Here is a 57,671-nt window from a genome sequence, read left to right on the forward strand (position 1 = left end):
TGGCCAAAGACGACCGGCGAATTGCAATCAATACAGGATACGGCGTTGAAGGTTCCCTTACGGATTTATTGTCCAAGCGCATCATTGAATCCGTTATTATCCCCGAGTTTAAAAAAGGGGATTACTTTGGTGGCCTAAACAAAGGAAGTGATGCTATTTTTCAGGTACTTAATGGTGAATTTGACGAAGAACGCAGTTTTTCAAATGGTGAAGGTTTCCCGTTAAAGGCCCTACTTCCCTTTATCATTTTTTTCATCATCCTTATCATACTTTCCCGCAAAAACCGAAACAACCGAGGGGGTAATAACCGGGGTGGTCGCGGTTCTGGGCTGGATATTTGGGATATGATCATACTGAGCAATATGGGGCGCAGTTCCCGCTCATCTGGAGGGGGATTCGGTCGGGGCGGATTTGGCTCCGGTGGATTTGGTGGTGGTTTCGGCGGTGGTGGCTTTGGAGGCGGTGGCGCTTCTGGAGGATGGTAAAGATTCACATTCGATTATGAAAAAGCTAGTTGAGAAGCAACCATTCAAAAAGCAACCATCTTGTTAAAAAACATCAGGTATGGTTCAAAGAAACCTTCATTTTATTCTTATAGCTCTCCTGTTTTTTTCTCAATCTTGCATTGACGATGATGTTGACTGCGCCGCCGTTTTATGTGCAGGACCGCCTTCAATAGGGCTTGAGATTCTTTTGGATGGTGAAAATGTTTTTCTTAATAATACATACATCATAGACGATGTTTCTTTGACTGGTGTTACCAATAATCAAATCATCAGTTCGCTGTTTTTCGACACGGTAAACGAAAACATTGTTTTAGTGTTAACTCTGACCTCAGTTGATTCAGATTTTATTCAATTTGACATAAACCTAGGTGGAGATTTTACAATTGGCCTCAATTTGGAGACATTCTCTCCCAGCCCAACTGGAGAGTGCTGTAGTGGAATTCCAATATTGGAAGCTGTACAAATCAATGGAGAAGAGCGAGACCTAGCCACATCACCATTTATCGTTAACTTGAACTAATCCCTAAAAATCTTAATCCGCTTTGCGGTAAAATATTTTGTTGACCACTTTCCACTCCCCATCAATCTTCAACAAGTTCATGTAGTCGATAAAAGTAAAAGTCGGATAATCAATCTCCAATCTCGCATTGGCTGCGTGACCGGATATGGTGATATCTGCAATTCGGGTTTTTCTATTCTGTTTAGGTTTTGAAGCGTCCATTCCTGAGAAGAATTCCAAGGCATTTACCTCCTTATATCCATCTTTGGTGATATACTTCATGGTTGCCGTTTCATGAAAGGCCTTTTTTAAGGTTTCGTAATCGTTGTTAGTACCACCTTCCAAATAATAGTTTACCGTTTGGGCCACCAATTGATAATCCGATTCTTGGGCTTGGCATACCGTACTTGCCAAAAGAAAAACAAAAAAGAAAGCTCGTAACATGATTGTCCATTTTTTTGGTTGAGAATGTCCTGAAATTATTAATAATATGAATGGTAAAATCATAAATATTTCCTAAGGTTCCATCCGGATTGAAAAAACCATTCGTAAATCTTATCGAGCCATTCACAAACTCTCTGAACCCCAACATCCTTTTTTGAGCTATCTTGTCTGTGGTCTAATTTAACTGTATTTAATACCATAGATATGTCTCGTTTTCTAAAGATTCTCCTGTGCACTTTATTAATTATTTCGTATTCCTGTAAGAAAAAGGTTCCTGACTCAGAAACAGACAATTTATTTAAGTTCAAAGATTATATCAGCTCTCACACTCATGGACTTCAGAGTATTTCCTCACCCATTTCAATCTTATTGGCTCAACAGTTAGGCCAATTTGAACTTACTCAAGAACTTCCTAGGGAATACCTGGACGTTACTCCTAAAATTGAAGGACAACTCACTATTGAAAACGGACGGGAGTTGATGTTTCACCCTTCTGAAAATTTAAAACCCGATACAGAATATGTGGTCAGTCTTGCCTTGAATAAGTTTTTTGACGGTATTGAAAGTGAATTCAAGGAATACACTTTTAGTTTTAAGACCATAACCCCAAATTTCAATATCAATTTGAGCAATTTACAATCCTATAGCAAGGAATGGCAATACCTTACAGGGACGTTGAATGCTTCTGATTTGTTGGAAGCTGCAAAAATCAAGTCAGTTCTTGAAGTGCAACAAGGAGAAAAAAAGCTCAATATCAAATGGGAAGAGACCGATACAAATGCGCGATACTTCAGTTTTAGAATAGATAGTATTTCCAGACAGACCGAAGATTCTGAACTGCAGATACGTTGGAATGGAAAAGACTTGGGTATCGACAATTCTGGCGAAGAAAAATTTACCGTTCCAGGTCTTAACAAATTTGTTGTAGTAGATGCCAAAACAACATCCGCTCCCAATGCAGCGCTTACCCTCAATTTTTCAGAGCCTCTACAACAGAACCAGAACCTCAACGGTATGGTAACTGTTGAAAACGCAGAAAGCCTTCGCTACGAGATTGATGGTAACCTGTTAAAAGTCTATCCTACCAACAGAATTTTGGGAGAAGTCCGGGTGACGGTTTTTGAAGGTATAAAAAGTGAGTACGGTTTTACACTGAAGAAAAACTTTTCGGAATTGGTTTCCTTTGAACAATTAAAGCCGAATGTACGACTCATATCAAAAGGCACCATTCTCCCTAATGCAACTTCCACGCCTATTTATTTTGAGACTGTAAATCTGTCCGCTGTAGAAGTACGTGTCATTCAAGTGTTCGAGGATAACATGCTTCAATTTCTTCAAGGGAACAACCTGACCTCAAACTATAATCCAGACCTTAGGGCCGTTGGTAGAAGAGTGGCATATAAAGTCATCCCTCTTTCAGAAAGCGGCACGGAGAATACCAGTTATTGGAAAGCTCACGCACTTGATCTTTCCGAACTCATAAAAATCAATCCAGGGTCTTTATATAGGGTTGAATTCAGTTTCAAAAAAGAGCATACCACTTACGACTGTGGGGACGCGTCCCCAGAGAACAATCCAGAGGTATTGACCGATATTGAATCCTCCCAAAGCACTGAAAGTCTTGAAGAACGGTATTGGGACAATGAAATCTATTACTGGAGAAACTATAACTATAATTGGGAAGAACGTGACAATCCCTGCCATTCGGCATATTACAACGAAAATAGAATTGCTACTACCAACCTATTGGGAAGTGATTTGGGCTTAATTGTAAAGAAAGGTAACAACAAATCGTACCATTTTGCAGCTACCAATTTACTATCAACAAAGCCTGAAGCCAATACCTCCATTAAATTATACAACTACCAGCAACAATTGTTGGGAGAAATTACGACAGACGCTTCTGGCTTTGGAATTTACGATGGGGAGAAAAACATAGCGTTCGCAGTTGCTCAAAAGGACAACAACTATGCCTATGCCAAATTAGCTGATGGCAATTCCCTTTCCATGAGTAAGTTCGATGTTTCTGGGGAGAGTATTCAAAATGGGCTTCAAGGGTTTATCTATACCGAAAGGGGAGTCCATCGCCCGGGCGATACGGTCCATTTGACTTTTGTTATGGATGATGCCGATAATCCTATACCAGATGACCATCCGGTTACCTTGGAAGTAAGCGACGCACGCGGCAAATTGGTACAGCGAAATACGCTCCAAACTGGTTCTTTTTCGGTTGCAGATGGGCTATATGCTAAAAAAGAAGGTAGTTTTTACTATTTCCCTATCCCTACAAAACCAGATGCCCCCACCGGAACGTGGAATGCAAAGGTCATAGTAGGTGGGGCAGAATACAATAAAAGTTTAAAGATTGCCACCATAAAGCCCAACCGCCTAAAGGTGAACATCTCCTTTGACGAGGAAGTGTTGAAAGCCAATGAGCGTAATACTGGCAGGGTAGCTGTTCAATGGTTGCATGGTGCTCCGGCACGTAATCTAAAAGTGGATATCAACGCTAAAATTAGCAGTGCTTCAAATGCTTTTCCAAAATTCGGTGCTTATAATTTCCAAGACCCGGTTCGCACCTTTTCAGATATTGAAGAGCAATTTATTTCTTCACAGTTGGATGGCGAAGGGCAGTTGAATATCAATAAGAAAATAAGTGCAAATGGAAGAGCGCCTGGGATGCTTCAAGCCACTTTCACAACTAAGGTATTTGAAGGAGGAGGCGATTTTTCCATTGATGTGTTTTCCAAAAAATTAGCCCCGTTTTCCCATTTTGTGGGATTGCGTTCGCCCAAAGCTAAACGTTACGGTTCCTACCTAACGGATGAAAACACCTCTTTTGATGTTGTAAGCGTAGACCCAACGGGCAAAACCGCTGGAAATAGAAAACTAAAAATTCAGATTTTTAAGATTGAATGGCGTTGGTGGTGGAACCGTGGGTATGATAACCTATCACGATATGAAAATGCCACCGTCCATAGACCTTTCCAGGAACAAACCATCAGAACTGGTTCTGACGGAAAGGGCAGTTTTAAAATCAATGTTCCTGATGAGGATGGAGGCAGGTTCCTTATTCGTGTTATCGATGAGGACTCCGGTCATGCTACAGGTCGAACCGCCTATTTCTATAGGAATTGGTGGAAAAGACCTGCATCTGGAGATACGGAGAGTTCCAAAATTCTGGTCTTCTCTGCTGATAAAGAGAAGTATACCCTGGGCGAAGAAGCGGTCGTCACGTTTCCTTCCGATAGAGGAGGTCGTGCTCTCCTAAGCATTGAAAACGGAACGGAAGTTTTATCCCAACAATGGATTGAGACTACAGCGCAAGAGACTCAGACTCGAATTCCCATAACCTCTGAAATGGCTCCAAACGTCTACGTCCATATTTCTTTGTTGCAACCTCACGGACAAGTGAAAAACGACCTTCCCATTCGTTTGTATGGAGTAGTTCCCATAACTGTAGAAGACCCCTCAACACACTTACAACCCAAGTTGGAAATGCCATCCGTACTAAAACCGGAAAAATCATTTGAGGTGAAGGTTTCCGAAACCAATCGCAAAGCGATGACCTATTCTCTCGCCATTGTGGATGAAGGCCTTTTGGATTTAACACGATTCCGAACACCAGATATTCATAGTGCATTTTATGCCAGACAAGCCTTAGGGGTTAAAACCTTTGATATTTTCGATGATGTCATGGGAGCCTACTCCATAAGTGTGGACAATATATATGCGATAGGAGGAGGTGGTTTTGCTGATGGAGCAAAGAACAGAAAAGCACAGCGTTTTAAGCCTGTGGTCAACTATCTGGGGCCCTTTACCCTAAAACCTGGTGAAAAAGCATCGCATACCATCAATATGCCCAATTATGTGGGCTCGGTACGTACCATGCTCATTGCGGGAGATGCAAATAGCGCCTATGGAAAAACCGAAGAAACCACTCCTGTTCGCAAACCACTGATGGTATTAACTTCATTGCCCAGAAAACTGTCTCCGGGCGAGAAAGTGACTATTCCGGTTACGGTATTTGCTATGGAGAAAAAGGTGAAAAATGTAAAAGTATCCGTTGAAACTGACAAGGCTCTTGAGCCCTTGGGACCAACCTCAAAAACCATTTCTTTTGACGCCGTAGGAGAACAGATTGTGAACTTTGATTTTCAGGTAAATCCCTCTCAATCCTTTCAAACTATTAGAGTAAGTGCAACTGGGGCAGGTGAAAATGCCTCGGATGAAATCGAGATTGATGTTGAAAACCCTAATCCCATCACCACGCGTAGTCAATTGTACACCATCAACGGAAGCCAAGCGCAATCCATTCCATTGGAAGTTTTTGGAACTTCAGGGACCAATTCAGCAACTCTGGAGTTTTCTACCTTACCACCCATGGATTTTTCCAAGCGTATGGAATATTTGGTTCGTTATCCCCACGGTTGTGTGGAACAAACCACTTCCTCTGCCTTCCCTCAATTGTTCTTGTCCGATGTTTTGGACATCACCTTCGAAACCAAGAAAGAGATTGAAAAAAACGTCAAGGCTGCCATCAGAAGACTAAGCAGTTTTCAGACATCGAACGGCGGGTTAGGCTATTGGCCAGGGTACCACAATGCGGATGATTGGGGTACTTCCTATGCAGGTCATTTTATGTTGGAAGCCAAACAAAAAGGCTATCAACTGCCACTGACTTTCCTAAGCAACTGGTTACGCTATCAAAAGCAAAGGGCCAGACAATGGAGCAACCAGCAAACATCCTATAATGATGATTTGAACCAGGCATATCGTTTGTACACTTTGGCTCTTGCTCAACAACCGGAACTGGCTGCAATGAACCGTCTTCGTGAAACCAGGAACTTGAGTAACGAAGCCAAGTGGAGATTGGCCGCTGCCTATGCCCTAGCTGGCAAAAAACAGGTTTCGGAAGACTTAGCCAAAACAGCTAATATCAACTTTGTATCGAACTCTTACGATTACAGAACTTATGGTTCGGTGTTTAGAAACCGAGCTATGGCCTTGGAAACCATGGTGATCATGGATGATTCCCAACAAAGGGAATTAGCGGTTTCGCTGGCCAAAAACCTATCTTCCCAACGATGGTACAGTACTCAGGAGACAGCGTATTCCTTACTTGCTATTGCCAAAATGGTTACCAAAAATGGAGGTAAGGCAGTTCACCTTTCCTATACCCATAACGGAAAAGAAGTAGAAGTAAAGACGGATAGGGCCATTGCCCAACGTCCGCTTACCATTTCATCGGCTAGTGCAAATATTGAAGTAAAGAACATCCAAAACAATACACTTTATGTAACCCTTGTACAAAGCGGAAAACTACCTGTTGGTCAAGAACTTGAAGAACAACGGAACCTAAGATTGTCTGTTGCCTATTTGGACGCTACCGGAAATTCTATTGATGTATCCCAGTTAAGACAAGGAACTGAAATGGAAGCAAAAATCACGGTGTTCAATTCAAGCAATGACTACATCGACAATATCGCATTGACCCAAATAGTTCCTAGCGGCTGGGAAATTGTGGACACCTCTTATGCAGGTACTTCAAGCACCAACTCCGATAAAGCGGATTATATTGATGTTCGTGATGACCGAATCCATTTTTATTTTGATTTAGGTGCAAAAAAGTCAAAAACGTTCTCGGTAAAACTGAATGCTTCCTATTTGGGGGATTATTATCTGCCCGGGTCACAAGTTGAGGCCATGTATGACAACACCTATTATGCAAGAAACAAAGGGAAGTGGGTTTCCGTAGTACAATAACATCCTTTATGAAGGTTAAACAATTGAAAGTAATGGCGTTAATGTTTCATAATTTCTTTAGAAGGTTGATGAAGTTTCGTAATTTTTCAAAAAAATGGTATGAAAATTTCAGTAATGAGTTTAGTAGCCTTTACAACTTTGGTTTTGGTAACCTTGGTCATCATGGCGAGTATGAACTTCCCCTTCAGTTGGGTATTTTATGTAACGATTTTTGGTCAGGGTTTGGTGGTGTTTTTAGTGTATCGCGTGCTCACAGAGGATTATCACACGGAAAAAACGTTCGAACACTTTTATGAAGATTACCCTATGGACCAAGAGTAGTTGTAGCAACCCTTTTTCAGGGCAAATCGAACCTGTCTGCCAATGAAAAGGGTGAGGTCCATACAAAGATTTCTGCTTCGGAACCCAATAAAATCCTTAGGTTTCCTTACGGTTCTCCTGGTTTGGCTATTTTGTTTACCGAAAAAACTGTTTAAAGAGCCTACTTCCACAGTGGTTACCAGTTCTGAAGGATTTTTACTGGGTGCACGAATTGCGGATGATGGGCAATGGCGTTTCCCCGAAGTCGATTCAATTCCCCAACGATTTAAACAAAGTGTCCTACTTTTTGAGGATGAATACTTTTATCAACATCCAGGATTCAATCCCATTTCCATTCTCAATGCTTTGATTCACAACCTTACGAAAGAGACACGAAGAGGGGGGAGTACCATCACCCAACAAGTGATTCGACTAAGCAGAAAAAATAAACCCAGAACCTATTTTGAAAAAGCCATTGAGTTATTTATGGCCACCCGCTTGGAATTCAAATATTCCAAGGATGAGATTTTGAGGTTATACGCTTCCAATACGCCTTATGGCGGCAATGTAGTGGGGCTGGAAACTGCCTCATGGCGCTATTTTGGCATTCCTTCCCACGAATTGAGCTGGGGCCAAGCCGCCACTCTTGCAGTTCTACCCAACGCACCTTCATTGATTTTCCCAGGTCGAAATGAATCTCGCCTATTACAGAAAAGGAACCGTTTACTGAAAAAGTTGTGGGATAAAAATCATATGGACCAAACTACTTATGAACTTGCTATTGCGGAACCTTTACCCCAAAAACCTGTACAGCTTCCAAATATTACACCCCACCTCACAGAAAGAATTAAACTGGAACATCCTGGAAAACGCATACAGACATCAATTGACATGTCTTTGCAACAACAGGTAAATACTGTAGCAGAAAACCACCATAATCGGCTTAAAAGTAACGAGATAAACAATTTGTCCATTTTGGTTTTGGACATTGAGACCCGCCAAGTATTGAGTTATGTGGGCAATGCGCCAACCAACAGGGACCATGGCAATTATGTGGATATTATAACCAAAAATAGGAGTACTGGCAGCACATTAAAGCCTTTTTTGTTTGCCTCTTTAATGCATGAGGGCCAATTGTTGCCCAATACTTTAGTTGAAGACGTTCCCACCGTAATAAACGGCTACCATCCAAAAAACTTCAGTAAAAAGCATATAGGGGCCGTATCGGCCAGTAGAGCGCTTTCTCGTTCGCTCAATGTACCTGCGGTTCGTCTATTGCGCTCATATGGGCTTCAAAAGTTTTATAACAAGTTGAAAAAGATGAATTTGGGCACTATAGACAAACCCTCCTCCCACTATGGACTTGCCCTTATTTTGGGAGGTGCTGAAAGCTCACTATGGGATATTACAAAAACCTATGCGTCAGCAGCATCTACACTTAATCATTTTGTAGATAATTCGAGCACTTATAGAACGGATGAATTTGCAGAACCTAGCTATTTGTTGAATAGCGCTGTCTCTTTTGGGGATGTTCAACGGGAAGCTCCCATTTTGGATGCTGGCGCCATTTTCCATACATTCAAATCCTTAAGGGAAGTTAACAGACCTGAAGGTGCAGAGAATTGGCAGTTTTTTGACTCGTCACAGCCTATAGCTTGGAAAACAGGAACCAGCTTCGGGTTCAAGGATGCTTGGGCAGTAGGGGTTACCCCAAAGTATGCCATAGGCGTTTGGGCCGGTAATGCTGATGGGGAAGGAAGACCTGGATTAACAGGTATTGAGGCTGCGGCTCCCATCCTATTTGATGTTTTGGACCTGTTGCCTTATAGTGGGTGGTTTCAAGAACCGTACGATGAACTCAAATCTATCACCATTTGCAAGGAAAGTGGTTCCATTGCTTCGGTTTTTTGTGAAAACACGGAAGAGCAATTGCTTCCAAAAAACGGTCTGAAAAGTAAACCATGCCCCTATCATCAACAGCATTTTTTCAATGTTGCTGGGACGTTTCGAGTAAATTCTGGATGTTATCCCATGGAAGATATGGTCAGCAAAACATGGTTTGTTCTTCCTCCAATAATGGAATACTACTATGCTTCATCCAATCCCAATTACAAAATCCTACCCCCCTACTTAAGTGAATGCACTTCCGAAGAAAGTCAAAGAATGGCCTTTATTTATCCTAAACCAAGTGAAGACATTCTGGTACCCAAAGATTTAGGGAACCATTCGACCCAGGTTATATTTAAATTGGCTCATCAACAAGAAGAAACCCGAGTACATTGGTATCTAGACAGAACCTATGTAGGTTCCACAGAAGACTTCCACGAACTTATATTGGATGTTCAAACGGGTGAATATCTTCTTTCCGCCATGGACGATTATGGAAATCGAATTCAACAAAAAGTGAACATAAGGCCCGCTTCGGGAAGCTAACCTATTTTTTCCGCATAAAAATGGTTATGGGTACACCTGAAAAGTCAAATTGCTCTCTTAGTTTATTCTCTAAAAATCGTTTATAGGGGTCGCGAACGTATTGGGGCAAGTTGCAAAAAAACGCAAACTGTGGGTATGGCGTAGGTAACTGGGTACAGAATTTAATCTTTACGTATTTACCTTTATAACCTGGAGGTGGTGTGTGTTCAATAATAGGCAACATCACATCGTTCAACTTACGGGTCGGGATTTTTTTGGAACGATTTTTATAGACTTCTACCGCTGTTTCAATGGCTTTGTAAATACGTTGCTTTGTCAACACCGAGATAAACAAAATGGGCACATCCGTGAAAGGTTCCATCTGCTTCTTTATTTTTTCCTGATAGTCCCTAACGGAATTGGTCTCTTTTTCCATCAAATCCCATTTATTGACCAGAACCACAATACCCTTATTGTTACGCTGAGCCAGCCAAAAAATATTCTGTACTTGGCCATCAAAACCTCGGGTAGCATCAAGAACCAATAAACAAACATCACAATGTTCAATAGCCCGTATGGAACGCATTACGGAATAGAATTCCAAATCCTCCTTGACCTTTGCTTTTCTTCGAATCCCTGCAGTATCTACCAAATTGAATTCGAACCCAAAACGATTGTAGCGTGTATCAATGCTATCTCGTGTTGTACCTGCGATATCCGTAACAATATATCGGTCCTCGCCTATCAATGCATTAATAAAAGATGATTTTCCTGCATTCGGTCTTCCTACCACGGCAAACCTTGGAAGCTCATCTTCCTCTTCCTCACTTTCGGGTAATACTTCGACCAAAGCATCCAATAATTCTCCCGTACCACTCCCGTTAATACTGGAAAGCGGATAGTACTCTCCAAGTCCTAAAGCATAGAATTCTACTGCATCCGTGGAACGTTGGGCATTGTCCACCTTGTTAACAGCAAGAAACACGGGTTTATCCACTTTTCGCAAAAGTCTGGCAACTTCCTCGTCCATCCCGGTAACCCCAGATTCAACATCCACCATAAAGATGATGGCGTCCGCTTCATCAATGGCCAATTCCACTTGCTTGTCAATTTCCTTCTCAAAAATATCATCGCTTCCTACCACATAACCGCCTGTGTCAATAATAGAAAACTCTTTTCCATTCCAATCACTCTTCCCATAATGACGATCACGTGTAACACCACTTACCGCGTCAACAATGGCCTCTCTCCTTTGAATCAATCGATTAAAGAAAGTGGACTTACCAACATTCGGTCTACCAACAACAGCTACAATGGCCCCCATGCGTTTCTATTTTCGGCAAAAATACCATTATTTATAAAGAAAAAACGTTACCTTTTTTGTGCATGCCTTTGGAATATGAGCAACCTAACCAATGACATAGTACTTCGTCCGCGATTTAAAATTGATTTAATCACGGATTTGGAATCTTTGAAGAAGAATTTTGATAGGACTTCCGAGGCTCCATTCATTTTGAAACGTTTGGATGAACATATTTATCTGCGATTTCGAAAGGAACATACCAATTTTTGGTCTCCACAACTTCATCTAGAACTTACATCATTTGAGAAAAATAAAAGTACTATACATGGAGTGTTCGGTCCCAACCCTACCCTATGGACCTTTTTCATGTTTCTTCACTTTGGCATAGGCACTCTCTTCGTGATTCTCGGCATTTTTGCATATTCGAAACATTCACTTGGCGATGATATTACCCTTTGGATAGTTGGGATGGTTTTCTTGGTTGTGCTTTGGTTTGCGCTATATGCAGTTGGAAGGTTTGGTAAATCTCAAGGTAAGGATCAAATGAAACAATTAAATACTTTCCTCGAAGATTTGATACAGGATTTTTCAAGGTCCTAAAAATCAAAAAGGCGTGAAAACAGGTCTCACGCCTTCTGATAAACATTAATAAATTATGAAGCAGAAACTAAAAACTAGTTGTTTTCATAAATGGTTACAGTACCGCTCACTTCATTGCTAACAATAAGCAAATCGTTTCCCGTAGGGCTATCTTCTGCTGATATAGGAAGAACACCTTCCGGACCTACGTCTCCATCAACAAATAGCAATTGTAGAAATTCTGGGAAGCTTGGATTGGTTATGTCGTATACCATAACTTGATTGTTACGTTCCAAACCTACAAACAGAATTTGACGCTCACCTATTTCAAGGATGCTCACTGCCTCAGGTTCGGCACCTTTGTCATCACTACGATTGTCACCGCCATTGAACGCATCTGGCGTGAGGTCCAATGTAATTTCTGCAATGTCATTTCCACTGTCGTAAACCAGCTGGCCCATTCCTGACCAAATGCTAAAGGAACGTGCCCCGTAGTTGTAGAGTTCATCAAAGTCACCATCGCCATCAATATCACCTAGAGTTGTGGTGGATTGCAATCTTCCTAAGTTCTCATCCAATTGAAGGGTCGCAGCATCTGGAAAAGCGGTTGCATCGAACACCAAGCCTGCCATACGTTCTTCTTCGGAAAAACCATCATAATCCCTAGCATCGCCCTCGTTGGCCGTAACTATGTAGTCCATTCCATTCACATTATAATAAGCGATGGCATCAGGTTGGTAGATTCCAAAAACAGGAACACTTCTCAATTCTTTTCTACCATCCTCATTACTAGGGTCAATTTCGTTTCCGGGAAGGGAATAATCTTTAAATCCTAAAGGAAGAATACTTTCTATCTGCATAGTTGACAAGTTTACAACAGCAACTCCATTGTTTTCCTGAAGCGTAACCCAAGCCTTTGTACCATCATCTGAGATGGTCAGAAACTCTGGTTCTACATCTGCTGCCAGGTCTGCGCCTGGTCCGAAAACACGAAAGCCAGCTGCTTCCAATGCGTCTTCTTGTGCATTAAATCCAGAAAAGCCTAAAGTGGTGACTTCCATGGTTTCCACCTTGATGATACTGACACTTCCTTCTGGATCAACCGTATATTCATCATTAGGCTCTCCTTCATTGGCAGTAAGGGCGTATTCTCCATTTGGAGTAAAGGCTACCATATCGGGCAGTACCCCTACTTGAGCTATACCAATTTCTTCCAAAGTTGTAGTGTCGAAGAATTCCACAAAGCCATTTTCCTGCTCATTTACGGAACTAATGGCCACTGCAAGAATACCATTACTTACGGCCACACTGTTTGGTGAACCCGGATTAGGGCAGTTTACCGAGCCAATACGTGACGGAGAATTGACATCTGAAATATCAAATACGGTTACTTCGTCCAAAGCACCGTTGGTAACAAATAATCTTTGAGTATCCGGGTCATACGCGGAGATTTCGGCAGAGTCTTCACCATCTACATCAAAGGTATTCACAAAGCTAAAGTCAACTGAAGTAACTGGTGCATCATCGGTTGGTTGTTCATCATCGGTGCCACCATCACCTAAAAAGTCGTCTATTTTATCGCAGGAAAAGCAGGTTAAGATTAAAAATGTGGGGAGTAATAGCTTAAAGTAATTCTTCATTTTGTTTGGTTTAAATTTCCTTGGAAGGTCTAAACCGAACATGAAGTAATAGTTATTCAAATACTAAAAAAAGCTTTAATTATTGTAACCAAAACGTTTCAATTGATTCGAATTGCTGCGCCAATTTTTATTTACCTTAACATAGAGTTCAATATGGACTTGTTTGCCAAAGAATTTTTCCAAATCCTTACGAGCTTCCACCCCCACTTTTTTTAGGGCACTCCCTTTGTGGCCGATAATGATTCCCTTTTGTGTATCCCTCTCTACCATAATTACCGAACGGATTCTAATAATCTTATCATCTTCCAAAAATTCCTCAGTCTCCACTTCCACAGCATAGGGAATTTCTTTTTTGTATTGCAGTAATATTTTTTCCCGAATGGTTTCATTGACAAAAAAGCGTTCGGGCTTATCTGTAAGTTGGTCCTTGGGATAATAAGGAGGTCCCTCTGGAAGTAATTCGAGAATACGATTAAACACCTCTTTCACATTGAAGTTTTCCAAAGCGGAAATGGGAAATATCTCTACCTTGGGCAACAGACCCTGCCAATACTGTATTTGTTCTTCCAAATGCGCCTGATCGGAAGTATCAATCTTATTCAATAACAACAAAACAGGAATCTTGCTATTTGAGATTTTTTTGAAGAAGTTCTCATCTTTAAGTCCTTTTTCCCCTATTTCGACCATGTAAATCAGCACATCGGCATCTTCGAATGCTGATTTTACAAAATCCATCATGGAGGATTGAAGTTCGTAAGCCGGTTTGATGATTCCTGGAGTATCCGAGAAAACCACTTGAAAATCCTCCCCATTAACGATTCCAAAAATCCGATGTCGCGTGGTCTGAGCCTTTGAAGTAATGATGGAGAGCTTCTCCCCGACCATGGCATTCATAAAGGTTGATTTCCCAACATTTGGGTTTCCAATTATGTTTACAAATCCGGATTTATGCACGTTGTTCTTTCATTTTAATAAAATATGCCTTTGCCGCTTGATTCACCTTAGGTGCCAACAATAAGACAGCTATCATGTTCGGAATGACCATCAGGGCATAGGAAAGGTCAATTAGGTTTTTAACTACTTCCAATGAAGCAATAGCAGCGAACACTATCATAATCACGAAATAGACATTATATAACTTCCCAATTTTGGCATTGGTCAAAAAGGAGAGACTCTTCACCCCATAATAAGAGTACGTAAAAAGCGTGGAAAGGGCAAAAGCAGAAACAATAATCATCAACAAGTCATCGCCAAAATTTCCCAAAGTATATCTAAAGGCCTGCAAGGTCATCACAATACCGCTAGTATCCTCTAAATAGGCGCCACTTAAAATAATGACCACCGCGGTGAAGGTACATACCAGAATAGTATCAATAAAAGGGCCCAGCATAGCTACCAGTCCTTCCCGTATGGGTTCATCATTTTTGGATTGCCCATGGTACATGGGGGCACTTCCCAATCCCGCTTCGTTGGAAAACATAGCCCGACGTACCCCAATAATTACCAAGCCCCAAAAACCTCCGGTGACCACTGTTTTGAAGTTCCATGCTTCAGAAAGTATCAGTTTTAAGGCAGGTAAGACCTGTGAGGCATTCAAAACCATCACGATTACTACTGCAATCAAGTACACCATGACCATAAAGGGCACAATAGCTGTTGCCACTTTGGCAATGTTCTTTAACCCTCCAAAAATCACAAAGGAAGAAATTATCGCCAGTACAATTCCTATGGTCAATTTCCAGTTGAACAAAGGGTCGGTTTCCGTACCTCCCAAAGCCATCAAGCTCTCTTCAGGAACAACCACACTCATAAAGGTTTCGGTAAACTGATTGGCCGTAAAAACACCAAGAAAACCAAAGAGTCCCGCAATGCTAAAAAAGATGGCCAAGGGTTTGGCTTTTTTTCCCAGTCCTTGGGTTATGTAAAACATAGGACCTCCCTGCATTTTTCCATCTGAATCTTCTCCTCGGTACATTATGGACAGACTGCATGAATAGAATTTGATGCACATCCCGATCAATGCCGTCATCCAAATCCAAAAAACCACTCCAGGACCTCCATCATGAATGGCTATGGCCACTCCTGAGATATTTCCCAAGCCCACGGTGGCAGCAACAGCAGCGGATAATGCCTGAAGGGAACTAACATCTCCCTTTGCTTTTTTATCATCATATTTCCCAGCCGTAATGGCAATAGCATGGCCAAAATAGCGATACGGAAGAAATTTTGAAGACCCTACTAAAAAAAGACCTCCACCAATCAATAAGATAAACATGGGCCATTCGGTTGCGGATATGGCGTTTACCAAAAAATCATTGAGTTGCTCCATGGTCCGAAGATATACAATTCAAATCAAGACTTGCAACCTCTTAATGAATATCAAAAAAGATGCCTCGACTTCGCTCGGCATTAGTTCGATCTTTTGATTTGAATTCGCTTAGCTTTTCAAATCAGGGTCTCACTAATTTGGAAATATGTTTAAAAGAGTTGTATATTTGCCGTCCGATATCGCGGGGTAGAGCAGTAGGTAGCTCGTCGGGCTCATAACCCGAAGGTCCCTGGTTCGAGTCCAGGTCCCGCTACTTCATAATCCATTGAAAACCAGATTTTTAAATCTAAATTCAATGGATTATTTTTTTGGTATCTTGCAAAGCGTACACGCGACCGCACAAAAAATGGGCATCAGCAAGAAATATACCGAGCCTAAACTCTACCACGGGGGGAAGTCCTTCGACCTCTCAAAACGCTGGTACATCTACTACTCCTACCAGCACCCCGAGCTTAAGGACCGGCACGGAAACCCACGTATGGTCCGACAGCCGAACATCACCATGAAGTTCAACCGCAGGTACAAGGACAAAAAGGAACGCCTAATGCATTTCGAACTCGTCCGGGAGGCGCTCCACGATGCCCTTAAAAATGGCTATTCCCCATATAGCTCCAACTTCAGGGCCGAGAACAAATACTCCGTGGAGGCGGCACTGGATTTTGCCTATGGGCTCAAGAAAACCTCCCTGAGCAACTCCTCCGATAGGGACTACCGCAGTCGGCTGGGCCAGTTTAAAAGGTACCTGGAAAAAAGGGCCTATCTGCAACGGAACATACTGGAACTGGACAAGAAACTGGTGAACGCTTACCTCAATGGGATACTCAAGGCCAGCAGTGCTAGGAACCGTAACAATACCAGGGTGGTCCTCAGTGCCCTGTTCGCAGAGCTGGAAGCCAACGATATTATCCCAAGGAACTTTGTGGCCAGTATCAAGGTCCTAAAATCGAACCCAAAGCGCAACAAGACGTATTCCCTTGAGGTCGTCGACGGTATGTTCAACTTCATGGAAGAGCACGACCCGATCCTTTTGCTCTTTATCAAGTTCATATCCTATAATTTCCTGCGCCCGATAGAAGTTTGCCGTCTCAGGTTAGGGGACATCAACATCAAGCAAAAGCTACTCCATGTAAGGGCAAAGAACAAATTGGTCAAGACCAAGATTATCCCAAATATCGTCATCAACGAAATCCACGAACTGGATTTTTCCAGTTCCGATCATTTTTTGTTCACCCCCAAGGGCACCGGACCGTGGGAATCATCGGAAGAAAGCAGAAGGGATTATTTCACCAAAAGGTTCAAGGACCTGAAGGCCAAGTACAATAAATTTTTGAAAGCACATGGAAAATCGTTCCAGCTGGGCACGGACTATACCCTGTATTCCTTTAGGCATACTTTTATCACAAAACTTTACCGACAGCTGCGCAAAGAATATTCCCAGACAGAAACCAGTGACAAATTAATGTTGATTACTGGCCATTCCACGCTCAAGGCCCTCATCGCCTATCTCAGGGATATCGATGCGGAGCTCCCGGAGGATTATAGCGGGTACCTTTCTTAAAACAAAATTCATTGGAAATACTAGAAATGTACCTATTGATTGGGTATGGCATATGAATTCAGACTTATTTTGGATTGACTCTTTTAAACCGCAGATTTGTTTCTTTTTCATTGTACCAGACTTGCAGAAGTCAAGTACTTAGACACCACGACATACGCTGTTTAGTTTAAATCACAGATTACCTTTTTTTCAACCACCCATCTACAGTAATAAATGGCCCTTGAAAGGCCGAATAACGATATCGGCCATGAAATTTGGATTTGCAATGATATCCACAAAGAAGCAAATCTGGTAACCCACATGGATTTCTAAACAAAAGTAGATGTGAAGAGATCCACTCGTACGTTACCAGTGTCTCAAGGGACAATTAAAAAGGCCTTAACGAACTGATTAAATATATGGGTCAAGGAGACACCGTTATTGCTTCCAAAAATGATAGAGTTTTCCGTTCCTTGAAAAAAAAAAAAAAATCGAACTCATAGATAAGTTTAATGGTGGCCGGTCTTTACTTCAAAAGTTTGGGCGAACAAGAATTTGGTACAGAGTCTGCAAATGGAAGATTTCCTTTCGTAGTTTTTTGCAGCAATTGTCGAGTATGAATGCGACCTAATCAGTGAACGCACAATAATAGGGCTTGAAAATAAAAGGGCGGGAAGCAAACTATTATGTAAAAAAAGGAACCCAATCATAAATATCATTACGCAAGTCGTTTTCTTCAGGGTGGAAAAAGTCCTTTAATTTTTGGTTTCTGGGGACAGTGGAAATTTTGCCGATAGCAAAAAGACAGAGGTGGTTTAAAAGAATTTAACTTTTAAACCACCTCTGTTCAACCCATTGATCGAAATACCAATCAAATGCTTAACCCTTGCGGGTTTGAACCAGCATAATGGCAATCTCACTATTCTTTTGGTTCAGTTTTATTGAACATATATCGGGCAATCTTCCATGCTCCACCTATTTTTTCAAACACAAAAAGTTCTCTATTGGTTTCGGGCACCTCAACTGCTTTTGCATGGATTTTAACGGTTCCCCTTGAACTGGTGACAGCAAAGGCCATGTTTCCCTCCACCTGGATTTCTTCAATGAAGAATTCAATATTTAGTTGGATTTGCGAGAAGACGAATTCGTAGGATTTCAAAATGCCTTCCGAACCTATTCCCGAAGGCGCCTCCGTGGGCATAAAAACACCGTCCTTTGTGTAGAGCGATTGGGCCAAATTGGCATCCGAAGTGTTCAATGACTTCTCATATTTGCTCAATAAATTTTCAATCTTTTGCTTTTCCTCTTTTTGCATGATTTCAGTTTTTTGTTTAGACAATTGATTTGATTCTTGATTTTGTTTTTGACCACACGACATTAGTATAACTAAGGTCAAAGCGGGTACTACTAAACGTTTCATGATTTTCAATTTTGTTCTAAACAAAGTTCAGGAAACCACATTGAGCTTGCCTATAAGGCAGTTTAAGAAATAACCTTAAGGTATTTTAAGATTTTGCGAGTTTCTTTCGAATGGTACTTAGGAATTCAGGTGTCATACCAAGGTAAGAGGCAATCTGTACATTAGAAATTCGATGGAAAAAATACGGGTATCGTTCTACAAAATCAAGATATCGTTCTTCTGCAGTAGAACTAATATTGTGTAGAATTCTTCTTTGGGCGCTCACAAGAGCATTCTCTGTCAATACCCTGAAAATTCGGTTGAATTTTGGGAATTCAACAAAAAGTCTAAGTTGCTCTTCTTTGGCTATTTGCAGAATTGTTGAATGCTCCAATGCCTCAATATAAAGTCGGGATGGCTCTTCACTATGAAAGCTTCCAATGTCACCGATCCACCAATTTTCTATGGCAAACTGAAGATTGTGTTCCTTTCCATTTTCGTCAACCATAAACATTCGGAAACAGCCTTCAATTACGAAGGTATTAACCGCGCTTACGCCTCCTTCTTGAAGGATAAATTGTCTTCTCTTAACTTTTCTTAATTTGAAAAACCTATCAACGGCGGCCATTTCTTCTTCATCCAACGGAAGAAGTTTGTGGAAGTACTCTATAAGTAGTTTTGTATTCATTGCAATTCGCTTCAACAAGTATTTATGACTGATAATCAAATATCTTGCCGGAGAATAAAATTAACCAATTAATCAACTTGATTTATCGTAAGTGGAAGTGCCTCAAAGAGGTAATTGAAGGTAACCCTCTTTGAAAATACATAAATTTCCAGAAATTGTTCCATTTACAGCCCTGGAACATTGCCGTCAACGATGCCTAAATGTGGCGCTGTGGTCTCCGGGCTTATTTAATTGATATAAGCGGGACGTAGTACAAATTTTTTGGTAGAGTGCTAAACAAGACAATGTGCATATCGAATTTTGTACATCGTCCATGATTATGACTAGGTTCCTAACGCTTGATTTAAGCCACTGAATAGAATATGTCCACTCCAAAAGTTAATGGAAAAGGAGATATTATTTTAATTAGTACAGGGGCGGGTATGTTAGCGCACATTGCTTCATATGCATGATGAAGTCTTTGTGGCACGAATAATAAAACCAAAGAGGTTACCATCATGAACCAACCGATATAGCTGGATATTTCTGGAAATTTTGAATATTTTGAATAAATGACGAGTCCCGCGGCAGATATCATACAAATCGTAATCTCAGAGTAATTTATCAAGTTAGTACTACCAGCCTTCCGCAAATTCTATCTTGCCTCTGTTGGTTTTAGGAGTATTAATAACCAAACTCCAATAAGGAAAATGCCGAAGAGGATTATGATATACTTGGCAATAATTGTCATAATTTCCACAGTCTCTTGGGGGTCTAATTTTAATAATCCACAAAGCGCATCGATGGCGATGGGCAAAAGGGGTGCCCGTCGCACATACTTTTGCGTGCCCGAAGGGATATTGCCATGGACGGCCTTGACTATGATTTCGTTGCTGCAATTTCCGAAGCAACTTTCAAACCGAAATCGAGCCATAAGAAAAGTAATAATAGTTCTTTCTCTTTACCAACAGATCAGCTATCAATTATGGCCCTTTTTAGCAGTCGTGCTTTTCTAATTATTTTTTCCGTAATCGTTCCAAGAGAATTTCAGCCTCGATATTTGTACCGTCAATTTCTATGGCTCTTTCCAAATATCCAATAGCTTTGTCCCGCTCTTTTTCATAGAAATAGCTCCTGCCAAGCAAAAAATTTAAGTAAGAGGATTCGATTTTTCTAGAGATAAGTCGATTTCCCAACTCAATTACCTCTAATTCCCTTCCTAGATTACTCAACATTCCCATAGCACTTTCCCAATCCGTAACGCTAAAGTTTCCTGGTTTTATAATTGATTCCATTTCAGGACTTTCTCTTAAAAAGTAAAAAGCAGGTAGATAAACCGACCATTTTGGGTTTTCTGCAAGTCCTTTCTTTATCCAGTTAATTGCGGGACCTTCCCTTCCCAGAGCGATGTTCGCACGTGCAATTTTTGCATACATTCCAGTCCAACCGTCTAACATGGATTCTGCCTCTTTCAATTTTTGTGTTGCTCTTTTTTCATTTCCCTCTCGATTTGCAAAAAGTGCTTGGTTGAGACGAATTCTCCCATAGTGGTAGTCCATTAAGGTTTCCAGTTCTTTTATCGGTTTTTTTGAATTGTCAACACGGAGGTCAATCTGATTATACCATTCATTTTCTGCACCTTTCACTACGATAGCAGCTGACTGCTTTCCCGAGATTTGTCCGCCAGCTTCTTGCCCTGCAATCAAGCTTTTCAAAAGTCGTTGCGCCAAGGTCCCCGTAGAAGTTTCGAAGGTTTCTGACATTTTATAAAGTACATTTTCGTCGAGTTGATTGCCGATGGCAACGTAATTTTCACCTAAAATTTCTGAGGTATGGCCATTCCAATATTTCAAGGAACTACCTGTGAAAGCAAAAACATTTCCATTTGCGTCTATTCCTGATATTTGCCGATAATTCGCCTGATTGTCTTTATCCCTAATCTCAAGGATTGCCTGTTCCACAGTTTTACCTTCCTTAAGTTTTTCAATTCCCTCAATTCCATATTTAGGTTCAGTCTCCGCAATAACCGAAAATGCACCTACTTTAGGTTCTATGTAAATTGTGGAATTTCCAACATAAATGTTATTGGTAGCTACTGCAATTCCCCATTCTTGCGCGTTTTCGTCATAAGCCAGAATTGAGAAAGTGGAGTTGATATTCCTGTCAGTAATAAGACTAGGTAGATTTTGCCCAAAAGAGCATAGGGTAAAAGCTATTAGAAGCAATAGTAAAAAACTTCTTTGATTTTTCATTTGAACGATTTTGGATTGATGAATGATTTTTGGCTAGCATTACTGTTAATAGGCTTATTTATGGTGTGTGAGGTGCTGCCTCACCGGGATTCATCATTGCGCCTCATACGTTATAAGTACTGTCGATGGCCATACCTTTTGTCCCAAGACCCTCGTAAATTTAAGAAAAACCTTTATAGAGAATGAAGTGAGATGGCATGCTCTTTAGCACGTAATTTTATTTTGGCGTTTTATGGGAATTCATCCCCGAAGATGAATCCAAACAACCATAAAAGAAGGAAAGCTATTTCGAAACGCATTAAAGAGCTACGTATAAATTCGGGGCATCGCAGTTATGAGACCTTTGCCACCGACAATGGCGTATCTCGTAAAACTATTGGCGCATAGAAAGGCGGTGATTTCAATATCACCACCTAAGTATTAAGCGAATCAATCTCTTTTGATTGAATTCTTTTCAAAAGATATATCAGAAATAAGCATCGCTTTTGGCTCCATAATCCACACCAAAAATGTCAGTTTATTGAAATTGGAAAGGCTTATCAGTTTAGCCTAACTCTTTTTCATAAACATGAAACACGTTTTCATGTTATTTTACCATTTATAACTGTTTTTCATGAAAAGTAACCGACTTTCATGCTATATTTGTAATTATATTTCATGAAACATAATTATGAGTAATCAATTTTCACGAAAAAAAATCAATTTTCACGATAGGGTCTTACCAGAGGAAGGAATTTTGATCGGGTATGGTTGGCTGCTACAAATTATCGAGGATACAAGAAATAGACGATTGCCGCTACCAGAGCGACTTGCGATTATAACAGAAAAACAACAGCGGTACAATACGCCGCAATGGCAGGTATTTGCAAAACGGTATATGCCCGAGGATAGTGCCATTGGCCATCTCACTTTCGCGCTAAAGTACGAAGGTCTTGATTTGCTCATTTTAAAAGAGTTTTTTTTAGCAGTCGGTGATACCCCTGTAATGAGCATGATGCAGAACGAGCCTACTGGCCAATATTCCAGAAGGATTTGGTTCCTATATGAATGGCTTTTCGATAAAACCCTGGACATTCCCGACTTAAAAACCGGGAATTATGTTGAAGTTGTAAACCCCAAGCATCAATATGTGGGTCCTGTTGAAAATAGTACGAGGCATCGGGTAAAGAATAACTTGCCCGGTACCAGGGAATTTTGTCCCATGATACGTAAGACCAAAAAACTGGAGGCTTTCACGTTAACAAAATTTCCTGAAATCATGGAAAAAGGGTTAAAAGGAAGAAACAAGGATTTGATTCGCAGAACGGCCGCATTTCTTTTGTTGAAAGATTCGAAGGCATCCTTTGCCATCGAGGGGGAATATCCTCCAAACATGAGAGCCAGAAATTGGGGCAAGGCTATTGGGCAGGCAGGTAAAAAGCCGTTGACGATTGAAGAGATAGAGCGTCTTCAGGATATTGTAATCGGCACCAAGAAATTAAAGCACATGGGCATCCGCAAAGGCGAAGGTTTTATCGGTGAACATGACCGTGAGAGCTTACTTCCAATGCCTGATCATATCTCGGCCCAGGCAAAAGATTTGCAATCATTGCTTGGTGGATTGATCGAAACCAACAATCTCCTGCAAGGCAGTGGCTATGACCCAGTTTTGGCGGCTGCCAGTATCGCTTTTGGTTTTGTGTTCATCCACCCTCTTTCTGACGGAAATGGCAGGATACATCGATATATCATACATCACATTTTGGTCCGAATGGGCTACACCCAGAGGGATATGATTTTTCCGATTTCAGCAGCCATATTGAATCGAATCGGAGCGTATCAAGATATATTGGAACACTTCTCATCACCCAGACTTGATTTGATTGAATGGAAACCTACCCCTGACCACAACGTTGAAATCTTGAACGACACCATCGACCTCTATCGTTATTTTGATGCCACATTGCAGACAGAGTTTCTTTATGAATGTGTCGAGGAGACCATTGAGAAGATTATCCCCGAAGAGTTGGATTTTCTGGAAAAATATGACCAAATGACTCATCAAATCAATGCGTTGGTCAATTTGCCCGATAACAAAGTAGATCTGTTGATCAAGCTTTTCGATCAAAACAGCGGAAAACTGTCGAAAAACAAATGGACAAAAGAATTTGATCAATTATCCCAAGAGGAAATTGAAAGTATAGAAAAAATCTATGCATCCATCTTTTAGCATGTCCAGGAAAAAATCCAGATTTGGAATTACATTGTGGTGATTTTCTTCCCAGAACTAAAAAATCAGTTTCTTAAAAGGTTCCTATTGCGAGACTATCTTCTAATCGAGAATAACGGTCTCGGCTATGATTTCGTTGTGGAATCATCCGCAGGATTATTCCGGCGAAATCCAGCCGTTTGATTTATACTTTTATTTTGGTGTGGCACAAAACCACAATGAATTATAGCTATTGTTGGGTGTCCATTTTTATTTATTTAATATTTTATTTCAAAAAGTCATCCTTAAGAAATTCAGGATTTGGATACTTATAAAATCCTTGTCCAGAGGCAGTGCCAAGTTTACCTTCAGCAACCATTCCTTCCAATTTAGAAATTATAAGTTTTGTGGTCTCTATATCTGAATTTTCATTTAAATGTGCCTTAGTAATGTATAATGATGTTTTTAATCCAACAGTATCTAATGTAGCAAATGGTCCATTTGGCGCTCCTGTTGCTATCATCCAAGTTTTATCTATTAAATGAGGTTCTGCCACATCATTTGCCCAAAGATTGAGTCCTGCCCTCAAGAATGGCATTAACAATGAGTTAAGCACATAACCTGGCTGTTCTTTTTTTACAGGAATAGCAACCATTCCAATTGCCTTCGCAAATAATATCATATCATCAAATAGCTTTGATGATGTTTTGGAATGCCCCATAATTTCGGCAGTATTCCTAATCCAAATACGATTTGCAAAATGCAGTGCGATAAATTGCTCTGGTCTTCCTGTGGCTTTTGCAAAATAACTTGGTAGTAACGAAGAGGAATTTGTGGCAAAATCAGTATGGCTGGGTGCAAATTGATTCAGTTTTTCATAGAAATCAGACTTTATTTTTATGTTTTCAGGAATTGCCTCAATAACTAGGTCTGCTTCACTCACGGCAGATTTTAAGTCTGTCTTAAATGCAATACTTTTATAAATCTTTTGAAGTTGGTCATTCGATATTCCCAAGTCTTTTTGATAGAATTTCTGCCATAGCGTCATTCTTTCTTTGCAGTTTTTCAAAGCAGAATCAGAAATATCATAGACGGTTACCGAAAAGCCGTGAAAAGCAGTATGAAAAGCGATTTGACTTCCTAATATTCCACCTCCTGCAATTGTTACATTTTTATATTTCATTAGTCTGTTTTTAAATGGCACCCAACGGTCTCGGCTATGAGTAGTTGTGTGGGTTAGCGGTTAATTTAGCAAGTACACACCAAACTGAAAATCCTAGCGGATTTTAAGAAGTAGGCGAGAACGAGCAATTACTTATAGCCATTGTTACATATCGTTTTTATTTTCTCTTAATTCCAAATTCGCTTCCTGATCACTTCGTTTAAACCAGATATTTCTTAGTTCATTCTTACTAAACATTTCTAGTTGGTCTCCATAATGCTTGTTATTCGGGTTAGATGAATTTCCATAAGTCAGTAGTCCTTTTGCTTTTATTTCTTCATCCATCTCAAGAACAAGAACGAAAGTATCACCAAAATATCCAATGAACTTTCCTTCTTCGTTTGGATTTGCATAAACAATTCTAAAAACGCCTAAATGTTGAGGACCTCCCGTTGCGGGATACTCTAAATCACCCATTTTAAGTTTGTAATAATCACCATAGGGAATTTCAAGTTTAGTGTATTTAGCCAAATGATTTTGAGCAGACTTTTTTATGATGCCAATTACTTCGTCATTATCCACAAATTTGTCAGGTGTATTGATAGGATCATCATATTGCCATGTGTCCTTTAAAAGAGAACTCAATTGAAACGGACTTGTCTGCTTTTCAGATGCCCAAGTATTGGTAAAGGTCATAAAGAATAGAGCACCCAAACTATTGGCATCGAACGAACCATCCCATTTTGTCATTACATCAATTGCGGCCAATACCAAAGAGTCTGACGTTTGATCTTTTAAAGCAAGAAGGTCATCATGTAAGCGCAATGCAAGCTCTGCTTTATTATCATGCTTTAACTCCACTAAACGATCAAAAGAAATACTATCCTCTTCATGCATTAACCTTGCCGCTCGTTGTGGTCTAAATCTCATGTTATTTGGTGCAATGTGTGATGCGAAATCATTAGGATCTAAAACAGTAGGAATCGTATTTACAAAGGGTGGGTCATTGGCATTTTGTAGCCAGCCAGACGGGGGATTGGCAACCGTGGGCAGCTCATCACTTTCGTAATAATCTGTCCAAATATCTGCACTTGAGTCACCAGATACTACACCTTGCCATTTATCCCAGTCTCCATTCTTTTTAGGTACAAGACCACCGAAATGATGCATTATGTTCCCAGCATTGTCAGCATAGACCGTATTCAAAAAAGGCATTTGTCTTAATGCGAGTGCATTTTTCATATCGTCTAAACTTTTTGCCTTCGACATCAAATCATATTGTTCGATTAATGGTGTCAAATCATTCATCTGCGCGAATCGAATCGCCAGTGCAGTATCTTCAGTCTCTTTGATTACAATACCATGTTTAGTACGCTTCCTTGTAAATTCAATATTCTTTAGAGTACCATTTTCCTGTAACACTTTGATGAAATAGTCTTGCTCTTCAAATGGAATATATTCACCATCTAGTAAGTAGGTATTCCCTTCTTTTCTTATTTCGTACAGGTCTGTGTTATCAATTGTGTTTACTGTATGTGTCCACGAAACATTATCATTGAATCCAAGCGTTATCGAAGGGTTTCCAATAAGGGTGGCACCATACATATTATATTCATTGGTAATAAATTGTTGTTCATGCCATAAAAATAGATCTGACCAAGGTAGATGAGGATTGACTACCAACATGGTATTTCCAGTAGCAGTTTTGCTTCCTGAAAGTGCCCATGAATTTGATCCACCCTCTATTTTTTGATTGGATAGGAAAGTACCGCGAATTAGAAATTCATAATTCACCACACGAAAACCGTGGGCAATAATGTCATATGGTGTGACAGGTAATACCTTTCTATATTTTTCGTCTAACTCATCAACATTTTTGTCGGCATAGGCATTAATCCCCGCAGCAAAAGATTGAAGCATTTCCTGATGTTCTAGCGATAAGTTATCGTAGGCAGGTTGTAATTGCTCATAAAGCCCTAAATGATGTAGTGCTTTATTAATCTCAAAACCTTCTCCCCACAACTCTGCACTCGTACCTCTAGCTTCTCCATAGAGTTTTAAGATGAGATTTCCATGATTTTTCATTTGCCCCCAAGCAGACATGTAGTACAAGTCATTATCAGAAGTAGCGTAAATATGCGGAACACCATAGGTATCCCAAAGGATTTCGTTTTCGGTAATGGTTTTTTCAGGCTGTTTACAAGATATCAAACATGATACTGCTAGTAAAAAAAGATAGTTTTTCATATGGTTGGTTTAAATGATATGTAACAGTTGTGTATAGATCATATGACCTATACATCTTTTATGTGTGGAACTAAGTTAAAGTAATTTTCAAGAGGTATTCTATATCTATAGGCTCAAACCTTTGGTTGTATTATTAAACAAAGAATATGATAGTTCCAAAAAACGGCGAGTTAATGGGATTTAACCTATGAGGAGAAAGGGTTCCCTTTAAATGTTGGTATCAGGGGACTTGAAAATATTACTGGCCAGCAAGCAATTGCGGAATGGGATTAATTGTGCTTTCGTTTTCTAATCACAAAAGGGTCCTAATTTTAACCTCAACTGTTTTGTACTGTTTAAAAATTTTGACCACCTTGGCCTAGGAAAATCGACTTCTGTTCATATCCTTTATTCTACGGTTATATTCTAGTTTTAACAGTAGCGGTTTTAAGGGACACTTACAATAGGAAATGGATCTGCCTTTAACTCTTGAATCAAATTTTGTAAAATAGCTCTTTCACGGTTATTTGCTTTACGAACTTCATTAACGTTATTTATTTGTAGCGCAATCAAAATCCCAATCACCACAAATATTATTTCGCCGATTGCATATTTCAGATACTTTCCCATTTCACCTTCTGAAAGCAAATTTTGCCTAATTTTTCTAAAATATTTTAACATTCTTTATTGGTTGTTCATCATGATGCTTGTTAATTAGAAGAAAACAATAATGGACTATTAGAAACCATGCAGTAAATGTTCCTACTTAAATGCGATAACAGCACTTGATGGACCGGTTAAAGGCATCACATTTGTTCGACTAAACCCTACCTCTTTTGCCCATTGGGTAAAATCGGAGGCTGTAAAATCAAAACCTTGATCTGTCTCGATTGCCATATTTAAGGACATCATTAATCCGAAAGCATTCTTATTTCTTTCATCATCAATGATATTTTCAATAACAATAAGAGCTCCTCCTTCAGGTAAGGCATTATATGCCTTTTTTATTAACAATAATTTGTCATCAGAACCCCAATCGTGAAGAATATTTCCCATTGTGATAACGTCTGCACGTGGTAATTCATCCTTAAAAAAATCTCCTGAACGGACTTCTATTCTGTCGCTTAATCCAAAATGTTCTACATTTTCTTTAGCTATTGGGCTTACAGGAGGCAGATCAAATGAAATACACCTAATATGTCCATTATTTTTTACTATGTGTATGGAAAGATTAGCTCCTGAGCCGCCAACATCACAAAGTGTATTATATATTGAAAAATCAAAATCATCGGCTAGCTTCATAAAATTCCCGGCTTGAACACCACCCATGCCATGAATAAACTCTCTAAGTCTGTCTTCATTTGCATAAATGGCTTCAAATAATGGTTTACCTCCATTTTTAGTCTCATTTTGTGGTTTGCCAGTTTTTAGACACTCTTCTAAGTCGTTCCAAAAAGGATACAACCTATTGTTTGACATTTCTAATATACCTCCTATATAACTTGGTTTGTTTTTATCTAAAAACAAGGCTGAATCGTCTGAATTACCATATACTGCATTCTCCTTTAATCCAGAACGGTTCAAAAACCCCAATGCCACTAAAGTGTCGAGGAAATCAAAAAGGGACCTGCTATTTAATGCTAATTTATTTTGAATTTCCTGACCTGTCATTGTACCATTTGCGAGATGTGTGAACAGCCTCATGTTAACTGCTGTGAGCAGAGTTTTTGATGCCCAAAACCCCATTCCAATTTGCATTATTTTGGAAGGATTGATTTGATTTTCATTAGCTGTGTCCATAATATTTTTGTTTAGGTTTTTTAAGTGCTGTATTTAATTCATTTGTGCAGCGAATATTTTTTTTAAATGTCTTTATGCTGCAAATTTTAGTTCATAATGCATTGTTTCTTTTGGCGTTTTTTATCTAATAATTTTTCAAGGTTTTGCCAATGTCGATCATTTGGGTGACTTTTTACCCTGCCTTGGCTGGAAAGCGAATGCAGGGTATTTGGTTCTAATCGTTTCCAATCACAATTTCCCATATTTTTTTCAAAATGTTACATTTAATTCATTCGCTCCATACATTCTTTTCTAAGTAAGTGCTGCTCCTGGCTTGCCCGGTCAAACCAAATGTCCCTCAACTCATTTTTACTGAATAGTTCCAGTTGATCTCCATAGTGGGGGCTGTCCGGGTTGGAAGAATTGCCATAGGAGAGCAGGCCTTTCGCTTTAATGTTTTCGCCCATCTCCACAACCATCACGAATGAATCTCCAAAAAACCCAGTGAAATGGTCTTTGTTTTCCGGATCAGGCACTGCCGAAAGAATCCTAAAAATTCCCAGTGATTGGTTACCTCCAGTAGCGGCATACTCATACTCCCCCCTTTTCAAGCGGTAGTAGTCTCCATAAGGTACTTCAAGTGAAGGATATTTTTCCAGGTGCATTTGAGCTGCCGTTTTGAGTATTCCTATCATTTCTTCTGGGTTCTTAAAATCATCTGGCGTTTTAAGGGGATCATCAATCGTCCATTGTTTTTCAAACCCTACGTTCAGCAGACCTCTGGATGAGACCGCTTTTTGTGTTGCCCAAGTATCTACGAACTCCATAAAAAAAATAGCTCCCGAACTTTGGCTATCGTAGGTTGCGTCCCAATCTGTTATGGTTTCAATAGCGGCCAAAACAAGTGAATCAGATGTCTGCCTTTTCAGTTCCGCCAAGTCATCTTGTATTCGTAAAGCAAACTCAGCTTTATTATCATGCTTTAAAGCTACCAGCTCGTCAAAACTGATGTTATCATTTTCATGAAGCAGTCTCGCTGACCGCTGCGGTCTCAAATAAAATCGACCTTCTATTTCAGGTGTAACATGTGAAGCAAAATGCTCGGCATTCAACACCCTTGGTACTGTATTGAGGAAAGGAGGTTCATTCGCGTTTTGCAGCCAGCCTCCAGGAGGGTTCACCACCATTGGCAGCTCATTACTTTCGTAATAACGGGTCCAGATGTTTACACTTGAGTCTCCCGGGACAACATCCTGCCATTTGTTCCAGTCTCCGTTCTTCTTAGGGATCAGACCCCCAAAATGGTGCATGATGTTGCCGCTCTTGTCTGCATATAGTGTATTGAGAAAAGGCATTTGCCTCAATGAAAGGGCCTCATTGAATTCATCCAGGTTTTTAGCCTTGCCCATAAGGTGGTACTGTTCCAAAAAAGGGGTATAGCCGTCCATTTGTGCAAAGCGCATGGCTATGGCCGTATCATCTGTATCTGTTATTACCACACCATGTCTGGTTTTCTTTCGGTTCAATTCGTGGACTACGATAGTGCCATCTTCTTTCAATTCTTTGACAGTGTAGCTACTCTCCTCGAATGGCAGGTATTCTCCATCTAAGTAATAGCTGTTGCCGTTTTTCTTCACTTCATAGAAGTCCGTGTTGTCCATCGGGTTCACAGTATGCGTCCAGGATACATTTTCATTGAATCCAATAACGATACTTGGCTGCCCTACTAGTGAAACCCCGTACAGATTATGGTCATCGGTAATCAATTGCTGCTCGTGCCAAAGCATTGGTTCTGCCCACCAGAGGTGTGGATTGGCTACCAGCATGGCATTACCGGTTGAAGTTTTCTTACCAGAAATGGTCCATGCATTCGATCCTGCATTTAATCGCTGAGCAGCCTGCAATTCCCCCTTGATGAGAAACTCATAATTGATAATCCTGAAGTAGTGGGCTATCAGGTCCGTTTCCCGTACGGGAAGTATTTTTAGATATTCTTCGTTCAGACTGCTCCGATGCCTTTCAGTGTAAGCATTGACTCCATCGGCAAACGAGGATAGCATTTGCTGGTACTTGGGCGCAAGGTTCTCGTAAGAAGTTTCAAGCTAGTCAATAATACCTAGATGGTGCATATTTTTATTGACTTCAAAACCGTCTCCCCAAAGTTCAGCACTTACCCCGCGGGCCTCACCGTAAAGTTTCAAAATCAGATCGCCATGGTTTTTCATCTGCGCCCAACCTGCCATATAATATAGGTTGGAATCTGAGGAAGCGTAAATGTGTGGAACACCATAGCTGTCCCATAGTATTTCATCTTTTGTGCTGGCCTTCTCGGAGACAGAGCAGGCGCTAAGTCCGCATAAGATTAATAAAAATTTGAGGTATTTCATGTGTATATAGTTTGTTTTTCAATGGTCACATGCCTGCCTGTCAGCAGACAGGAAATTCGCAATAAAAATTTATCGAACAGTTGGTAAAAACTCAGTCAAGAATGTTTGTGCTGATTTCATGTAATTAATTGTTATTTCCTCTAGGGTTTGAAACCCTCCCGGGTTTGTAAGCAACATCATTCCTCTGCCAGCTTTTCAATGGCATAGTCAAGGTTTAGCTCAGACATTTTGAGCGCTGAGATTTGCTCGGCCTGGCCGTTTTCACTACACTCAAACATGGCTGCCCCCCTGGTACCCTGTCTCTCCCCTTCACCGAAACTAATCCCAAAACCAAGCCCACTAAAATCCCTGATATTTTCCATGGCCTGAATGAATTTTTCACGAGTGAGGTCGGGCCCGGAATCCTGAAGTGCTTTGGCGACAGGTTCTGCAAAGTAATAGCCGGATGCCACAAATGTGGTCCATGGCAAATCCGGATATTTGTCCTTCAATGCAGCCTGGTATCCTTCCATGTCAACATCTGCTTCGTAATTGAAAAAACCACTGAACCGAACACCGGCCCAGCGACCTTCGGTGATTTTGTGCATCAACTCGGTATCGCTCAATGTGGAATTGGTAATCCATTGCGGAGCATACCCCAAAACAGCGGCTGTGCCGGTAATTATTGCGCCCTGACGAGGAAGGACCTGCATAATGACTACCTCAGCCCCGGAATCTTTTAATTTGGCGACATGGGACCCCAGGTCCTGATCGGTCACTTCAGTTGATACTTCTTCGACCAATTCCAGGTCGTATTTTTCCATCGCAATCTTCACACCGACCAATCCACTTTTGCCAAAATCATCATTTTGATAGATCATCGCAATTTTATCTTTGCCAAGACTGTTGACGATATGGTCTACCTGTACAAAAGCTTCGTCAAAATAAAGCGAGTACGTACTGAAGAGGTTGTTTTGAGGGGGATATGCCCAATGTGTCGCTCCGCTTGCAGGTGATACCCAGGGGACTTCGTTTCGTGCAATGTAGTCCTTCACTGCCATGCAGGGGGCAGTCCCCACACCTCCCACAAAGGCGAACACCTTGTCCTTCTCGACCATCTCACGAACGGCAGCTACGGTTTTTGACGGCTGAAAGCCATCGTCCTTGATCACCACATTGATCTTCCTGCCGTGGATACCCCCCTTTTCATTGATATAATGAAAATAGGCATCAACCCCCCGTGGTACGTTCCCCCATAGGGCTGCCGGGCCTGTAAGCGGCCCCCAGGTGCCAATGGTAATGGTGCTGTCAGTCACGCCAACCTCAGCGGTTTGTGAAGATGACTCGGAACTTCCCCTGCCACGTCCGCAGGACGTTATGGTGACGAAGATTACTATCGCAATCAAATGGTTTAGGTTCTTCATAGTATTTATAATTTAGTGATACATGGATTCTATAAGTTGTTTATAGTTATTGGCAATAGCGTTTCTTTTCACTTTCATCGTAGGTGTCACATCTCCATCCTCCTGATAGAGTCGCCTGGGCAGGATGGCAAACTTCCTGACTGATTCTACCCTCGACAGGCCTTTGTTAACCGTATCCACCTCCTTATGGATAAGTTCATTGATTTGGGCGTTTTCCGCCAAATCTGCATAAGTCTGGTAGACCACCTTATTGTCCCGGGCATATTTGCTGATGTGCTCCTCATCCAGCACAATCAGGGCAGCCACAAACTTCCTCTTTTCACCAATGACGATGGCATCATTGATGTAGGCGCTACATTTCAGTTTGTTTTCGATGTACTGGGGCGCAATGTTTTTCCCCCCTGCAGTGATGATGATATCTTTCTTTCTATCTGTGATGATGATATGGTTGGTTTCATCCATTTCTCCGATATCCCCGGTGTACAGCCATCCATCTTTGATGGTATTTCGGGTAGCTTCTTCGTTTTTAAAGTACCCTTTGAACACACATGGCCCCTTTACCAGAATTTCACCCTCGTCGCTAAGCTTGACCTCCACCCCCGGGATTGGCAGCCCGACCGTCCCGAACCGCAGTGTTCTATAACGTGTGCTGGAGGTGACCGCACAAGACTCTGTCTGTCCGTAACCCTCGATAATGTTCAGCCCAATCGCATTGAAAAACAACAAGATATCCGGGGCTATGGGAGCCGCCCCCGAAAAGGCATAACGCATCCGCTCCATGCCCAAATGTTTGCGTATCTGCCAATAAACGGTTTTTTCAAAAACCCATCGCTGCAATTTGTCCATTGGGGTGACATTGTTTCCTGCAATTAAGTGTTGAATGACCTTTTGCCCATGATTGATCGCATGTCGTGCGAACCATCTTTTGACCCACGTAGCCTCATCTATGGCCAGATTAATTTTAGCGTGGTACTTTTCCCAAATCCTGGGCACGGCATATCCAATAGTAGGGGAAATTTCCCTAAGGTTTTCAGCGACCGTCTGAGGGCCTTCTATAAAGTTGACCACATAGCCGGATTGAATGTGTGCCAGTACACTGAACATACGTTCGAAAATATGACAGAGCGGCAAGAAGGAGAGTACTTCATCTTTCGGGCCAACTTCCGTCTCTTTCTGGATGCCGGAGATTGCTCTCGCCGACCAGGTCAGGTTTTTGTGTGTCAGCATGACCCCCTTGGGAGGGCCAGTGGTGCCTGATGTATAGATCAGAATGGCCGTTTCGTCCTCTTTTAATCCGCCACGTATCTTTTCTCCCTTTTCGACAATTTTCGGTGAGGCTTTTTCCCCTGTTTTCATGAGCTTCTTCAGCGATATGACCCTATCATCATTGAAATCATCAAGCCCTTTCCAGTCCCATACAATGACTTTTTTCACCTGTGGCGAGGTGTCTTTAAACTGGAGCCATTTGTCGAGCTGCTCCTCGTTTTCCAAAAAAAGGCAACTACACCCGGCATGGTTAACCACGTATTGGCATTGCGCAGCGGCATTGGTAGTGTAGATGCCTACAGTAATGGCCCCCGCGAGCTGTGTGCCTATGTCGATGTATAACCACTCGGGGCAATTTTCTCCTATCACGCCGACAAAATCACCCTTTTCTATACCAAGACTTAATAGCCCGTTTGCCACTGTCAGGGCAGCATCCTTGTATTCATGCCAGGTCACATCCTTCCATAAGCCAAAGGACTTATGACGAATGGCGATGGTATCTCCAAATTTTCCTGCATTGTTCAGGAATAGTCCTGGGATGGTATTTAGGTTCAATTCGCTCATGGCCTTAGTTCCATCTCCTTTTTCTTTTATACCGCTGTGTAGCACGCACAGATTCTTCCGCTTTTATACCCAGGTAAAATTCCTGTACATCTTCATCTCTTTTTAACTGCTCCACGGTTCCGGAAGCGACAAACCTGCCGTTTTCCAGGATGTATCCATAATCGGCAATCGCCAACGCTTTATTGGCGTTTTGCTCCACCAGCAAGACCGTAAGGCCGTCTTTGGCTATCTGATGAATGATGTCAAACAATTGGTCTACCAATAAGGGTGATAAGCCCAGTGAAGGTTCGTCCAAAAACAACAATTGGGGGCGGTTCATGAGTGCCCTGCTAATGGCCAGCATTTGCTGTTCGCCACCGGATAGTGTACCGGCCATCTGCTTTTGACGCTCTTTTAAAACCGGAAAATACCTATACACTTTTTCTATGGTCTCCTTTGCCGAGGCTGAATTGTGCATATAGCCGCCAGCCATCAGGTTTTCCAAAACACTGAGTTCCTGAAAGACCTCCCTACCTTCCGGGACATAGCCAATCCCCATTTTCACTATGTCCACGGTTTCTTTGCCCGTGATGTCCCTTCCCTGAAAGAAGATGGACCCCTTTTCGGGTTGGTCGTCCAGCAGCCCTATGACTGTCTGAAGTATGGTGGTCTTGCCCGCTCCATTATTTCCCAGTACCGCAGTGACGGAGCCGTTCTCAATGGATAGTGAGATTCCCTTCAGTGCCAGTATCCTGTCATAATAGGTTTCAATGTTCTTTATGTTTAGCATCGGTTGTTTCATCCTAAATATGCTTTTACCACCTCGGGGTGTTTGATCACGGCTTCCGGTTTACCTGTGACAATAGACCTACCAAAATTGAGGGCCATGATACGGTCAGAAATAGAGGTGACCAACCCCATGTTGTGCTCAATGACCAGGATAGTGATATCAAACAAGCGCCTGATGTCATTGATCCAAAAGACCAGTTCATCTTTTTCTTCCAGGTTCAAACCGGCCGCAGGCTCATCGAGCAATAACACAGAGGGTTCGGCGGCCAGTGCCCGGCCCAACTCCACAATTTTCTGCTGGCCGTACGGGAGCTGCGAGGTGTACCTGTTTCTTACCGATTGCAAATCCAGCAAGTCAATAATCTGTTCCACTTTTTCCCTATGTTTAATTTCGTCTTTGGCTGCCGGGCCCTTTTCCCAGAGCATTGTAGGCAAGTTCCAAAAATTGGTTTTCATGTACAGGTGCCGGCCCAACATGAGGTTTTCCATGGTGGTCATCTTGCTGAATAGCTCCAAGTTTTGAAAGGTCCTGCTCAGGCCCTTTCTGGCGATTGCATGTGGATTAGCCCCGGTGATTTCTTCACCATTCAACCAAACCGAACCCTGACTGACTTTGTACAGCCCGCTGATACAATTGAACAAGGTGGACTTTCCGGCACCATTCGGTCCAATGATCGAGAAGATTTCGCCCTTTTTCACCTCCACGGAAATGTCATCAGTGGCTATCAGACCACCGAACCTCTTGGTCACTCTTTTCAATGCTAGTGCTATGCTCATACTTTTCGGGTGTAGTGAGTCCCAAATAATCCGGACGGTTTGAAATAAAGGACAATAACGATGATCAGGAATGCCACAATAGATTTAAACTCAGTAGAGATATAAAATCCGAAAAGGCTCTCCACTATCCCAAGAATAAATGCCCCGCACACAACTCCGGCCAGGCTGTTGAACCCGCCGAGTACTGCCGCAGCAAAACCTTTGAGCAAGGGCTCTATCATCATGTTGGGGTCCAGAGTGGTGATAGGTGCCATCAATATCCCGGCGACTGCTCCTATTACTGAACTGATACCAAAGGTAATGGCCACAATTCGCCTAGTAGGGATACCATTGATCTTAGCCGCAGTTTCGTTCTGCTGGGTCGCTTTGATGGCCAATCCGAGTTTGGTAAACCGCAGCAGGATGTAAACTGAAATCATGAGGAGGATAGCCACCAGGATTGTGGCCAGATTCAATTGTGAAATGATCAGGCCCGCAAATTCAACCGTTTCGGTTTGAGATACCGGGATTTTCAAAACACGCTGTTCTGATCCCCATTTCCATCCTGCCAGCCCATACAAAAAGACCTGAAAGCCCAAAGTGATAATCAAAAGGTTCAACACGTTGGGGTCTTTGGCCCTTCTGATGATGGCCAGGTGTAAAAAGAGTCCCAAAAGAAAAGCAAACAGCAGCGAACCACCAAAAGCCACCCAAAAGGGGAGCTGATAGGTGGCCAGCATCACAAAAGCTACATAAGTGGAGAACATCGCCATTTCTCCCTGAGCGAAGTTGGCCACTTCGGAGGATTTATAGGTGAGGCTCATGGCCAGTGCGACCAGAGCATAAATGCTACCAGCAACGATTCCCGTCATGATGAGTTGTCCTATCATATTAAAATGGCCAGGTTTTAAAATAGATTTTGATTCTCATCCAAATCCCAAAAAGGCCAAGCGGCTCAAAGAGGATGATTAGGATTACGGTCAACCCCATGAATACAAAATTGATATTGGGCAATCCACTGATGGACATATAATGGACACTGACCCACTCGAAAAAAGGCCCAATCAGGGGAACTTCCTGGATTTTTTCTCCTTGGAGGTTCAAAAGCGTAATGACCGTGGCTCCCAGTACGGATCCCGTGATGGTGCCCAATCCGCCTACTACGACCATGGACAACAGGAGGATGGAAAGGACGGGGGTGAAGTTTCCCGGGCTGATAAAACCCAGCACATAGGCCCAGATGCCACCACCTATTCCGGCATAGAAGGCACTGAAAGCAAAACTCATGGTCTTGTACCGAACCACATTTACCCCCAGGGAAGCAGCAGCAATATCACTATCCCTGATCGCAGAAAAAGCCCTTCCGATTCGGCTCTTGATCAGTAGTCGGGCAAAAACCCCCAATACCAGGGCAATACCTAATGTCAGGTAATACAAATGTGAGTTGGTAGTCAACTTCATTCCCCAAACCTCCAACTGAGGGGGCATGATGCCCATATGTCCACCAAAAAATGACAGTCTTCCGATGACGATGGTCACAGCCAACCCAAAACCCAGCGTGGCCACGGCGAGGTAGGGCCCTTCCAGCCTGAGTGAGGGTATCCCCAGTATAAACCCAAAAATGGCTGCTACAAACCCCGCCAGAATCAGAGAAGGCAAAAAAGGCAGCCATCCCTCATCCAAGATCACGGTCATATATGCCCCAATGGCCACAAAACCTCCATGTCCCAATGATATCTGACCTGTATTGCCAACGAGCACATTCAACCCCAGTATTATAATGATATTCACCAAAACCAGATTGGCAATAAAAACCTGGTATTCGGCAAGGACAAAAGGAATCAGGCCAAAAAGTAATAACCCTAAAAGGGACCATCCTTTTACCGGTCTATCCTTTAAAAGGGTGATGTCTTCAAAATATGAGGTTCGTTTGTCCAAGGTTAAAAGGTTGAAGGTTATTCAATATAATCTAAAATTTAGAGTAGCACATCGCTGGGTATTGGATAAAAAGATAAAAATGATAAGTGGCATTGATGTTTCACTTCTTGTTTACAATAACTGTCATATCGGCATCTTTGATTGGTACACAGGCCCGTAGTATCGCATAAAATGCTTTCCCTGTAGGAATACCATTTAACCCTTTACCCGTAGGACTAAGCGTGACCGTGTATGTTCCATCATCGTTTTGTCTGGAAGAATAGCTTGTTCGGTCATAAACGATTTTTTCATTGGGAATAAGTAGTCTATTATCGACCCCATATAACGTAATCGACATATAGCCTTTTTTATGGACAATATTAGGGGGTATGGTCAATTCGTAGGTGTCCTTTCCTGTAAATGGCTGACCTTTCTCATCAGTTGCTATGACACTGTATTTAACCGCCTGCGCAGGTGCACCATGACGTGCTCTTTTTACAACTGCTGCTAAAGTGATTGGGTCTACTTCTCCCGATTTTTGGGGGTAAATAGCTTTTATGTAAGGAATTGATGCATCAATAAGGGAATTTCCCCATTTTATTGTTTTTTTTGAAAACTCCTTCGCCTCATAATCTATTTCTCCTTTCCCACCCTCTATTACAATGGACTTCCTCAGCTCTTCTACTTTGGCCATGTTATTAGCTACCACCATTCGAGTTATGATAAGCCCTTGGTCTGTTTCCAATTCCACGGCATGAAACTCACCTTTGGGCATTTTCTGACCGGGTCGGATTAATAGAATGGGGTTCTCCGGATTAACAAAAACCCCTCGTATATTGTGTTTCATGTCATAGACTGAAACCGAGAAGTACCTGTCATACTTAGGAACATTAATAGTAGCCGGAGCGTCAGATATACTAAACCAACTAGAGCCATAATCTACACTTGCCTGAACGTTTTTTGTTTTTGTTTCAGCGTTCGACAAGCCAGAGAATAAAAGCGTGCCTAATTCATTATTTTCCAACCATGCGTACATTAATCTGAACTGTTCCAGCTTTGGATAATCCTTTATGTATTCAAGCACATTGTCTTGTGCAAATGCCGAATTGATGCTCAAGGCAACTATCGCAATTGCTAAATAGTGTTTTAGCTTAAATTTCATTTGCAGTTATTTAATGTGTTGTCAATTGCTATATGCCCCACCTCATTGATCCGTGCCTTTAGGCCTGCCTGGTTGAGAACTTCAGCTGCTTTATGGTTAAAACCAGCCTCGTTCAGTTCATTAATGATGTTTTCCACCAATTGCCATAGTTCAAGGGGTGATATAGACGGATCAACATTGCCATAGTAACCGTCATCATCACGGGGGCACAACCGATAATTAGCCCTTAGTTCATCATTGAGGGTGTAAAATTCATCCATGAAAAACTTGTCTTTACGGATGATACCGAGCAAATGCATCAACTGTGAGGTCTGCCGGTCGTCATCATGATTGGCATACCATGTAACCACGCCAAATGGGCACAATGTGTCAATGCTGAAAGCAAACTCCTTTTCAATAAGGTGGCCGTCCTTCTTCTGGTATACATGGTAGTAACACTCCGAAGATGCCGCCCAATTACCGCCTATCAGGACCAACCCGCCTTCTTTGGTTTTACTTGCAAACCATTGAAGTGCGTTTTGGAAAAAAGCATCATCAAAATAATAAAGCACATTGAAGCAACGAATACAATCCACTGGTTCCATTTCCACCTGGCCGATACCTCCCCATAAGAAGGTCAGTTTATCGGTTTCATAGGTTTTAATAGGGTCGATTTCCAATCGAGGGTAACCATTGGGCGATGTATGTGGCTGAGCGAGCAGTTGGTCCAATAGTATTTTAAAACGGTCTTTTGTCACCTTTGTATCTGATAGCAGTTCGTTCCAGTTCTCAACGGACGGGATGGACGGTTGGAAGTAGATTACATTTTTCTCAGCGTCAAAGGTGGCGTAATTCTCCTGTTCATCGTACACCAGGTAAACAGGGAATGATGGGTCTGCTGCTATAATTTTCCAGTCAGAAAGAAGCTTACTGGAGTCTAGGGTAGTATATGGTGGAAACCCACAGCCTATGTCCAGCATCGACCTGCTTCCCGCTGTATTTCCCATTCTGTTTTGTACATACTCATCGATGACCTTATGACGGCCTGGCACGGTTATGGGGGGCACCCGGCCTTCCCATGCCCCGGGAAGTATGCGGGCCAGCAGTGCGCCCAATACTTCACCCATCATGACGGATGCATCTTGCGCGGGAAAGTCGGCCTGATTCATAAAGCTGAACATGCGCCGCATCATGGTGAATACATCGGGCCTGTCCATGGGCAATTGTAGCAATTGCTCCGTAAATGCCGCGGAAAGTTTTCCATTGAAAAAGTCGTTGTTGAACTCCTTTACAAATTGTTGTACATCCATCGTTTTATTTGTGTGTGCTTTTCACTGCTACATTGTTGCTAAATTCCGTTAGGGGAACTATCGCTGAATTGAACTCAATTCCCAAATCCCTTTTAGCCGCATCATTTTTATAAACGATCTTTGCGTTTCCTTTTGGTTTCTCACCATTGAGTAAGACGGAGATATCGGACACCTTCCAGCTTTCGCTACTGAGCAAGTAATTTTTGCCGTGCAGACCTTTTTTAACAGCCGCACGATAAACGCCTTCTGCCACGTCCTTCACATCCACAAGTGCAAACTCAGCATCTGTCTCATAGATCATTTGGATAAAAGGATTGGGGGCTATCCTGTTCTTAAATAAGAATTGTAGTCCCGAAGAAGTCGAATCCTCCCTTTTGGATAATGCCATGCCCATTACCCCAACAGGTGAAACACTGGTGATTTCAAAATCTATAGCTGGATGCTCCTTAATATACTTTTCCACTGTCTGGTTTGCGATGAACTTGGCTTGTGCATAGGGATGGCTTTCCTCGCTTATAAAGGGAGTGTTTTCTTCATCAATCGTATCGTCAGGTCCTAGGCCATCCGGAGGCAAAGGAAAGTTGGTATTGTAGGCTCCCACCGAAGCGACAAAGACAACCTTTTCAATACCCGAAGCGGTATTGAGAACTTCCAGGAAATTTTTAGTCCCCTCTATGGTCGGATCAAACAGTTCAGTTTTTGGGTCCTGCACCTCTAACTGAAAAGGAGTGCCTCCGTGGACAAGGATATTGCAGCCACTCGCAAACTCCTTTAATTGCTCTTTGTTCTCAACCTTCAGCTGGACAATCTCCAAATTTTCAGCATTGTTTAACGATTTTAAATGGTGGTATTTCTCCGTTTTTGAAATGTCAGTGACTGAAGCCTTAACCTTAAATCCTTTATCTAAAAATTTCTTTGTGGTATGACTTCCAATGAAGCCTGAACTACCAATAATTCCAACTGTTTTCATAGTCTTAGTTGTTTTTGTTTAGCTCTGTTTATCGATCCAGTTGTCCTGCTATCCAATCTTCCACATTGCTTTCCAGTACACTTAGTGGCACAACACCGCTACCAAGTACCACATCGTGGAAGTCTCGGATATCAAAATCATTGCCTAATTTTTCTTTGGCCCGTTTTTTTAACTCCAGGATTTTCAATTCCCCAATCTTATAGGCCAATGCTTGCCCCGGCCAGGCGATGTAACGATCTACTTCCACCGTAATGTCGTGCTCGGCAATACCGGAGTTGGCTTTGAAATACTCAATCGCTTCCTCCCTGGACCAGCCCAAAGCATGGATGCCTGTGTCCACTACCAAGCGAATGGCACGCCAAATTTCTTCAGTTAGTCTACCGTAGCGTTGATAGGGGTCGGTGTACAACCCGAGTTCCTCACCCAGACTCTCAGCGTAAAGTCCCCAGCCTTCGGCAAAGGCGGTGAATTGAAACGTGACTTTTTTAAACTCGGGATCGTTTTCCAGTTCCTGGGCAATGGTAATTTGGAAATGATGGCCAGGCACTGCTTCATGTAGGCTGAGCGCTTCCATTCCCCACTTAGGGCGGCTCTTTAAATCGTAAGTGTTAGCATAGAAATAACCTGCCCTTCCCCCTTCCCTGGACCCTGGCATGTAATAGGCTGAAGGAGCACTTTTTGCTCGATAGGCAGGAGTCTCATTTACGCCATAAGGCAGTACTGGCATAATGCCGAACAACTTGGGCAACTCAGGATCTATACGTTTACAGATGTCACGATACGCTTTGAGCAATTCCTCTGGATCGATGAAATAAAACTGTGGGTCTTCCTTTAAGAAGGTATTGAAAGCTTGGATGTCTCCCTTAAACTTTAATTCTTCGATAATTTGCTCCATTTCTCCAAGAATCCGGGCCACCTCCCGTTTCCCAATTTCGTGTATTTCTTTGGCTGTCAGGTCAGTCGTGGTATGGAAACTGATCCGCTCATTATACCAGGCCTCGCCGTTAGGCAGGTCTTTGAGGCCGTACGTCCTTCGGGCCCTGGGCAGGTAGGTATCCTTCATGAAATTGTGAAAGGTCAATAGTGCCGGGTTCACTTCCTGACTGATAAGATTTCTAATCTCTTCCTGAAACGAACGTCCTCCTTCCGAGTCAATACTTCCTGGCAGGTTGGCTATAGGCTGATAAAAAGCACTCTCCTCCGGATTGTCCGTTATCAAACTGACCAATTGGGCAGGCACTTGCACCACCGAAGTGTATGGCATAGAGATACCCTCATCCAGACCTTTCTGTAACAATGCCTGCATATCAGCAAGTACTTTGGCAATGCCTTCCATTCTGGATTTGAAGTTCTGCAAATCCTTTTCCATTCTAATGGGCATGGACTGCATCGTCATGGCGATGTAATGATTGTAATTCTGGATCTGGTCTACAATGAGGTAGTGATTAGGAAACTGGCTGGTGTAATAGCTGTCAGCGACACTGCGGTTGTACACCTGATAGTTGGTCGCATTTTCGGGTGACAGGTCAGCTACATCAAACCAATCTTTGGTCTCATAAAGCCGCTTTAGGGTTTGCTTCCGCCTATCAAACCCTTCGGGTGATACTTCCATCCAAAGATGGTCATAAGTATGATTGCCCATTATGGTACCCATAGGAGGCAGTTGTTTGAGCTCATTGTCAGCGTACAGTTCAAAGAGCGCCTGTAAGCGTTCCGTTTCAGTGCTGAAGTTTTCTTTTTTACTGATGTAATCAAGTTGTTCTTCTATTGAGGCATTTTTCGGTGGTGATTTTGCATCAGGTTCTGGTTGAGAACAGGCCAATATCAGACTTGCCAGCAGAAACATGATGTACTTTGGTGTTGATTTTTTCATTTTCATTGGTTTTTTGAAATTGATGTACATATCATTTTTTGATTTTTGGCTGGTGCATAGTGATGCAATGTAATCCGCCTCCTCCCAGATTCACCGGTAGGGCATCTATCATCACTACCTTTCTTTCGGGAAATACCTCTTTCAATATAGCTTTTGCTTTTTCGTCTTGTAACCTTATGCTTTCGGGCATTCCATCCCGCCAATATTTTTGCCCGACAATGACCTTGTTTGTTATAATAAAATTGAGGTAACTGGCTGGGACCACAACGGTTATGGAATTTCCCTCTGGAAAAAGGCTTCCATCCTGATAATTCAATGTTTTTACGTAATCGTATACATAATCTCCAGGATTCATTGTGGTAAGGATCGTGGATGGTAATGGCAGTCTTTTGATGGTAAACAAGTTTCCATCATGATCCCGACTGCCCGAGAGTATTTCGAAGTTCTTTTCCAAACGGTGATGATTTTCTCTGGCAAGAGGATCTGATAGTTCGGTACTATCCACAGCTGCTAAAAGAATAGTAGAATCGTTGACAAAACGGGCGAATTCATCGACATGCCCATTGGTTGTTACCACAGTATAAGCGTTACCTTTTTCAGCTGTATTCAGTGGGCCCAGAAAGGTATGGGTGTCCTCTACCAGCCCCTCTTCAAGCCAGATTACATTCTTAATGCCGAGCATCCTTTCGAATTCTACTTCCATATCGGCTCTGGACATAGTCGGATTTCGTCCTGATTCCACTTTTTCCGTGACCATTAGTGTCCCCTTGCCGTTCACTTCCCTGTTTCCCCCTTCGCTTATCATTGGGCTTGAGATAAGTGGAATACTCAACATTTTGGCCACCCCCTCATCATACTTTTCTTCTATTTTAGTGGCAGCATACAAGGTATCTGCATATCCCCAAGAATTAAAATTAAAGTCGGCTATGGCATGACCACCGCTTTCAGTTTTCACGAAAATGGGTCCCATGTCCCTCACCCAAATTTCAATGGATGGAATCACCTCAAAAACCAGGTTGGTCAAATTGGGATAAATATCTGTTAGGGTATTTTTTGCCTCATCCCGAATGGCGTCATCAGCACAACTGATAATGATTTTGGTGTCCTTTACTAGCGTATCTATTATGGCCAAGGTCACTTCTTCTACTGATTCCCCATTTTTGTGGTCGTAAGTCGGCCAGATAAGCCTGATGGCTTCCACATCTTCAAATTCGGCCATTTGGCGAAGTACCGTTATCTTCTCGTTCTCTTTTTTTGGATGTATGGTCTTCCAGGTCCTGTCTGCTTTGCGAAGAAACTTGAGTTCGTTTTCTTCCCATCTTTCCTTCGCTCGGAAGTTGGGCGAATCGTGAAAAAGGTAGAGTTTATGATTAATAATCTTAAATGAAGTAGGTGTACTGGGATACTTTCCCGGTTTGTTTGACCCCACGCCTTTACCCGTTTCCATTCTCAAACCAAACGCGCAATACCCACCAAATTGCGGCAGGTATTTTTCAGGGTTGCTGATGAATAGAGACCTGCTCTGTTCACTAACAAAGTGGTAGGTAACACCTTCATGTTCATAAGAATTGGAATCCTTACCTTCAATGGCCTTTCCTTTGGTGAAGTACGAGATAACATCATATCCGCCTACTCCCAAACCATTCTTACCTACGTAGTAATAACTGGAATCGGAGAGGAAATAGAGGGTGCTCTTTTCACTTCCCGTCCTTGATTTCTCCTTGTTGTTGTTAGGAGTACCACAAGTGGTGAAAAGTATTAGAAATAGTGCATACGGTATTTTTTTTATATACTTCATAGCCTATTATTTCGAGGGCATTTTGGAAGTACAGGCCCACCAAACTTCCAGAAAATAATCAAAGCAAAGCCATCCGGTAAGGATTATAATAGCTCCTATTAAGACCTGAACCCCGCACCTTTTTAGATTTTGCATTGTAATGCTTTTTTTATTGTCTTTCCCTGCATATCCAATTCACTGATAAATAAGGGTGGAGCCCAACTTGCCCGGCTCATGAGTACCAAAACTTCCATACGGGCACCAGCTTCCAAAGTCATCAATAAATGCTCAACAAACCTGAAAGTGACGAAAGAGAAGGTGATAATGTAGCTTCTGACCATCCACTTCCGATGTACTACTTTTCAGTGCTTGATGGTTAGAAACGCCATAATGGCTGATTTCACCCATGAGAAACCAAGACCAAGCGACCCCATTACATAAGGCAAGCCAACTCTCGAAATGATGGCAGAAGTCTGAACAGATAGCCAACCAAAAAACAAAGATACATTGCGCCCTTGTCCAATTCTCCGATGCGTTGCAAAACGGGGATTGCTAAAATCAGGTACTATCTGAAAGTAATCCATCAGTTTCGTAACAATACCGAAATCAAAATATGGAACTATCCGAACTGCCCTTGGAAAGGTATAGGTACAATAACATTCTTCGATCTCTATTGGTCTAGGAGACGTTCTGTCAACTGCAGGGTGAATCCTCGAGAATTTAGCGGGAATACCCAATATTCCAATGGAACATTTAATTAAGTCATGATTTGTGTCCTTTTCTGTTTTGCTGATTGCCACGGGATAGCTTATCCATACATTATTTACCGGGAGGCGTAATGGTAAAGCCTTGACTTCTCATAACATCTCCTGTGTCATAATAGTAATACACTCCAACAATCTCCTTTCCATTTTCGGTAAGGATGGCCGTATGGTAGCGTACAGGGCTCTTTTTACCTGTCTCTTTATGGGTAATTGTGTTAAGCCCCCAACATAATACCCATTCGCCTTCGTTCCAGTTATTGGTTACTTTTACAGGGAGGTATAATTCACTAGTCAGCTCGTAAGTATAGGTTTTCATACTTTCTTTAAGAAAATCTTTGTGCTGCGCTACGTTCAGTGAGTCATTGCCTGCACCCAAGCCATATATCATTGCCTTGTCAGCAAGATTTTTCTGGAGTTTGGATACATCCATATCCTTCCAACCCTGCACGTATTGCTGGGCGAGTTTTAGCGCCGCATCGGCATTGGGAAAATCCAAGGTTACTTCACTTTGCGCTTGCGTTGTGGTTGAAAAAAATAAAAGGGTGATTGCCGACAGAATTGTTGTTTTCAAAGTTTTCATTGTGTGTTATGATATTTAGGTTTGATTTATTCTTCTGGTGGTGTTATTGTGTAGCCCAATTTTTTGGCAAAACTTAACCGATCGTAGTAAATGGAAGCTTCGTTAATTTTTCCGTTCTTCACATTGGCCGTATATTGGTATGGAAGCACAATATCAGTTCCATTTTCAATGAAGGAATATGTACCCCTTACCGACACCCAATCCCCTTGGTAATCGCCGTCAAGCACCCTAAAAGTCTGATAGACATACTTGTTTTTTTGATTAGTACGCGTTTTGTGGATTTCTTTCCATTGCGCAATTTCTTCCAATTTGATGATTTTCTCGTTGTGGCTTGGTCCGTTGACTATATATTCATCAGCCAACAATCCTGCCACAGTTGCCATGTCATTGCCAACCAATGCATCCAAATAGGATGCTCCCACTTTAAGGTCTTCTTCAGCTGTTGGATTTTCAACAACGGTCTCTGCATAACTCTTTTCTTGTGCAAAAGCGCCTTGACCTATAAAAAACAAAATTATCATTGCTGATACTCTTAGTGTTCTCATAATTGTTCGGTTTTAGCTAGCAATGCTAATCTTTTATGCTTTTTTCATACATTTTAAAAGTATACTAAAGACTTACGTTAGTGGAGTATGCCTTAACTGCGATGTGACATATCAAAAATATATTGTGTCCCCATATCATTGCAATCACATTTTCATGTGGTTTTAGGCTAAAAAAACCTACATATAGAGGTTGACTCAGGCATCATCCCTACTTTGTCGTCCCTTTTGTATATTAGTATTAATCAACATAATGTATCTTTTGTTCAGACTTAGGAATCTAGCTAAAAAACAGGCAGAAATAACCCTAATGGGTCTTTTCTTAAGCCATTGGGCCATGGCACAGGTCAAGCCGCAGATAGAGGTACTGACTCAGGACCAAGGACTCCCGTCGCGTGAAATCACAAGTATCACCCAAGACACGCAAGGCCTTATGTGGTTTGGGACTACCCAGGGCATCCTGCGATATGATGGTTATGAGTATGTCGCCTATAATAGCAATCCGGATAATCCCCATTTTATACCCGAAGAAAGTATTGAAGGTACAATGTACTTTAAAAGTGCCGATTCCCTATGGTTTGTAGCCGACAAAAAATTGTTTGCCATGGACATTGAAGATGATGGTATTTTACTTTTTGGTGAGGAAGCGGGCATAAAGGGTGAGGTCATGGCATTACACCAAAATCGCGACGGTACATTTTGGATTATCACCGATAATTTTGATAGAAGCCCTAAGGACAACGCCCATCAATTCCTTCAAAAATACGTGCGGGGCAAAGGTTTTATCACACTGGCCAAAGTAAAAAGAGGCATAAGTTGGTTCACATCATTGGTAACTGATAGTGAACTGAACATCTGGTGGGGGAACATTCCCCAAGGGCTTGCAAAGTACGATATACACGGAAATCTTCTAAATACAGTGACTGTGGACACCTATGACTGGTTTGGTCGCGATCTACATTTTTTGGAATCTTTTTTTGATCGCGAAGGGAAACACTTTATTTTTCCCAAAAGTAAGGGTGGGATAGATTTATTAAATGGGGAAGCACAAAAATCCATAAGGTTTCTAGATGTCCCACAGAACATTTACCATGCCGCACAGGACAAACAAGGAGACTATTGGTTTGCTGGTGCAAATCGTCTTTTTAAAGTGGCCGGTGACAGTAGTTATTCAGATCTTACAGCGGAACTACAGTCCAAAATGGACTTTAAGAAAATCACTTCACTGTTTTTGGATGGAACGGGTTTACTTTGGGTAGGCTCCGATGGCGGAATCGCAAAGATTAGTGAAAAAAAGCAATTGTTCGATCACATGTTCGTTTCGGACAACCAAGGGTGGGGCAATACTATTCGTGGAATTGTTCAGTTACCCAACAATACCATTATTGCCAAATGTGAAAGCCGGAGAAAATTATTAGCCTGGAAGGAGAACGAAACGGAATACGAGTTTAAGTTCAACAAGAATTATGAACACCCCGGGCAACCCTTGTATGATTCAAAATATTTGGTACTTGCTGAAGACGGCATTCATCTTTACGCCATTGGTGAAACTTTGATGAAAATTAACATAGGAGATGGTTCTGTAACGGAATATGAGCAATTCAGGCCTTATATCAACTTAACGGATGTTCTGCCGTTAATTCAGTTAAAGGATGGAAGGCTTTTGTTTGGACGTTCCTTAAAAGAACTGCTTCTCTTTGATCCTAAGAGCGGGAGGCATTGGCTTCCATTTGATCATCTGTCCAATTCTAAGAATGTTACTGGGCTACAGTTTCTTTTGGAAAGCAAAACACCCAACAAAATTTGGGTCGCCACACAAAGTGAAGGTCTGTTATTGGTCGATATCAATGGTAAAATCGATGCCCACTACCATACGGGTTCCATACCCCGATTAAACAAAAACAAGGTGCTGGTGGTATACGAGGATTCCAATAATGGGGTATGGGCCGGCACCTATGGTGGTGGACTAAATCACGTCGATTTAGAGAAAAAGCGGATAAAGGTTTATGATAATAGTGACGGCTTGGCAGATAACAATGTGACTGCAATTTTGCCGTATGGAGAAAACGGCTATTGGATTTCCACCTATAACGGGCTTTCCTTTTTTGATGTTGAATTGGAGCGCTTTCAGAATTTTTTTGTAGAAGATGGACTTTCACACAATGAATTCAACTACGGTGCCTCCCTGCGGGGTTACAACGGTTATTATTTTTTTGGTGGGATGAACGGCCTTAACCGATTTCAGCCAGAGAGAGTCTTGGATAAAACCCAGTTACCTCCATTGAAGTTGACCAAAGTGGTGCATCTCAATCAAAAAGAGACGGCTTCCACCACAATGGACCTTATCCAAAACGGGGTGAACTCTCTTAAGATTTCACCATACGAACAGTATACGACAGTACATTGGACAATGCCCTCCTATTTCAAAAACGAAAAACACAAATATTATACTTGGTTGGAAGGTTTTGAAAATCAATGGCAATTTAATGGCACGTCTTCTTTTGTTCGATACAATAAATTACCTGCCGGAGCGTATGTACTCCATGTTCGGGGAACGGATTCCAGTGGAAACATGAGCAAGGGGGAAATCGCCTTACCCATAAAAGTTCAGCAAATCTACTACCGTAGCTGGTGGTTTATAGGACTATGCGCTTTGGTTGCGGCAAGCATCATATACACGCTGTTCAATTTAAGATTGAAGCAGGCGTTGGCCATTGAACGACTACGGATGCAAATCTCGAGCGACCTTCATGATGAAGTTGGTTCCATGTTGAGCGGTTTAAGCATGCAAACCGAGCTTATGGAAATGCAGGCAAGCAAGAAAGATAAGGCTCAACTTCAAAGAATCAGAGCAATCAGTCGAAGGGCCATGTCACAGATGCGGGATTTAGTTTGGAGCATTGATTCAAGGCAGGAAAAATTGCGGGATTTGGTAAACAGGATGCAAGAACTGTTTGAGGAAGTACTTTTGCCCAAAGGCATTGCTTTTGAGATTGAGACAGAAGGAATATCCATATCCAAAAAATTGCCTTCTGAAATCAGACAGCATTTATTCCTTATATTCAAGGAAGCCGTGACCAATACCTTGAAGCACTCCAATGCCAACATGTTTAAGGTAGTATTCGCAACTCAGAACAAGACATTAAAAATAGTCATAGAGGACAATGGATGCCCGGCTAAAAAAAAGGTTAACACTGGGTTGGGTATTTCAAACATGATATACAGGACCTCAAAGATGAAAGGGTCGTTGGAGGTTGATACTACCAACGGATTTCGGATTACACTAAACCTGCCATTTAAAATTTGAATTTGCCAGTGGACGAATTTGACATGATGATGTGATTGACAAAACTCGCGATACCCATTATTTTATTGGGCGCATTAAATTATGATTGACCTGACCGTGATACAAGTTGCGATTATAGAGGACGAACGTGTCGTGTTGGATAGCCTGATGGCTTTTATGGGCAAAGATCCCAGTATAAACGTTGTCCATACTGGGTATTCCATTGAAGATTTTCTGAGTTCAGCCAAGGGCAAAAAAACCACCCCGAATGTCATCTTATTAGATGTTAATTTACCGGGGATTTCTGGGATTGATGGTATTGCCCCGCTCAAAAAACAGTATCCCGGGGTCAATATCGTCATTCTTACTACTTTTGAAGATAGCGACCACATATTCAGAGCATTAAAAGCAGGGGCCTGTTCCTACATATCCAAGCAGACTTCATTGTTGCTAATCGGTGAGGCCATAAAAATTGTCGCTAAAGGTGGGGCCTACATGTCCCCTGCAATTGCTAGGAAGATTGTGGGATATTTTGCACCAGAAAAGAAAAAACCCAAGAACCTTACCGAAAGACAAAATGAGATCGTAGCCCTTATAGTTGAGGGGAAGAGCTATAAAATGGTAGCAGATTCACTTTGTGTGAGTATCGATACGGTACGAAGCCATATCAAAAATATATATAGGCAACTGGAGATCAATAGCAAGGCCGAACTTATACGAAAATCATACAATGGGGAACTATAGAAACAGGACCTTTTTGCCTCTCACTTTTTTGGTGAAATCCATAAAGCCCTAATATGAGTTGTATTCCCGATATGAAATCAATACCAGAGCGTTAATTTTCTTATTAACCTATGTAAGGTAAAGTCTTTTTTGTGCCTTGTTATGGACTTCACATGGAATGGGATATTGCCAGTGATTATCAACTAGCTAATTTCTTTGCTATTGACCTGATATTTTTTTCTTACTGAGCCATTTTCACTTTTTCGGTTCCTGCTTAAAACACCTCACCAACATTTTATAAAGTTCGGGATGTTTTCTTTTGAGTAAATCAGGTCGCTCAAAAAAATACTCGGCGGCTACGGCGAAAAATTCCGCTTCATTCGTTCCGCCATAGTTTCTTATATCGGATTTATTCGCATTGATGGCTTCCATTTCCTTGTGGATCAGTTTTAACCATGGAATTGTGTATTGGTGCTCCGTCAGCCGTTCTGGGATTCCATCCGTGAAATCATCGAGTTTATCAATGAGATGTACAAATTCGTGAATGCCCGTATTATTTTTATCGCTTTGGTTCTTGAAGCCATGATATAATGCTTTTTTGGATAATATCATTTGCTTTTCAAAACGTCCGTTTCCCACAATTCCGCCAATAATACGCGACTTATCTTTACTGCTAAATTGCAAATCCTCATTGAAATTGTCTGGATATAACAGTATTCCGCTTAAATTGGTATAGTGCCATTCTGGAAAGCCAAAAACGGGTATCACAGCACTTGCGGCAATCAAAATCTTATCGAGCTCTTGCAATTCCAATTGTACGCCATCAATATAGACTTCACTCAAAAATTGCATCATTCGCTGTTGAAAAACCTTTTGCTTCTCTTTTGAAAGGTTGCTATAATAATGTACATTCTCTAATAATAGCCCGTGCCAATGTTCTGGAAATGGTTTAATTCTATGACGTTGCGCTTTTCTATAAAAATGAATCGCAAATAGAAGAATTACAACCGAAATTAAAATGTAAGCCATATTAAACTAAAGAGCATTAATCTACAGCTTCTGCATTGAAGCCCACTTTTTGCAATGTAGCTTTTACATCTTCTTCTGAAGCACCATCGCTTTTTATTGTTAGAATTTTATCTGGGTTTACAGTATCCACTTCCCAGCTTTCAACACCTTCCTGATTATTTAAGAGTGGTGTTACCTTAGATATACAACCGCCACAATTAATGTTTGTTTTAAATTTTAAAGTTTTCATATTATTTTAATTTATAATTAGTATTAAAGTTTTATCCTTTTTAACCTTAAGCTATTTGCAACTACAGAGACACTACTAAATGCCATTGCTGCACCTGCAATCATTGGGTCTAATAAAAAGCCATTTATAGGGTATAGCACGCCTGCCGCTATCGGAATACCAATAATATTATAAATGAATGCCCAAAACAGGTTTTGACGGATGCCCAGTACCGTTTTTTTTGATAGTGCCAATGCTTTCGGAATGGATTGTAAATCTGAGGTTATCAATGTCATTTTTGCAACATCCATCGCAATATCGGACCCTTTGCCCATCGCGATACTTACATCGGCTTGCGCCAAGGCGTGGGAATCATTGATGCCATCGCCTACCATAGCTACTATTTTACCATCAGACTGCAATTTTTTCACAAAGGCTGCTTTATCCGAGGGCATTACTTCCCCTTGGAAATTTGCTATTCCCACTTGTTGGGCTACGGCTGATGCTGTCTTATTATTATCACCTGTGAGCATATAGACATCAATGTCCCTTTCCTGAAGTGTTGCAATGGCTATTTTTGAAGTTTCCTTTATTTTGTCTGCAATAGCAAGTATCGCCAATACATCTATTTCATTACCAAAGAATATGACGGTTTTTGCTTGCTCTTCAAGACTTTCTGCTGTTTGCATCAAGGAAGCATCAATTTGAATATTCTTCTCAAGCATTAGTTTATGGTTTCCAATATAGTATTGTGAGCCATTTTCTGTTTTAGCCTGCACACCTTTACCCGTAATACTTTCAAAAGAAGCAATTTCAACTTTTTCAATATTTTCTTCTTTAAAATGATTAACAACTGCTTCCGCCAAGGGGTGTTCAGATTGGGCTTCTATTGCTAAAAGCAACTGTTTAAATTTATTTTTATTTTCAAGTGTACGCTTCCAATGTATATCGGTCACCAATGGTTTTCCCTCGGTAATAGTGCCAGTTTTATCAAGGATGATAGCATTAACTTTATGACCGAGTTCTAAACTCTCGGCATCTTTTATAAGGATATTATTTTCGGCACCTTTTCCAATTCCCACCATAATAGCAGTAGGTGTAGCCAACCCTAAGGCGCAAGGACAGGCAATGACCAATACAGCGACAGAAGTCAATAAAGCTTGAGAAAACGCATTATCACCTCCCATAGACATCCATACGATGAAGGTAATAATGGATATCCCCAATACGATGGGAACAAAAATTCCAGCAATTTTATCAACCAATTTTTGTACGGGTGCTTTGCTGCCCTGTGCTTCCTGTACCATTTTTATGATTTGGGAAAGCAGGGTTTCAACTCCCACTTTTTCTGCCTTGAATTGAAAACTACCTCTTTGATTGACAGTACCAGCAAATACCTTCTCTTCTCTAGACTTTTGCACTGGAACAGGTTCTCCCGTAATCATACTTTCGTCTACATACGAGCTTCCTTTAGTAACTTCCCCATCTACGGGAATCTTTTCTCCAGGGCGGACTAAAATAGTTTGACCTACTTGTACAGCAGAAATGGGAATTTCTTTTTCTTCCCCATTATCAATAACTTTAAGCGTTTTAGGTTGTAATCCCATTAATTTTTTAATGGCCGAAGAAGTATTCGATTTGGCCTTTTCTTCCAGTAATTTCCCCAAAGAAATAAAGGTGATAATCACTGTCGCCGCTTCGTAATAAACGTGTGGCTCAATAGCACGATTTAACCAAAATTCCGGAAATAAGGTATTGAACACACTAAACAAAAATGCAATGCCCGTACTTAAAGCCACCAAGGTATCCATATTCGCCTTGCCACGTTTGGCCTGTTTGAAAGCATTGATAAAAAAACTACGCCCAAACCAGAAAAGAATAGGAATAGCCAATACCAAAGAAATCCACTTACCAGGTACCCATTGCATAAAGAACATTCCAAGTACGAAGATGGGCAGCGTCAGAATAGCTGACCAAATGGTACGGTTTTTTATGTCCTGGTAATGCTTTTGCTGAAGCTCTTGTTGTGCTTCCACTGGGTCTTCTGCATCGATAATGATATCATAGCCCACTTCACGCAGTGCGTTCTGAAGTTTTTCTTCAGAAATGGTTTCATCGTAATCGACTAAAACCGAATTGCTGGCAAAATTTACGATGGCCTTGTTTACGCCATCGGTATGGGAAAGAATCGACTCAACACTACTGGCACAGGCGGCACAGGTCATACCCGTAACTGGAAAGGATTTTTTTATGCCTGATTTTTGTTCTTTGGGTTTGGTTTTGAATATATTGGTTGCTTCCATTTATTACTCCGTTTTGTATTTCACAAATTTCGGAATAGAACACGGGAAAGCTGTTACGTTATTCGCTGAAAGAGTTGTAAAATTTGCTGAAAAATTGACTTGTGGTTCCTGTAAAGAGCTTTTTGCAGGCTGGCAGTCAATTTTTTTTGAATTCATCAACCTCTAAAAGAAAAAAGATTTTCAACCTCTAAAGCCTTTCCCTAATTGGAAAGATTATTTAAGGTAAATCCTTTTTCTTTTAATCGATGATGTATACTTATATTTTTAATCGTTTAGATTTTTTGTTTCCTTGGTAAGCGAACCTTCAAACTTAGGAATTGGGTGATTCTTTCTCTCCTCTTCTGTTTCCACTATTCCATTCTCCTTGATGTCATTGATTAACCATTGCATTTCCATTATTTCTCTACGTTGCGCCTTGATGATTTCATCGGCAAGTTTCCTTACCCTGACATCTTTTATTTTTGAACGTTCGCTAGTTAAAATAGCTATAGAGTGATGGGGAATCATTCCTTCCATATAGTCAACACCAGTAACTGTTACTTGACTTCGGACTAGCCAAATCCCTCCTGCAATCAATAAAACCCCTAGACTCAAAATCATAATATTCTTGTTTCTCTCTTTGTACATATTTAACATATACAGAAGCATAATAATGACCATCGACCCACCCATAATCAGGGTCATAAAAAATCTGGTCTCACTGTACCAGAAATGGTCAATAATCTGATACGAGTGTGTGTACATCAAAAAGAACATCGCAACCATTGAGGTGCCAATCATTGCGAAAAATTTTAAATAATTATTTGGCTTTTTTTCGGTGTTTTCCATAGTTTATGTTTTTGGTTGTTTTAATTAATTTAATCTATTAAAATTAAGAATAATACAAAGCAAGTATGGACTACAACGGATGATATTTTAACTCATTTGAAATGCTAGAAAATATTAAATTATAATAGTTTAAAAGACTAAAAGTATTACTAAAAAATAATGATTTGAGCAATCTGATTTAAAACAAATTTGCGCTCATAATATACTATTACTTATAAAATAATCATTTATATCTTATCCTTTATGTAGACAGAACCTATAACAAGATGCTTTAAAAAAAATCTTAGAAACATCGGTTCTCCCATAACTTCTAATTTTCTGTAATACTATTAGTTTTCCTGTTCGACAAAAGTATAAACTTGATTTACGACCTCAGTGACTCTAAAAAATCCGAAGGCATAATTATCTTGGTTCTGAAGATTTACGAAGTTTCCTTTTAACCTTGTTGGTATGGTTGCAAAAGGGTCACCAACGTTATCACTTTGTTCTATAAGTATATGCAAGAAGTCATAATAGAGTTCGGAAATACCATACAAGTTGATATCCACCATATCTCCAGGTAATATTTCATCTTCTGCATCCTCGGCATTTTCTTCGTAAAAAATAGATACTTCATTACCATTGGTAAATTCATCTGACACAACCACTCTTAGAGGGAACAAATCATCGCCTTCTAAAAAGGTAGCATAATAAAAATTTGTTTCATTCTCGGGATCGTCAAAATAAATAGTAAGATCTAACTCCTCTTCATCTGAGCCACCTATACGTGATTGTTCTATCCTGTTTATTTCAGGAACTGGTATTAATGTTTCTTGTGCGATATAGGTCTCATCGTTATAGATTATCTCCAAATTATAGACATTATTAATAATAGGCTCGAAATCTGAAATAGTATACCTTCCATCTTGCTGATCCTCGAACACATAAACTTCTCCATTTGTGACATTTTCAACGCTTACAAATGCACCGACTACCGGATCTAGGGCTGTATCAAAAAACGGTGTGGTAAGACTAAGTTTAATAGTTTGATCATTTCCTGAAGTGCCTTTTTCCCAATCTAGAGACGCCTCTATAACAAGACGAGAGGCTTCAGTTGGCACAGCCACATCTACAACATCTGTGCAGGAAAAAACAACTGAACTTAGAAGTATAATCGTTACCGCTGCTTTTGATCTTAATTTGTTGATTATTTTTTTTATTCTTGAATTCATGACTAAAATTTAAAGTTATACGTTATTGATGGGATAATACCAAAAATCGAAGTTCTTAAGGCTTCATTTACACCAGTATTATAATTTTGATTGAAAGAAATCGACGCCGCATTCATTCTGTTATATAAGTTATAAATGCTAAAAACCCATTCTCCTTTCCACCGTTTATCTGGTCTGCGATTGGGTTTGTAGGTTGCTGCAATATCTAACCTATGGTAGGCAGGCAGGCGATTAGCGTTCCTCTCGTCGTAGATGACAATAGAAGATCCTTCGTATTCAAATTGACCGGAAGGATAGGTAACCGGGCGACCCGTTTGATAAACCAAGTTGGAACTAAATGTCCATTTATCGGATAATTTATAGACTCCTGATAGAGATATATCGTGTGTGCGATCATAAGGTGTATTGTACCAATTGCCGTTGTTAATACCAGGACCTCCGGCATTGCCCCCAAAAGAGCGTTGTTCAGATTTAGCTAGTGTATATGCCAACCAACCTGTAAAACGGCCTTTGTTTTTTCTTAAAAGAAACTCTAAACCATAGGCTCTTGCCTCCCCATTTAAAATTTCCGTTTCTATGGTATTATTTCCTAATAAGTTGGCTCCATCAATATAATCAATACGATTATCTGTTGTTTTATAGTAGGCTTCTAATTCAAATGAATATTTGTTATCGTTGGAATTGCGGTAGTACCCTAGGGCGTATTGGTTTGATAGCTGTGGTTCTATGAAGGGTCCGCTGGGTGTCCAAACATCTAAAGGGGTTACAGATATTGTGTTTGACAGTAAATGTAGATATTGAGCCGTACGCGTATAGCTTCCCTTTACTGATGATTTATCGGTTAATTTATATGATAATCCCAATCGTGGTTCTAAATTCCCAAATTGCCTAATTGTTTGCCCTCTTGAATACGGTGCGTTACCAACCGCTGTACCGCTTTGATAAATCCCTAATTCTTGATTGTAAACTACGGGCTGGTTATTGGCATAATTAGTGATAGTCTGTTGGCCTAGTCTGTTGAACGTACTATATCTCAATCCGTACCTTGCGGTAAGCTTATCTGTAATTGTATGCTCT

42 protein-coding genes, 1 tRNA gene and 1 pseudogene (2 of these 44 cut by a window edge) are annotated in these 57,671 nt (G+C 41.2%); 11 read left to right on the forward strand and 33 right to left on the reverse strand.

Features of this window, described 5'->3' with window-relative positions:
* Positions 1–485: the 3' portion of a TPM domain-containing protein gene (locus tag CLV81_RS00280; RefSeq protein ID WP_106143086.1), read on the forward strand. 310 nt of this gene lie to the left of the window's left edge; only the last 485 of its 795 coding nucleotides appear in the window; its start codon lies off the left edge, out of view; its stop codon occupies positions 483–485.
* Between the two features lie 79 nt (positions 486–564).
* Positions 565–1,026, forward strand: coding sequence for a hypothetical protein (locus CLV81_RS00285; protein ID WP_106143087.1), 462 nt, complete (start codon positions 565–567; stop codon positions 1,024–1,026).
* Positions 1,027–1,038: 12 nt separating this feature from the next.
* Here CLV81_RS00285 and CLV81_RS00290 read toward each other — a convergent pair whose 3' ends face one another.
* The gene (locus CLV81_RS00290; protein WP_158259046.1) at positions 1,039–1,449 is read right to left on the reverse strand and encodes a nuclear transport factor 2 family protein; all 411 of its coding nucleotides are present in this window, start codon (positions 1,447–1,449) and stop codon (positions 1,039–1,041) included.
* A 204-nt stretch (positions 1,450–1,653) separates the two neighbouring features.
* Here CLV81_RS00290 and CLV81_RS00295 point away from each other — a divergent pair, with 204 nt between their 5' ends.
* From CLV81_RS00295 to pbpC, 3 genes are all read left to right on the forward strand, one after another.
* Positions 1,654–7,215, forward strand: a complete 5,562-nt coding sequence (locus CLV81_RS00295; protein ID WP_106143089.1) for an alpha-2-macroglobulin family protein — start codon at positions 1,654–1,656, stop codon at positions 7,213–7,215.
* 99 nt (positions 7,216–7,314) lie between these two features.
* Positions 7,315–7,536, forward strand: a complete 222-nt coding sequence (locus CLV81_RS00300; protein WP_106143090.1) for a hypothetical protein — start codon at positions 7,315–7,317, stop codon at positions 7,534–7,536.
* A 42-nt stretch (positions 7,537–7,578) separates the two neighbouring features.
* Positions 7,579–9,948: a penicillin-binding protein 1C gene (gene pbpC, locus CLV81_RS00305; RefSeq protein WP_106143091.1), complete on the forward strand. Its 2,370-nt coding sequence runs from the start codon at positions 7,579–7,581 to the stop codon at positions 9,946–9,948.
* Position 9,949: 1 nt separating this feature from the next.
* Here pbpC and der read toward each other — a convergent pair whose 3' ends face one another.
* Positions 9,950–11,251 (reverse strand): ribosome biogenesis GTPase Der, encoded by a 1,302-nt coding sequence (der, locus tag CLV81_RS00310; RefSeq protein ID WP_106143092.1) that lies wholly within the window; start codon positions 11,249–11,251, stop codon positions 9,950–9,952.
* Between the two features lie 75 nt (positions 11,252–11,326).
* Here der and CLV81_RS00315 point away from each other — a divergent pair, with 75 nt between their 5' ends.
* Positions 11,327–11,830 carry a GTP-binding protein gene (locus CLV81_RS00315; RefSeq protein WP_106143093.1) on the forward strand — a complete coding sequence of 168 codons (504 nt, stop codon included), beginning with the start codon at positions 11,327–11,329 and terminating at the stop codon, positions 11,828–11,830.
* A gap of 74 nt (positions 11,831–11,904) precedes the next feature.
* Here the strand turns inward: CLV81_RS00315 and CLV81_RS00320 are convergent, their stop codons facing one another.
* The 3 genes from CLV81_RS00320 to CLV81_RS00330 all read right to left on the reverse strand — a co-directional run bounded on the left by CLV81_RS00320 (position 11,905) and on the right by CLV81_RS00330 (position 15,778).
* Complete coding sequence (locus CLV81_RS00320; protein ID WP_106144834.1) at positions 11,905–13,449, reverse strand: choice-of-anchor I family protein; 1,545 nt, start codon at positions 13,447–13,449, stop codon at positions 11,905–11,907.
* Between the two features lie 75 nt (positions 13,450–13,524).
* Complete coding sequence (gene era / locus CLV81_RS00325) at positions 13,525–14,403, reverse strand: GTPase Era (protein WP_106143094.1); 879 nt, start codon at positions 14,401–14,403, stop codon at positions 13,525–13,527.
* Positions 14,396–15,778 carry an alanine/glycine:cation symporter family protein gene (locus CLV81_RS00330; protein ID WP_106143095.1) on the reverse strand — a complete coding sequence of 461 codons (1,383 nt, stop codon included), beginning with the start codon at positions 15,776–15,778 and terminating at the stop codon, positions 14,396–14,398. The genes era and CLV81_RS00330 overlap by 8 nt, the downstream gene beginning before the upstream one ends.
* A gap of 180 nt (positions 15,779–15,958) precedes the next feature.
* Between CLV81_RS00330 and CLV81_RS00335 the strand changes: the two genes are divergently transcribed.
* Together CLV81_RS00335 and CLV81_RS00340 are read left to right on the forward strand one after the other, a co-directional pair.
* Positions 15,959–16,031 (forward strand) — tRNA-Met (locus CLV81_RS00335).
* A 249-nt stretch (positions 16,032–16,280) separates the two neighbouring features.
* Complete coding sequence (locus CLV81_RS00340) at positions 16,281–17,336, forward strand: tyrosine-type recombinase/integrase (protein ID WP_245911867.1); 1,056 nt, start codon at positions 16,281–16,283, stop codon at positions 17,334–17,336.
* 898 nt (positions 17,337–18,234) lie between these two features.
* Here the strand turns inward: CLV81_RS00340 and CLV81_RS00345 are convergent.
* The 4 genes from CLV81_RS00345 to CLV81_RS00360 all read right to left on the reverse strand — a co-directional run bounded on the left by CLV81_RS00345 (position 18,235) and on the right by CLV81_RS00360 (position 21,633).
* A complete protein-coding gene (locus CLV81_RS00345) occupies positions 18,235–18,735 on the reverse strand; it encodes a YybH family protein (protein ID WP_106143096.1) in 501 nt (166 codons plus the stop codon).
* A gap of 85 nt (positions 18,736–18,820) precedes the next feature.
* Entirely contained in the window at positions 18,821–19,402 is a 582-nt protein-coding gene (locus CLV81_RS00350; protein ID WP_106144836.1) for a Crp/Fnr family transcriptional regulator, read from the reverse strand.
* Between the two features lie 634 nt (positions 19,403–20,036).
* A complete protein-coding gene (locus CLV81_RS00355; protein WP_106143097.1) occupies positions 20,037–20,315 on the reverse strand; it encodes a hypothetical protein in 279 nt (92 codons plus the stop codon).
* Between the two features lie 82 nt (positions 20,316–20,397).
* Complete coding sequence (locus tag CLV81_RS00360; RefSeq protein WP_106143098.1) at positions 20,398–21,633, reverse strand: DUF1028 domain-containing protein; 1,236 nt, start codon at positions 21,631–21,633, stop codon at positions 20,398–20,400.
* 670 nt (positions 21,634–22,303) lie between these two features.
* On the opposite strand from CLV81_RS00360, the gene CLV81_RS00365 reads away from it, so the two are divergent.
* Positions 22,304–23,842 (forward strand): Fic family protein, encoded by a 1,539-nt coding sequence (locus tag CLV81_RS00365; RefSeq protein WP_106143099.1) that lies wholly within the window; start codon positions 22,304–22,306, stop codon positions 23,840–23,842.
* A gap of 265 nt (positions 23,843–24,107) precedes the next feature.
* On the opposite strand, the gene CLV81_RS00370 is transcribed toward CLV81_RS00365, so the two are convergent.
* The 18 genes and pseudogenes from CLV81_RS00370 to CLV81_RS00465 all read right to left on the reverse strand — a co-directional run bounded on the left by CLV81_RS00370 (position 24,108) and on the right by CLV81_RS00465 (position 47,009).
* On the reverse strand, positions 24,108–25,004 hold the full coding sequence (locus tag CLV81_RS00370) for a 3-hydroxyacyl-CoA dehydrogenase (RefSeq protein WP_106143100.1): 897 nt from the start codon (positions 25,002–25,004) through the stop codon (positions 24,108–24,110).
* Positions 25,005–25,148: 144 nt separating this feature from the next.
* Positions 25,149–27,230 (reverse strand): penicillin acylase family protein, encoded by a 2,082-nt coding sequence (locus CLV81_RS00375; protein WP_106143101.1) that lies wholly within the window; start codon positions 27,228–27,230, stop codon positions 25,149–25,151.
* Positions 27,231–27,656: 426 nt separating this feature from the next.
* Positions 27,657–27,890 (reverse strand): DUF6090 family protein, encoded by a 234-nt coding sequence (locus CLV81_RS00380; protein WP_106143102.1) that lies wholly within the window; start codon positions 27,888–27,890, stop codon positions 27,657–27,659.
* 81 nt (positions 27,891–27,971) lie between these two features.
* A complete protein-coding gene (locus tag CLV81_RS00385; RefSeq protein WP_106143103.1) occupies positions 27,972–29,009 on the reverse strand; it encodes a methyltransferase in 1,038 nt (345 codons plus the stop codon).
* 263 nt (positions 29,010–29,272) lie between these two features.
* Positions 29,273–31,375: pseudogene (locus CLV81_RS00390) on the reverse strand (penicillin acylase family protein).
* Positions 31,376–31,551: 176 nt separating this feature from the next.
* Positions 31,552–32,778: an ABC transporter substrate-binding protein gene (locus tag CLV81_RS00400; RefSeq protein WP_106143106.1), complete on the reverse strand. Its 1,227-nt coding sequence runs from the start codon at positions 32,776–32,778 to the stop codon at positions 31,552–31,554.
* A 12-nt stretch (positions 32,779–32,790) separates the two neighbouring features.
* Positions 32,791–34,608: an AMP-dependent synthetase/ligase gene (locus CLV81_RS00405; protein ID WP_106144837.1), complete on the reverse strand. Its 1,818-nt coding sequence runs from the start codon at positions 34,606–34,608 to the stop codon at positions 32,791–32,793.
* 4 nt (positions 34,609–34,612) lie between these two features.
* Positions 34,613–35,389 carry an ABC transporter ATP-binding protein gene (locus tag CLV81_RS00410; RefSeq protein ID WP_106143107.1) on the reverse strand — a complete coding sequence of 259 codons (777 nt, stop codon included), beginning with the start codon at positions 35,387–35,389 and terminating at the stop codon, positions 34,613–34,615.
* Positions 35,386–36,153 carry an ABC transporter ATP-binding protein gene (locus CLV81_RS00415; RefSeq protein WP_106143108.1) on the reverse strand — a complete coding sequence of 256 codons (768 nt, stop codon included), beginning with the start codon at positions 36,151–36,153 and terminating at the stop codon, positions 35,386–35,388. Before CLV81_RS00415 ends, CLV81_RS00410 begins: the two co-directional genes overlap by 4 nt.
* Positions 36,150–37,022 carry a branched-chain amino acid ABC transporter permease gene (locus CLV81_RS00420; protein ID WP_106143109.1) on the reverse strand — a complete coding sequence of 291 codons (873 nt, stop codon included), beginning with the start codon at positions 37,020–37,022 and terminating at the stop codon, positions 36,150–36,152. The genes CLV81_RS00415 and CLV81_RS00420 overlap by 4 nt, the downstream gene beginning before the upstream one ends.
* Before the next feature lies 1 nt (position 37,023).
* Positions 37,024–38,070: a branched-chain amino acid ABC transporter permease gene (locus CLV81_RS00425; RefSeq protein ID WP_106143110.1), complete on the reverse strand. Its 1,047-nt coding sequence runs from the start codon at positions 38,068–38,070 to the stop codon at positions 37,024–37,026.
* Positions 38,071–38,170: 100 nt separating this feature from the next.
* Positions 38,171–39,211 (reverse strand): DUF1214 domain-containing protein, encoded by a 1,041-nt coding sequence (locus CLV81_RS00430; protein WP_106143111.1) that lies wholly within the window; start codon positions 39,209–39,211, stop codon positions 38,171–38,173.
* The gene (locus CLV81_RS00435; RefSeq protein WP_106143112.1) at positions 39,208–40,500 is read right to left on the reverse strand and encodes a class I SAM-dependent methyltransferase; all 1,293 of its coding nucleotides are present in this window, start codon (positions 40,498–40,500) and stop codon (positions 39,208–39,210) included. The genes CLV81_RS00430 and CLV81_RS00435 overlap by 4 nt, the downstream gene beginning before the upstream one ends.
* A gap of 4 nt (positions 40,501–40,504) precedes the next feature.
* Positions 40,505–41,470, reverse strand: a complete 966-nt coding sequence (locus tag CLV81_RS00440) for an NAD-dependent epimerase/dehydratase family protein (RefSeq protein WP_106143113.1) — start codon at positions 41,468–41,470, stop codon at positions 40,505–40,507.
* 28 nt (positions 41,471–41,498) lie between these two features.
* Entirely contained in the window at positions 41,499–43,343 is a 1,845-nt protein-coding gene (locus CLV81_RS00445) for a DUF885 domain-containing protein (RefSeq protein WP_211297975.1), read from the reverse strand.
* Between the two features lie 31 nt (positions 43,344–43,374).
* Positions 43,375–45,141 (reverse strand): YHS domain-containing (seleno)protein, encoded by a 1,767-nt coding sequence (locus CLV81_RS00450; RefSeq protein ID WP_106143114.1) that lies wholly within the window; start codon positions 45,139–45,141, stop codon positions 43,375–43,377.
* Positions 45,142–45,939: 798 nt separating this feature from the next.
* Positions 45,940–46,464: a nuclear transport factor 2-like protein gene (locus CLV81_RS00460; protein WP_106143116.1), complete on the reverse strand. Its 525-nt coding sequence runs from the start codon at positions 46,462–46,464 to the stop codon at positions 45,940–45,942.
* Between the two features lie 26 nt (positions 46,465–46,490).
* Positions 46,491–47,009, reverse strand: a complete 519-nt coding sequence (locus tag CLV81_RS00465) for a nuclear transport factor 2-like protein (protein WP_146129794.1) — start codon at positions 47,007–47,009, stop codon at positions 46,491–46,493.
* Between the two features lie 334 nt (positions 47,010–47,343).
* Here CLV81_RS00465 and CLV81_RS00470 point away from each other — a divergent pair, with 334 nt between their 5' ends.
* Positions 47,344–50,313 carry a sensor histidine kinase gene (locus tag CLV81_RS00470; RefSeq protein WP_158259047.1) on the forward strand — a complete coding sequence of 990 codons (2,970 nt, stop codon included), beginning with the start codon at positions 47,344–47,346 and terminating at the stop codon, positions 50,311–50,313.
* Between the two features lie 81 nt (positions 50,314–50,394).
* Positions 50,395–51,036 (forward strand): response regulator, encoded by a 642-nt coding sequence (locus tag CLV81_RS00475; protein ID WP_245911869.1) that lies wholly within the window; start codon positions 50,395–50,397, stop codon positions 51,034–51,036.
* Between the two features lie 234 nt (positions 51,037–51,270).
* On the opposite strand, the gene CLV81_RS00480 is transcribed toward CLV81_RS00475, so the two are convergent.
* The 6 genes from CLV81_RS00480 to CLV81_RS00505 all read right to left on the reverse strand — a co-directional run.
* Positions 51,271–52,044 carry a M90 family metallopeptidase gene (locus CLV81_RS00480; RefSeq protein ID WP_106143119.1) on the reverse strand — a complete coding sequence of 258 codons (774 nt, stop codon included), beginning with the start codon at positions 52,042–52,044 and terminating at the stop codon, positions 51,271–51,273.
* Positions 52,045–52,060: 16 nt separating this feature from the next.
* A complete protein-coding gene (locus CLV81_RS00485) occupies positions 52,061–52,273 on the reverse strand; it encodes a heavy-metal-associated domain-containing protein (RefSeq protein ID WP_106143120.1) in 213 nt (70 codons plus the stop codon).
* A 23-nt stretch (positions 52,274–52,296) separates the two neighbouring features.
* Positions 52,297–54,555, reverse strand: coding sequence for a heavy metal translocating P-type ATPase (locus CLV81_RS00490; protein WP_106143121.1), 2,259 nt, complete (start codon positions 54,553–54,555; stop codon positions 52,297–52,299).
* A gap of 264 nt (positions 54,556–54,819) precedes the next feature.
* Entirely contained in the window at positions 54,820–55,383 is a 564-nt protein-coding gene (locus CLV81_RS00495; protein WP_106143122.1) for a DUF305 domain-containing protein, read from the reverse strand.
* A 329-nt stretch (positions 55,384–55,712) separates the two neighbouring features.
* Positions 55,713–56,594, reverse strand: a complete 882-nt coding sequence (locus CLV81_RS00500) for a DUF4249 family protein (protein ID WP_106143123.1) — start codon at positions 56,592–56,594, stop codon at positions 55,713–55,715.
* A 2-nt stretch (positions 56,595–56,596) separates the two neighbouring features.
* Positions 56,597–57,671, reverse strand: partial view of a TonB-dependent receptor gene (locus tag CLV81_RS00505; RefSeq protein WP_106143124.1) — the 3' portion only. 1,328 nt of this gene lie beyond the right edge of the window; 1,075 of the gene's 2,403 nt are visible here — the last part of the coding sequence; its start codon lies beyond the right edge, outside the window — the gene reads right to left on this strand; its stop codon occupies positions 56,597–56,599.

Source organism: Flagellimonas meridianipacifica, assembly GCF_003001695.1.
Classification (GTDB): Bacteria; Bacteroidota; Bacteroidia; order Flavobacteriales; family Flavobacteriaceae; genus Flagellimonas; species Flagellimonas meridianipacifica.

Excerpts from the sequence above, each read along its gene's own strand:
- CLV81_RS00285 (WP_106143087.1), top strand. The coding sequence starts at position 565 with ATGGTTCAAAGAAACCTTCATTTTATTCTTATAGCTCTCCTGTTTTTT.
- CLV81_RS00290 (WP_158259046.1), bottom strand. The coding sequence starts at position 1,449 with ATGTTACGAGCTTTCTTTTTTGTTTTTCTTTTGGCAAGTACGGTATGC.
- CLV81_RS00295 (WP_106143089.1), top strand. The coding sequence starts at position 1,654 with ATGTCTCGTTTTCTAAAGATTCTCCTGTGCACTTTATTAATTATTTCG.
- CLV81_RS00300 (WP_106143090.1), top strand. The coding sequence starts at position 7,315 with ATGAAAATTTCAGTAATGAGTTTAGTAGCCTTTACAACTTTGGTTTTG.
- pbpC (WP_106143091.1), top strand. The coding sequence starts at position 7,579 with ATGAAAAGGGTGAGGTCCATACAAAGATTTCTGCTTCGGAACCCAATA.
- der (WP_106143092.1), bottom strand. The coding sequence starts at position 11,251 with ATGGGGGCCATTGTAGCTGTTGTTGGTAGACCGAATGTTGGTAAGTCC.
- CLV81_RS00315 (WP_106143093.1), top strand. The coding sequence starts at position 11,327 with ATGAGCAACCTAACCAATGACATAGTACTTCGTCCGCGATTTAAAATT.
- CLV81_RS00320 (WP_106144834.1), bottom strand. The coding sequence starts at position 13,449 with ATGAAGAATTACTTTAAGCTATTACTCCCCACATTTTTAATCTTAACC.
- CLV81_RS00330 (WP_106143095.1), bottom strand. The coding sequence starts at position 15,778 with ATGGAGCAACTCAATGATTTTTTGGTAAACGCCATATCCGCAACCGAA.
- CLV81_RS00340 (WP_245911867.1), top strand. The coding sequence starts at position 16,281 with ATGAAGTTCAACCGCAGGTACAAGGACAAAAAGGAACGCCTAATGCAT.
- CLV81_RS00345 (WP_106143096.1), bottom strand. The coding sequence starts at position 18,735 with ATGAAACGTTTAGTAGTACCCGCTTTGACCTTAGTTATACTAATGTCG.
- CLV81_RS00350 (WP_106144836.1), bottom strand. The coding sequence starts at position 19,402 with ATGAATACAAAACTACTTATAGAGTACTTCCACAAACTTCTTCCGTTG.
- CLV81_RS00355 (WP_106143097.1), bottom strand. The coding sequence starts at position 20,315 with ATGGCTCGATTTCGGTTTGAAAGTTGCTTCGGAAATTGCAGCAACGAA.
- CLV81_RS00360 (WP_106143098.1), bottom strand. The coding sequence starts at position 21,633 with ATGAAAAATCAAAGAAGTTTTTTACTATTGCTTCTAATAGCTTTTACC.
- CLV81_RS00365 (WP_106143099.1), top strand. The coding sequence starts at position 22,304 with ATGAGTAATCAATTTTCACGAAAAAAAATCAATTTTCACGATAGGGTC.
- CLV81_RS00370 (WP_106143100.1), bottom strand. The coding sequence starts at position 25,004 with ATGAAATATAAAAATGTAACAATTGCAGGAGGTGGAATATTAGGAAGT.
- CLV81_RS00375 (WP_106143101.1), bottom strand. The coding sequence starts at position 27,230 with ATGAAAAACTATCTTTTTTTACTAGCAGTATCATGTTTGATATCTTGT.
- CLV81_RS00380 (WP_106143102.1), bottom strand. The coding sequence starts at position 27,890 with ATGTTAAAATATTTTAGAAAAATTAGGCAAAATTTGCTTTCAGAAGGT.
- CLV81_RS00385 (WP_106143103.1), bottom strand. The coding sequence starts at position 29,009 with ATGGACACAGCTAATGAAAATCAAATCAATCCTTCCAAAATAATGCAA.
- CLV81_RS00400 (WP_106143106.1), bottom strand. The coding sequence starts at position 32,778 with ATGAAGAACCTAAACCATTTGATTGCGATAGTAATCTTCGTCACCATA.
- CLV81_RS00405 (WP_106144837.1), bottom strand. The coding sequence starts at position 34,608 with ATGAGCGAATTGAACCTAAATACCATCCCAGGACTATTCCTGAACAAT.
- CLV81_RS00410 (WP_106143107.1), bottom strand. The coding sequence starts at position 35,389 with ATGAAACAACCGATGCTAAACATAAAGAACATTGAAACCTATTATGAC.
- CLV81_RS00415 (WP_106143108.1), bottom strand. The coding sequence starts at position 36,153 with ATGAGCATAGCACTAGCATTGAAAAGAGTGACCAAGAGGTTCGGTGGT.
- CLV81_RS00420 (WP_106143109.1), bottom strand. The coding sequence starts at position 37,022 with ATGATAGGACAACTCATCATGACGGGAATCGTTGCTGGTAGCATTTAT.
- CLV81_RS00430 (WP_106143111.1), bottom strand. The coding sequence starts at position 39,211 with ATGAAATTTAAGCTAAAACACTATTTAGCAATTGCGATAGTTGCCTTG.
- CLV81_RS00435 (WP_106143112.1), bottom strand. The coding sequence starts at position 40,500 with ATGGATGTACAACAATTTGTAAAGGAGTTCAACAACGACTTTTTCAAT.
- CLV81_RS00440 (WP_106143113.1), bottom strand. The coding sequence starts at position 41,470 with ATGAAAACAGTTGGAATTATTGGTAGTTCAGGCTTCATTGGAAGTCAT.
- CLV81_RS00445 (WP_211297975.1), bottom strand. The coding sequence starts at position 43,343 with ATGAAAAAATCAACACCAAAGTACATCATGTTTCTGCTGGCAAGTCTG.
- CLV81_RS00450 (WP_106143114.1), bottom strand. The coding sequence starts at position 45,141 with ATGAAGTATATAAAAAAAATACCGTATGCACTATTTCTAATACTTTTC.
- CLV81_RS00460 (WP_106143116.1), bottom strand. The coding sequence starts at position 46,464 with ATGAAAACTTTGAAAACAACAATTCTGTCGGCAATCACCCTTTTATTT.
- CLV81_RS00465 (WP_146129794.1), bottom strand. The coding sequence starts at position 47,009 with ATGAGAACACTAAGAGTATCAGCAATGATAATTTTGTTTTTTATAGGT.
- CLV81_RS00470 (WP_158259047.1), top strand. The coding sequence starts at position 47,344 with ATGGCACAGGTCAAGCCGCAGATAGAGGTACTGACTCAGGACCAAGGA.
- CLV81_RS00475 (WP_245911869.1), top strand. The coding sequence starts at position 50,395 with ATGATTGACCTGACCGTGATACAAGTTGCGATTATAGAGGACGAACGT.
- CLV81_RS00480 (WP_106143119.1), bottom strand. The coding sequence starts at position 52,044 with ATGGCTTACATTTTAATTTCGGTTGTAATTCTTCTATTTGCGATTCAT.
- CLV81_RS00485 (WP_106143120.1), bottom strand. The coding sequence starts at position 52,273 with ATGAAAACTTTAAAATTTAAAACAAACATTAATTGTGGCGGTTGTATA.
- CLV81_RS00490 (WP_106143121.1), bottom strand. The coding sequence starts at position 54,555 with ATGGAAGCAACCAATATATTCAAAACCAAACCCAAAGAACAAAAATCA.
- CLV81_RS00495 (WP_106143122.1), bottom strand. The coding sequence starts at position 55,383 with ATGGAAAACACCGAAAAAAAGCCAAATAATTATTTAAAATTTTTCGCA.
- CLV81_RS00500 (WP_106143123.1), bottom strand. The coding sequence starts at position 56,594 with ATGAATTCAAGAATAAAAAAAATAATCAACAAATTAAGATCAAAAGCA.